The sequence below is a fragment of the Hymenobacter psychrotolerans DSM 18569 genome (genome assembly GCF_900142395.1).
GTDB lineage: Bacteria > Bacteroidota > Bacteroidia > Cytophagales > Hymenobacteraceae > Hymenobacter > Hymenobacter psychrotolerans.
The window spans coordinates 111779-169127 of sequence record NZ_FRAS01000003.1 but is presented as its reverse complement, the minus strand read 5'-3'; the positions used below and the strand labels follow the sequence as shown (position 1 = coordinate 169127).

Sequence of the window (57349 nt, the reverse complement as noted above, 5' to 3'; positions counted from 1 at the left end):
CAGATCCGCAAAAGCTCGCTGGAGGAAATCTTCGGCAAGCTCAAGAAGTCGGGGCAGGGCAACCACCGCACGCCCCACACCGGCCAGGGCGACGAGCAGAGCACCGACATGCGCGAATTCCGGTTCGGCGATTCGCTTGACCAGATTTCCATGACCGAGAGCATCCGCAACGCCCAGCTCAACCACGGCCTGGGCACCGGCGAGTTCATGCTGACCGAAGGCGACCTGGAAGTGCGCGAAAACGAGCACAAGAGCCAGACCAGCACGGTGCTGATGATTGACATTTCGCACTCCATGATTCTGTACGGCGAAGACCGCATCACGCCGGCCAAGAAGGTAGCCATGGCGCTGGCCGAGCTGGTGAAGCAGAAGTACCCCAAGGATTTCCTGGACGTGCTGGTGTTCGGCAACGACGCCTGGCAGATTGAGGTGAAGGATTTGCCGTATCTGCAGGTGGGGCCCTACCACACCAACACCGTGGCCGGCCTGGAGCTGGCCCTGGACCTGCTGCGCAAGCGCAAAACACCCAACAAGCAGATTTTCATGATTACGGACGGCAAGCCTACCTGCCTGAAAGAAGGCAACGGCTACTACAAAAACAGCTTCGGCCTCGACCGCAAGGTGGTGAACAAGACGCTGAACCTAGCCGCCGCCGCCCGCCGCCTCAAGGTGCCCATCACCACGTTCATGATTGCCTCCGACGCGTATCTGCAGCAGTTCGTCAACGAATTCACGGAAGTCAACCAGGGCAAGGCGTACTACAGCTCGCTCAAAGGCCTGGGCCACCTGATTTTCGAGGACTACAAGCGCAACCGCCGCAAAAACGTGTAGTAATGCACTTTGTCTAGTGTCATCCTGAGCCTGCGAAGGACCTTATAGTACCAGAACAAGGTTGTTCACGCGTGATGAGGTCCTTCGCAAGCTCAGTATGACAGGCAACCACACATTCCGTTTCATCCTATTCTCCCTTCATGCCTTCGTATTCCTCTCTCTCCGCCGACCAGCTCCAGCAACTTACTACCCTCGGCGCCCTCAAAAAGTCCGGCTACCAGCCCCGCTCCGTGAAAACTGAGCTGCGCGACAACCTGATTAAGAAGCTGCAAAGCAAAGACGACGTGTTTCCCGGCATCTTCGGCTACGAGGAAACCGTGATACCCGAGCTGCAGCGCGCCATTCTGGCCGGGCACCACATCAACCTGCTGGGCCTGCGCGGCCAGGCCAAAACCCGCATTGCCCGCCTGCTGGTAGGCCTGCTCGACGAGTATATGCCCGTGGTGGCCGGCTCCGAGCTCAACGACGACCCGCTGCAGCCGCTGAGCGTATTCGCCAAAAACCTGATTGCCGAACACGGCGACAACACGCCCGTGGCCTGGGTGCACCGCAATGAGCGGTACACCGAGAAGCTGGCCACCCCCGATGTATCGGTAGCCGACCTTATCGGCGACGCCGACCCCATCAAGGCGGCCACCCTCAAGCTGCCCTACTCCGATGAGCGGGTGATTCACTTCGGCCTGATTCCGCGGGCGCACCGGGGCATTTTCGTGATAAACGAGCTGCCCGACCTGCAGGCCCGCATCCAGGTGTCGCTGTTCAATATCCTGCAGGAGGGCGACATCCAGATCCGGGGCTTCAAGGTGCGGCTGCCGCTCGATATCCAGTTTGTGTTCACGGCCAACCCCGAGGACTACACCAACCGCGGCTCCATCGTGACGCCGCTCAAAGACCGGATTGACGCCCAGATTATCACGCACTACCCCAAGAGCATCGAAATCGGCAAGCGCATCACCAAGCAGGAAGCCCGCATCAAGGACGTACAGAAGGGCATGGTGACCAGCAACGAAGTCATCCATGACCTGGTGGAGCAGGTGGCCGTGGAGGCCCGCGCCTCGGAGTTCGTGGATGCCAAGAGCGGCGTATCGGCCCGCCTCACCATCTCGGCCTACGAGCAGGTGGTGGCCGGGGCCGAGCGGCGCGCCCTCATCAACGGCGAGAAAACCACCTACGTACGCGTCGGCGACTTCATTTCGGCGGTGCCGGCCGTGACGGGCAAGGTGGAGCTGGTGTACGAGGGCGAGCAGGAGGGAGCCGGCATCGTGGCCGAGAAGCTGATGGGCAAAGCCATCCGCACGCTGTTTCTGCAGTACTTCCCCGACCCCGACAAAGCCAAGAAGCTGAAAGGCCGCCCCTCGCCCTACAAAACCGTGCAGGAGTGGTTCGGCACGGGCCACACCGTGGATCTGCTGCACGACGCCAGCACCCAGGACTACCGCGCCGTGCTCGACCAGGTGCCCGGCCTGCGCGACATCGTGACGGAGCTGCACCCCACCGAAACGCCCGAGCACACCTACTTCCTGATGGAGTTCCTGCTCCACGGCCTGGCCGAGTACAGCCTGATTTCGCGCAACCGCCTCACGGCCGGCGCCCAGTTCAAGGACCTGCTCAGCAGCATGTTCACCATGCCCAGCTTCGGTGAGGATGACGACGAGGACGACGACGAGGACGAAAAGCCCCAGCGCGGCCGTCGTCGGTAGGTGTACTATGTATGCTGCCAACCGCTTCGGCAACTACCAGTGCCCATGCTGTAGGTACTTCACTTTATCAGAGGGGGACGCCGGTAGCTATGACATCTGCCATGTTTGTTTTTGGGAGGATGACGGCCTACAGTTTCAGGACCCTGATTATGTGGGCGGGGCTAATAACTCGCTCAGTCTGAATGAAGCCCGAAGAAACTTTCAGCAGTTTGGCGTCTGCAAGGAAGAATTTCGGCGTTATGTGCGGGCGCCTAAGCCCGATGAAATGCCAGACCAGCAGTAACCCACAACGCCCCGCGTACCGAAAGGTGCGCGGGGCGTTGTGGCATTATAACCAGACAAGGACCCGAACCGGCTATAACGAAAGCCAGAAACTGTAGCACGAACTTTGTAGCGTTGACCTTAGCACCAAGCTGCCGGATGGGTGCTCAAGTCGACTTTTTACTTGCTTATTATCAGACGCATGAAAATATTCCTACGCTTTCTGGTTACGATACTGACTATTGGATGGGGCCTGGACGGGCCGCAAGCAGCGGCAGGAGCAGACATTATGAGCGGTTCGCTTACGTACACGACCCTCGGCAATAACCGGTATAGCGTCAGCCTCCACTTGATTCAGGACTGCAGTGGCCAGGCAGTCGGGTCTTGGCAGGTGTTGGAAATCCGCAATGGCAACTGTATTGCGTCGGTCACGGACACAGTGTACGCCCGGGCCACCAGAACTACGATAGGCGCCCCATATTGCGCTGTTGCCCCGGGAGGCAGCAGTCCGTGCGGCTCTGGTTTGCCGCCCAACTATCAAGAAACCTATTACGTTTGGGGTGTAACGCTGCCTCCATCATCCCTGTGGACGTTGTCGGTTACGGTAGCTGGGGCCAGCAGGGCCGTGCAGGGCAATATTGGGGGCGGGACCAGCGCATATTACGCCGCTACTATCCGCAATATGGTGGGAAACACGACTATTCAGAATAACTCACCGCAGTTTGAGGCATATACTGCCCCGATACATATGGTGTGTTGGAAGCAGCAGAGAGAGTTGAGCTTTGCGGCGCTTGATGCAGATGGCGACGAACTGGAATACGCGCTGGATACGCCAATGAGCGGTTGCAACAGTCCGGTGAGTTATCTGGGCCTAGGCACCGGCAACCTGATTCCAATTGGCTCTCCGGCCAATCCGTGCTCGGCCCAAATACCGGGTACCCTTACTAGCTATTCGCCCTCATTTCCTGTTCCTTCTTTCGACCTCTCAGGATCCGCCTGCCCAGCGGTGCGTACGGCCTCGCCTTCTTTCCGGTTTAATGCCCAATTCGGTAGCTTTCAGTTCACGCCGGTACTATACAACCAGCAGAGCCCAGCGCTGAACCGCTATACCGTAGCGTGTAACGTATTGGAATACCGGCGCATCAATGGCATCCGCACCCTGATTGGGTCAGTTCGTCAGGAGATGATGGTAGTCGTGGTGGACTTCTGCACCAACCGGCCGCCCGATCTGCCGGTAGCTGTAGCAGGGAACGCCAACTCGGGTGTCGAAATCGTGAACAATGCCGATTCTACCTTCGTCTATGTGTCTTCCTGCAACTACACCCGGGTGTTGATACGGTTTTCGGACGACAACTCCGGCGACCTGCTGACGGTGACTAATCCATTCTCTGATCCTGTCATGCAGACATCTACTCCGTATGCATGGTATTCTTCCATACCATTCGATGTCGCAGCCTTTCGAATTGTCGGGAATGGTACCAGTCAGCCAGTAGGCATATTGGATGTGTATGCGGATGTGGCTTTCATAGGCCGTGTTTTTAATATTCCGCTACAAATTGTTGATAACGCCTGCCCGGTTCGTGGACGGCGGAACCGGACGATACGCTTCATTATCCGGCCCCGTAATGCCGCCCGGATTGAGCCTGTTGGCACCAGTGTAGCTACTGTCTGCGCCGGATCTTCGCTGCAGTTGAAAGCTATGTCGGGGCGCCCTGATACGATTGGGCTGTGGGACCCTCGCCTGGCCCGGCCGGCTGCTTATTCCTACCGCTGGGCTCCGGCCAATGGACTGTCACCTGCCGACCAGAGCAACCAGACAATTACCGTGGCGCCAACGCAAACCACCCGCTACCATCTGCAGGTGACGGCCCTCGACTTCCGTATGCTTCCTTTGCCTACCTGTGTGGATACCGCCTCGCTGCTGATACGGGTACTGCCAAAACCACCCCAGCCGGTCATTTCTCAGGTCGGTACTTCCTTGGTAAGCAGTGCAGCTACTGGTAATCAATGGTACCTCAATGGCCAGCCGATAGCCGGAGCCACGGCAGTCCGATATAGACCTAATCAGGCAGGCACGTATACCGTAGTAGCTACCATGTACAATGCGCAGCCTTCCTGCAGTTCGCTGCCCTCAGACCCTATCGAGTTTCTGCTGCGGAGCGCAGTGCAGATTGTTCCTAACCCTATCAACGATGGTCGCCTGGTAGTCCAACTTACCGGCTATCAGCAGCCTGTTGTACTCACCGTATTTGATGCCTTGGGTCGGCCGGTTGTCACTGCCACAGTTCCGGCGCCCAACCCAGCAGGATTCACTCAAGTCTTGAATATGGTCCACACCACGGCGGGAGTCTACCTACTGCACATTGCTGCCAGTGGTGGGGTAGAAGTGCAACGTGTTGTTGTGCGAGAGTAAGCTTTTATTCGGCCTCAGAGCAAAAAAAACAACGCCCCGCGTACCGAAAGGTATGCAGGGCGTTGTGCGTCAGGTAGCGGGCAATTACGCCTGCTCCGTCACCACGATTTTCTGGATTTCGTCGTTGGCCTGAATCTGGTCGATGACGTCGAGGCCTTCCACTACTTTACCGAACACGGTGTGGTTGCGGTCGAGGTGGGCCGTGTTCTGGCGGTCGTGCACGATGAAGAACTGGCTGCCGCCGGTGTTGCGGCCGGCGTGGGCCATGCTCAGGGCGCCGCGCTCATGGTACTGATGGTCGCCGCTCAGCTCGCAGTCGATTTTGTAGCCGGGGCCACCGGTGCCGGCCATGCCTTTGGCGCCGTCGCGCGAGTTGGGGCAGCCGCCCTGAATCACGAAGTTGGGAATCACGCGGTGAAACTTCAGGCCGTCGTAGAAGCCTTTCTGGGCCAGGTCGGTGAAGTTTTTCACGGTGTTGGGAGCGTCTTTCTCGTAGAACTCCACTTTCATGACACCTTTAGCGGTGTGGATTTCGGCAGTTTTCATGTTGGATGGCAAACGGATGAAACGGGTACTTGTACGGTAAGCCGGCGCCGGCAGATGCGGCGCCGGCCCAAAGGTAGCCAATTTGTGTGCGGCCAAACATCCGGCTACCGGTTGGGTTTCGTACAGAACCTACTGCCGCCCGGCCGCCTGTGGCGGGGTAGAGGCCATATCTCTCACCACCACAACCAACCCATTCCTCCTTCACATGAAGAAAACGCTTCGTTCTGCTTCTTTCAGCCTGCTTTCGGCGGGTGTACTGGCCTTTGGGCTGGCCAGCTGCGGCGACTCGGCCAGCACCACCGAAACCTCCACCGCTACCACCGACATGGCCACTACCGTTGACTCGACGGCCATGATGAGCGACTCGGCCCGCATGGGCAAATCGGAGGGCGTGCTGGTAGATGGCGTGCCCATGACGCCCGACAAAACCATCGTGCAGAACGCCGTGATGGCGCCCAGCGTGACCACGCTGGTGAAAGCCGTACAGGCCGCCGGCCTTGATGGTACGCTCAGCGGCCCCGGTCCGTTCACGGTATTCGCGCCCACCAATGCTGCCTTCGATAAGCTGCCCAACGGGGCCCTCGCCGGCCTGATGAAGCCCGAAAGCAAAGACAAGCTGAAAGGCGTGCTCACCTACCACGTCATTGCGGGCCGCCTGCTGGCCCAGGATCTGCAGGACGGCCAGCAGCTGACGACCGTGAACGGCCAGAAAATCACGGTGTCGGTGAAAGACGGCAAAGTGATGATCAGCAACGGCAAGGATGCCCCCGTTTCGGTGCAGACACCCGACGTGGTATCCAGCAACGGCGTTACGCACGTCATTGATGGCGTGCTGCTGCCCTCGGCCGAATAGCCGGGATTGATTTCCTGATTGGCTGAAAAGCCCGGCTGCTTCAGTCGGGCTTTTTTGCGCCGCAGTAGCCACCGGCTGCGCCTTCCGGTCCCGGCAGGCTGCCCCGGCTCCGGGCCGAAGTGAAGTAATTCTGGTTACTTTACTATTCCGTAGCACCACGCTACCCTTTTCCTTAATGAAGCATATCGTATACCTGAGCCGGGCCGTGCGCCCCATGACCGATACCGATTTGCAGGCGCTGCTGGACCAAAGCCGGCACGACAACGTCCGCCACGGCATCACGGGCGTACTGTTTTATAGCCACGGCAACATCGCGCAACTATTTGAAGGGCCTGCCGAGATGGTAGACCCGCTCTTCGACCGTATTTCCCGCGACGGCCGCCACTCGCACGTGCGCAAGCTCGTGGACACGCCCATTGCTGCCCGCAGCTTCCCGACCTGGTCGATGGCATTTCACCCGCTGGAGCCGAGTGGGTTCACGGCGCTGGAGAATTTTCTGCTGCCCCATCAGCTGCCGCCGCTGCCGCCTTCGCTCACCATTGCCGACGCGCTGCTGGTGGAGCTGGTGCAGCTGGCCGTTTTCGGGCCCGACCCTACGCAGCCGTTCGAGCACCGCCACTCCGACCCGCCCCGGACACTGGATGCTTAGGCCCCGGGCTGCCCGCTTTTTTCGTTTTTATATTCGTGGCCGCTCCGCGTAAGCGTGCCCTTTTAGGCCCGCTTCGGGTCGAGCGTTTTATTGCCTTACAGTAGATATGCCAGCACCCCGGTTTGAGCAATTACTGCGTCGGCTTCAGGCTGGAGTAGCTACTCTGGAAGGCCCGGAACTGCGCTATGGATTCGTAAACGAGCAGATGCAGGTCCTGGTCGGGGCCAATGCCGAAGGCCGTACCCTAACTGAGCAGCCCGGCCTGCTGCCCACCGCCCTGCTGGAAGTGCTGCCCAAAGTATATGAGGCCGGCACTCCCTACACTGCCCGGGCCTGCGCGTGCGGCCCGGCCGCCGACGGCCCGGACCGGCGCTACTTCGATGTGATGGTGGACCCCTACGCCGACGAAGCCGGGGAGCCGGCCGGGCTGCTGCTGCTGGCCGTAGATGTGAGCGAGCAGGAAGCCACCCGCCAGCGTGCCCACGAGCTGGCCCTCACCACGCGGCAGCTGGACGCGCGCCTGCGGGTACTGACCGAAACCGCCCCGCTGTTTACCTACACCATGTCGCCGGAGGGAGAGGTGACGTATGTGAGCCCGCAGTGGTACCGCTTCACGGGCCAGCCCGAAACGGCCGACCTGACGGCTATCTGGCCGCTGCTGGTGCACCCCGATGACCGGCTGCGGGTGCTCTTCGAGTCGGACACTGCCCGCCGCACCGGCACCGGCTGGAACTACGAATACCGCCTGCGCCGCTACGACGGGCAATACCGCTGGATGCTGAGCCGGGCCTTGCCCGAGGTGCATCCGCCCGACCAGCCGGTGGCCTGGCACGGCGCCCTGACCGAAGTGCACCTGCAGCGGGAGCTAAGCGAAGCCCGCCGCCGGGGCGAGGCCGAGCTGCGCTTCCTGGCCGATAGTATTCCGGAGTTGGTATGGACCACTTCGGCCGAGGGCCTGGTGGAGTATTACAACCACTACACCAAGAGCTACAGCGGCCTGACCACCGAAGAGCTGGGCCCCACGGGCTGGGTGGGGCTGCTGTACCCCGAGGAGCAGGCCGCCGCCGCCCGGCGCTGGGTGCAGAGTGTGGCCAGCGGCGAAGATTTTGAGGGCGAATACCGGCTGCGGCGGGCCGATGGAGTGTACCGCTGGCATACCATCCGGGCACGGCGCCTCAACGACGGCAGCGGCCCCCGCTGGTTTGGGGCCGGCTCCGATGTGGAAGAGCAGCATCGCCTGCGCCAGGTGCTCCAGACCCAGTACGACGAGCTGGCCCGCGCCCACCACAACCTCGATACATTCGTGTACGCAGCCTCCCACGACCTGCGCCAGCCCACGCTCAACCTGCGGGGGCTGTTCGAGGAGTTGAGCCGCTCCGTTCGGTTCACCGACCCCGAGCAGGCGCTGATGCTGCGTATGGTAGACACGGCCCTGACCCACCTGGACGGTACGCTGGCCGATCTGGCGGCTACCGTGCAAACCCAGCGCCAGCAGCAGGAGCCCGTGGAAGTGCTGGACTTGGCCCTGGGGCTGGAGGAAATCCTGCTTGGCCTGCGCCCGCAGATTGTGCTGCAGGGAGCAAGCGTGGAAATAGACGTGCAGGAGGCACCCGGGCTACTTTACAGCCGGGCCAACTTCCGCTCCGTGGTGCACAACTTGGTGAGCAATGCGCTGAAGTTTGCCCACCCGATGCGCCCGCCGCAGGTGCTGCTGCGCAGCTACCTGACCGCCCAGGGCCAGCCCGTGCTGGAAGTGCGCGACAATGGCCTCGGCATGCACGTCGACGACCCGCACAACCCGGCCTTCCGGCTGTTTTCGCGCCAGCACACAGAAGTAGAAGGCACCGGGGTAGGGCTGTATCTGGTGCAGCGCATCGTCACGAGCCAGGGCGGGCACGTGGAAGCAGACAGCACGCCCGGAGTGGGAACCACTTTCCGCGTATTCTGGGCGGCCCCAACCGGCTTGGAATAGTCAGCACCGGTCCGGCCGCTTTGCACCTCCAAGGGCGCCGGCCTGGTTACTTGCGGTTGTCGTCGGCCTGCTGCATGCTCACGTAGCTGTCGTAGCGGGGGAGGGCAATGCGGCCTTTGTCTACGGCTTCGCGTACGGCACAGCCCGGCTCGTGCAGGTGCTGACAGTTGTGGTAGCGGCACTGGTTAAGCAGAGCCCGCATTTCGGGGAAGAAGTGGGCCAGCTCCCCGGGTTTCATGTCCACGAGGCCCAACTCCTTGATGCCGGGCGTGTCAATCAGGAAAGTACCGGGGCGCACCTCCAGCATTTCGGCGAAGGTGGTAGTATGCACGCCCTTATCCGAAAACGCGCTGATTTCAGCCGTTTTCAGGTCCAGGTCGGGCACCAGCGCGTTGATGAGCGTGCTCTTGCCCACCCCCGAATGGCCCGAAAGCAGCGTGGTCTTGTTGTGGAGCTGCGCGTCGATGTCGGCTACGCCTTCGCCCGTGTGGGCCGAGCAGCGCATGCCGGGGTAGCCAATCCGCTCGTACATCTTCTGAATCTGGAACTGGTAGTCGGCCAGATCTTCGTCGTAGAGGTCGGTTTTGTTGAAGAGCAGCGTTACGGGAATACTGTAGGCCTCGGCCGTTACCAGAAACCGGTCGATGAAGCCGAAGGAGGTGGCCGGAGAGGCCAGCGTAACTACCAGCATGGCCTGGTCGAGGTTGGCGGCCACAATGTGAGCATGCTCGCTCTTGTGCACCGAGCGGCGGATGATGTAGTTGCGGCGCGGCTCGATGTGATGAATCACGCCCGCGCCCTCCGTCTGTTCTTCTACCGTAAAATCTACCTGGTCGCCAACGGCCAGCGGGTTGCTCACCTTCAGGCCCTTCATCTTGAACTTGCCCCGCAGCCGGCAGCGGTGCAGGAGTCCCGTGCCGGCTTCGCGCACCACATACCACGAGCCCGTAGATTTAACAATGGTTCCGGTCATGAGGGAGAGTAACTGAGTAACGGAGTAGGGAAAAGCAGCCGCACTGGCCAGGGCAATTACTCCGCCACCCGCGAAGCCACCCAGTGCATGATGCGGCCGGTGGCGCCGCTGTGGTCGTGTACGTAATCGAGGCTGCGGTCCTGCACTGCCAGGCGGGCTTCTTCCTGGTAAAACAGCCGCCCAAACACCGCCAGCAGCTCCTCCGCCGACTCCACGGGAAAAGCGCAGTCGATATCAACCAGGTCCTTGGCTTCCTGAAACTTGTAGTACGTAGGCCCGAAGAACAGCGGCAACCCGAAAGCGGCAGCCTCCAGCGTATTGTGCAGGCCCTTGCCAAACGCCCCGCCGATGTAGGCAAAGTGCCCGAAACGGTAGAGTTGGCTGAGCAGGCCCACATTGTCGATGAGCAGTACGCGGGCCTCGGCTACGGTAGCCGCCTCGGCGCGGGAGTAGCGCACTACCTGGCCCGGCATGGCTTCTTCCACCAGCCGCAGATTGGTTTCGCTGATTTCGTGGGGCGCGACTATGAAGCGCAGCTGGGCGGCGTACTGGCGCAACAGCGGAGTCAGCACGGGCATATCCTCGGGCCAGCTGCTGCCCACAATAAACACCGGCACCCAGTCTTCGGTGAAGGCATCAACCAGCGGCAACAGCCGGGGCGGAGCTGCCGCCGTACGCACCACGGTATCGAAGCGGGTGTCGCCGGCCACGCTGGCCTGCGCAATGCCCGCCTGCCGCAGTAGCGCCACCGAGCTGTCGTTCTGGGTGAAGATGTGGGTGAACCGGTTCAGAATCCGGCGGAAAAAACCACCCCACGGCTGAAAAAACACCTGCTCCGGCCGGAAAATAGCCGACACGCAGATGGTCGGGACCTGCCGCCGCTGCAGCTCCGTGAGGAAATGATACCAGAACTCATACTTCACGAACACCGCCAGCCGGGGCCGCACCGCCGCCAGAAAGGCCTGCGCGTTGGCCGCTGTGTCGAGCGGCAGGTAGAAGACGTAGGCCGCGCCCGGCCAGTCCTTGCGCACCTCGTAGCCGGAGGGCGAGAAAAACGTCAGCACGATTTTGTGGCCGGGGTAATGCGCCGCGTAGGCTTCCATGAGCGGCCGGCCCTGCTCGAACTCGCCCAGCGAGGCACAATGAAACCACACCAGCGGCGCGGTTTCGTGCTGCAACGCGGCTTGTATGCGGGGCAGCAGCCCTTGCCGGCCCGCCACCCACTGCGCCGCCTTCGGCACAAAAGGCGCGACCAGCTGCAGCAGCAGGGCGTAGAAGCGCAGGGCTATGGAATATAAGAAAGGCAAAAGGGCAGAGGGGTTGCAGGTGATGGTGCCGCAGGTGCTTTGCTTGGTGAGAACCGAAACAGCCGGAACCCGGGCAGGCAGATACCATAGCAAAAGTACAGTCTTCCCAGACTATTATAAAAAAGGCCTCTGCCACACAGGCAGAGGCCTTTTCTGAAGAACAAGCCGCCCGGAGGCAGGCCGCTCGGGCTTAGTGGTGCTTGCCGAGGTAGTCGGCTACACCTTCGCGGGTAGCAGCCATACCTTCTTTGCCTTCTTCCCAGTTGGCGGGGCACACTTCACCTTTCACCTCGAAGTATTGCAGGGCGTCCACCATGCGCATGGCTTCGTCGATGCTGCGGCCCAGCGGACCGTCGTTTACTACCTGGTGGCGCACGATGCCATCCTTGTCGATGAGGAACAGGCCGCGGTAGGCGAGGGGCGAGCCTACGAAAGTCATTTCGCCGGCTTCGTTGTAGTCGTAGTGGCCGCCGAGCACGTCGTAGTTGGCCGCAATGGTTTTGGTGGCATCCGCTACCAGCGGATACGTTACGCCCGCAATGCCGCCGTTGTCGCGCGGCGTCTGCAGCCAGGCAAAGTGCGAGAAGTGCGTGTCCGTAGAGCAGCCAACGATAGCCACGCCTTTAGCCTCAAAATCGGCCAGACGCTCCTGGAAGGAAATGATTTCGGTGGGACAAACGAACGTGAAGTCGGCGGGGTAGAAGTAGAAGATGACGTGCTTCTTGCCCAGGTACCGGTCGAGGGAGAAATCCTCTTCGAATTCGCCGTCGATAACGGCGGTAGCTTTGAACGAGGGGGCACGCTTACCTACGAGAACTGCCATGGTACTGTATTAAATGAAAATGAAAAAAGGGATGAACAGATGAAATGTGCCGCCTGCGGGCAGAGTGACGCAGAACCGCCGGCGCGCCTTACTTGATGATCTTCTCGCCCGCGAGCTTGCTGCCGGTGATGTGCAGCGAAAAGCTATGGGCCTGGAAATTCTGCAGCCCGCGGGCCTCAAAGAAGCCCTGAATCAGGGTGTCCAGCTCCGGGTCGCGGAAGTCGATGATTTCCTGCGTATCCGTGCAGAACAGGTGATGGTGGGCCGAGCAGTCGGCATCGTAGCGGCGGCAGGAGCCTTCGGCGGAGGCCACCCGGCGCGTGAGGCCAGCGGCCACAAACGAATCCAGCGCCTTATATACCGTGCCCAGCGACAGGCTGGGTTCCTGGCTGGCCACGCGGCGGTGCACATCGTCGGCGGTGGGGTGGCCGGGCAGCAGCAGCAGGCTTTCCAGAATCAGGAGGCGCTGCCGCGTAGCCCGCAGCCCGGCTTGTGCCAGGCGGGTACGCAAGTGGCCCGGTTCGGGCAGCGAATGGTCGTGAAAGTGGCTCACCAGCTAAGAATGATTCTCCGCAAAGATATGGCTATAAGACCGAGCGGGGCAAAATTGTTCTGCTCTTCCCGGGAATTTCGGCGGGCGCTGTCCCAAACTGGCTGCCACTCAGGCGCTGATGAAACCAGAAAAAAGCGGCTTGCGGAGCTTCTGCGGCTATTGTGCGGCCTCCTGGTGGCTACTGCGGCACACAAACTGAAACGTCTGGCGGCTGCGCTGCTCCAGCAGCAGCTCCCGGCCGGCCGTCAGGCGCTGAATGCTTTCCGCATCATAGTTCTTAATGGTGTACAGCTCCAGCCCTGTGTTGTAGTGAATCGTGAACTGCTCGCGCAGCACGGCCAGCAGCTTTTCGAGGCGGTAGCTTGAGAAGTCGGTACATACCGAGAAGCTGATGGCCGAGTTCTGCATCAGATGAATCTTGAGCCGCGCCTGCGCCAGCGCTCCGAAAATCACCTCCAGGTTTTCCTCCGAAATAAAGGTCAGGTCCTTGCTCTCAAACGAAATCAGGCACTGCCCGTCTTTGCGGATGAAGGCCGGCACCAGCAGCCCGTGGCGGCAGTCGTGGATGACGGTGCCCTCGGCGCCAGGGTCCAGAAACGACTTCACCAGCAGCGGAATCCGGCGCACGGCCAGCGGCTTAATGGTTTTGGGGTGAATGACGCTGGCCCCGTAGTACGCCATTTCGATGGTTTCCTGGTAGCTGATTTCCGGGTAGCGCACCGTGTCCGGGAAAAACTTGGGGTCGGCGTTCAGCAGCCCGGCCACGTCTTTCCAGATCGTTACCGACTCAGCGTTCAGGCAGTAAGCCAGAATGGCGGCCGTGTAGTCGGAGCCTTCGCGGCCCAGCGTGGTGGTCTGGCCGCTGGCCGTGCCGCCCAGAAAGCCCTGCGTCACGACTATGCCCGTTTCCTGCAGCAGCGGCGGCAGCTCGGCCCGCAGCTTCTCCGCCGTCAGGTCCCAGTCGACACGGGCCTCCCGCCAGTTTTCATCGGTTCTGATAAGCGTCCGGCAGTCAGCCCAGCGGGCGGGCTGCTGGTCGTTGAGCACGGCCGCCACGAAGCGCGACGACAACAGCTCCCCGAAGCTCACAATCTGGTCGTACTGCTCGTCGTACTCGCGGGCCGCGCTGACGGTGCTCAACTGGTGGCGCAGCGCGCTGAAGGTCTCATCAAAGCCTTGCTCAATGGCTGCCGCCGTGGTGCTGCCGAAATCCGGGGCCAGCTCCCGGGCCGTTTCGCGGTGGAAGGCTTCCAGGCGCTCCAGTTGCGGGGTATACTCTTCCTGCTCGTAGGCGCGCCGGAAAATATCTTCCAGCGCATTGGTGGTTTTGCCCATGGCCGAAACCACGATGAGCAACGGGCCATGGCCGCCGTGCTGCTGCACAATATGGCGCAGGTTACGGATGGCCGCCGCGTCTTTCACCGACGCGCCGCCGAACTTGTATACTTTCAAAGGAGCCGATTCTTGCATGGCCCCAAATGTAGCGCCGAACGTATACTCGTGCCACTACGCCCGAAAAAGGTTAATTTTGGGCTCTGACCCCCACCCGCATTTTCTCTCATTCCTCTTTATGAATCACCACGACAAGCTGGCGCTGCCCGTAGGCACAACTCTGGACCGTTTTATCATGCGCAAGCAGGAGGACTTTCCGTATGCCACCGGGGAGCTTTCCCAACTGCTGCGCGACATTGCGCTGGCCGCCAAAATCGTGAACCGCGAAATCAACCGCTCCGGCCTCATTGATATTGCCGGCGCCTATGGCAACCGCAACGTGCAGGGCGAAGACCAGCAGAAGCTTGATGTCATTGCCAACATCCGCTTTATCCGGGCCCTGCGCAACGGCGGCGAGGTATGTACCATCATCAGCGAAGAAGACGAAGAAGTTATCCAGACCGGCAATGTGCAGGGCAAGTACATCGTGGCTATTGATCCGCTCGACGGCTCCAGCAACATCGATGTGAACGTGTCCATCGGCACCATCTTCAGCATCTACCGCCGCGTATCGCCGACCGGCAGTGAGGGCACCATGGCCGATTGCCTGCAGTCGGGCACGCATCAGGTGGCAGCCGGCTACGTTATCTATGGCTCCAGCACTATGCTGGTGTACACGACCGGCAACGGCGTAAACGGCTTCACCTACGAGCCCAGCCTGGGCGAGTTCTTCCTGTCGCACCCCAACATCCAGTCGCCCAAATCCGGCACCGTGTACTCACTGAACGAGGGCAGCTCGGCGTCCTTCTCGCCCGGTGTTACGGACTACGTGGCGTATTGCAAGGAGCAGGGCTACTCAGCCCGCTACATCGGCTCCCTCGTCGCCGATTTTCACCGCAACCTGCTCAAAGGCGGCATCTATATCTATCCGCCCACGCAGAAGTCGCCGAAGGGCAAGCTGCGCCTGATGTACGAATGCAACCCACTGGCATTCATTGTAGAGCAGGCCGGCGGCAAAGCCAGCAACGGCCGCATGCGCACGATGGAAATTGAGCCGAAAGACATGCACGACCGTTGCCCGCTATTTATCGGCTCCGTAGATCTGGTAAATAAGGCCGAAGAATTCCTGGCTAAGGAATTTGCCGAAGCGAAATAAGTGTGCAATAAAATCAGCGGAATCAGCCCTGATTTTATTTCGGCCAGACAAGTATAAATGCATAAAAAAAGCCCGGAAGCTGCAGTAGCATCCGGGCTTTTTTTATGCACTGAAAAAAGAAAGCTACTCTTTCTTTTTAGCGGCTTTCTTGGCCGGCTTTTCGGTAGCAGTTTCTTCCTCGCTGCTGGCCGAAGTCGTCTTCTTTTTAGCCTTGGGCTTTTCTTCGGTGGCTTCGTCGGCTACCGTGTCGGCAGCTTTTTTGGCAGGCTTGGCGTCGGTGGCCGGTGCTTCCGCTTCTGCCTCTTCCGTGGCAGGAGCCTGGTACTCCAGGCTGCCGCTTACCACGTGGTACCACTGCACCAGCTTCTTGATGTCGGACATGTATACCCGGTCACGGTCGTAGTCCGGAATAATTTCGCCCATGAAGGCCGTCAGGTCCCGGTCGTCCGATTTGTGCGTGAGGGCCAGGGAAGCACCGTGTTTCTGATGAATCCGGTCGAATACTTCCGTCAGCGGTACCGTTTGGTCGTAGTCCTGGGTGTAGATGGAGATTTCCTGCAGCAGCGACACTTTGTTGCGGGCCGAGGCCACGGAGCGGGTGCCGCGCGCATCCAGGGATTCCACGATAACGCCGGCGCGGGTGGGCTTTACGAGGCGGAACAGACCGGGCATTCCGCTGATTGCGGCAATTTCCTTCAGGTCGTAGGGCATAAGGTAAGGGGTGTTGTTTGAGGGGGCAAAGTTACTCAGTTGCGGCGGCTTGGCCGGGGGCACCCAGCTTAAACACGATGGGCAGGCTGGTGAGAATGGCGTAATCGGGCTTCTTGAACTTGAGCAGGCGCACTACCCGCAGCGCTTCTTCACCGCAGCCGCCCCCAATGTTCTTCACCAGCTTGATGCCTTCCAGCGTGCCTTCGGTCGTGAGCGTGAAGCTCACAATGCAGGTGCCCTGAATCCGGTTGCGACGCGCCAGAATCGGATATTTCTTCTCCTGCTCAATGAAGGTGTACATGGCTTCCTGGCCGCCTTCGTAGTACTCGGCTACCGGAATAGACTTGGCTACGTTGCCGGCGGCCGGTGCCTGGGCCGGCACGGCTTCGGCCGGAGCCGCTGTTTCGGGCGCCGGGCCGTCGGTTTTTACCTTGACCTTGGTTTTCTGCGCCAGAGCCGGTACCGAGCAGGCCAGCAGGCCCAGAGCCAGTGCGAAAGTGAGTTTTTTCATGAGGATGGAAACGGAAAAAAGAGGAGTGAAGCGAGCCTGAACGGCTCCGGGTGGCGCCATGACAATTACGGGGCCAATCTACACATTCTCCTGCGTTTGGGCCAGTTGCTGGTTGATGTCGGCAATGAAGCTGAGCAACTCCTCGCGGCCCGTCTTTTCCTCTGCCGACGTAATGAAATGCCGGGGCACTTCGTCCCAGCTCTGGCTCATCTTCTGCATGTAGTCCACCACGTTCTGGTGCGTCCGGCTCCCCGACTGTTTGTCGGCTTTGGTGAACACCATCACGAAGGGAATGCCTTCGGTGCCGAGCATTTCCATAAACTCCAGATCGACGGCCTGCGCCGTGTGGCGCGAGTCTATCAGAACGAAGACGCAGGCCAGGTTTTCGCGCTGGCGCAGGTAGAAGTTGATCATGCGGCCCCACTGCACGCGGCTCTCCTTGCTTACTTTGGCGTAGCCGTAGCCAGGCAAGTCGACCAGATACCACTCCTTGTTTATAAGGAAGTGGTTGATAAGCTGGGTTTTGCCCGGCAGCGAAGACGTTTTGGCCAGTCCGCGCCGCTCCGTCAGCATATTAATAAGGGAAGACTTACCCACGTTGGAGCGCCCAATGAAAGCATATTCAGGGAGCGTCGGCGGGGGGCATTGGTCGACCCGCGAATTGCTCATCAGAAAAGTGGCGTCACGGATTTGCATAGGTCAGATACTAAAGAGTGCTGCTGCAAAGGTAAAAGGTTTGCGGGCGGCAGCTGAAATAGGGATATGGGAATATAAATTTTTGATTGAAATTCTTGTAGTATACAAAGCACCTCTATATTTGCGTGCTTCGAAATAATTGCTGCGGTACCTTAAGCGGTTGACAATTATGCCATCAAACTCCTTTTTTAGTAAAGTTTCAGGCCGATTGGATAGGATTGAGGTGGTATTATAAAATTTCTATCTTTGCCCGCAAATTGCCGCATTACGCACCAGTAGGAAGCTTATGTGAAGTAGCGTAGAAAGGCTGGTAAAAGCTTTTATGCCGCGAAAAAAATAGTTCCCTGCTTAACCCTGGAACGTGTTTTCAGTATAAGAGGCATCTTACTCAAAACACAGCAACCACTAAGTTGCCTTCCGCTTTCGGGAAAATCCACTGCAACTCCTTATTCCTCAAACCCCTCCTCAAATGGACAACTTAGTCAGAAGGTTATTGAAAGCCTCTTGCGCCTTCGCTCTTACCGCGGCCGTGGCCCAGCCCGCGCTGGCCCAGAGCGTGCGTAAGCAGCTGAAGACTGCAAATAAGTTCTTTGAACAAGAGAACTACCGGGCATCCATCCCTTTCTACGAGCAAGTGTTGGCCAAGGAGCCGAACAACGCCTTAGCCCTGTTCCGCGCCGGTATCTCCTATATGTCGTTCGACAAAGAGAAAGCCAGCGACTACATCTATAAGGCGCAAAAGCTGAAGCCGAAAGTTTCGAAAGACGTGGAATACTGGCTGGGCCGCGTAGATCACCTCAACTACAACTTTGATGAGGCCATCTCGCACTACCAGGCTTACAACGCCACACTGAAGCAGAAAGACACCCGCAAGTCGGAGCTGGCTCAACTGATTCAGCACTCGAAGAACGCTAAGGTGCAGTTCAACAGCCCCAAGGATATCTTCGTGAAAAACCTGGGCCCGACCATCAACACGCCGTATTCGGAGCACAGCCCGGTTATCTCGCAGGACGACAAGCTGCTGCTGTTCACGTCGCGCTCCGACAACATGAGCAACATTCCGGTTGCGGATGATGCCAAAGGGAAGAAGAAAGACAAGAACCTCGCTGCCGACGGCCAGTACTACGAAAACATCTACGAGGCTACCCGCATCGATGATGAAAACTGGGAAAAGCCCCGCTCGCTGAGCACCGTGCTCAACGGCAAAGGCCACGATGCGTCTATCCAGGTGTTCGACAACGACACGAAGCTGCTGATGTACCGTAACGACGAGAACGGCGACATCATGTACGCCGAAAAGTCGGGTGCTGACTGGACGGAGCCCAAGAAGCTCAACGACAATATCAACTCGAAAGCCTTCGAGTCGGATGCCTATATCACGCCGGACGGCCGCACCATTTACTTCTCTACGGGTAAGTATTCGGAAGACGGTACGCTGGACATTTACTACTCGACCCGCCAGCAGGGCGGCGACTGGGGCCCGGCCAAGTCGGTAGGCAATGCCATCAACACGAAATACGACGACGACAGCCCGTTCCTGAGCAAAGACGGCAAGACGCTGTACTTCGCCTCGCGCGGCCACAACACCATGGGCGGCTACGACATCTTCAAGTCGGAGTTTGACTCGGTGGGCAACAAATGGGGCCGTCCCGAGAACATGGGCTACCCTGTGAACACGCCCGATGATGACACCTACTACCGCCTGAGCCCCGATGGATCGTACGCGTACCTGTCGTCGTACCGCATTGGCGGCTACGGTGAGAAGGACATCTACACCATCAACTACATCAAGAATGCCATCATTCGTGGTAAGGTGTACACCCGCCGCGACAGCACCATAATTCCGGGTGTGGAACTGGTGTTCAGCGGCACGCAGGCCGACAAAACGGCCCTGAGCTACCGCGACATCACCAAGCCTGAGACGGGCGACTACCAAGTGAGCGTGCTTTCGGGCCGTACCTACCAGGTAGCGCTGTCGAAGGATGGCCAGAACGTAGGGACGGAAGAATTTGCCATTCCTGTTTCGACCAACGACTCGACCGTAATCAACAAAGACTTTTATGTTGATTATGTGGACACGACCGGGGCCGGCATGTTTGCCTTCAAGAAGATTTACTTCGATACCGACAAGTATAAGCTGCGTCCGGAGTCTATCAAGGAGTTGAGCAACATCACCTCTATTCTGAAGGCTAACCCCGGGGTGAACATCTCCATTGAGGGCCATTGCGACTCGCGCAACACCGACGAGTACAACATGGTACTTGGCCAGAACCGCGCAGATGCTGCCTACAACTACCTGAAGAAGCAGGGTATCGGCGAAACGCGTATGGTAACGGTTAGCTACGGTGAGCGTCGTCCGGATGCCGCCAACGATTCGCCGGAGAACATGCAGCTGAACCGTCGTGTAGAATTCCGCGTGATTCTGAAAGAGGGTGAAGCTATGCCAACTATGACCACGCCCGCCCCGACGTCGGCTGCACCGGCTCCGGCCCGCACCACACCGCTGCAACCCGGCAAGAGCAAGGTGAAGATGGCCGACGGCACGAAGGTGAAAACCAAAGTGGACGAGGACAGCGACAAAGTAAAAGTGAAAACCAAAGGCGCTGCCGGCGAGGAATCGAAGACCAAAACCAAGGATGGTACTATCGACGCCAAAACCAAAGATGCCAACGGCGAGAAAACCAAAGTGAAGACGGACAACGACTAAGCCGTTTTCAACCGCTAGAAAACGGGCCGGGCAATTTGCCCGGCCCGTTTTTTTTCAACATAATGGCTCAACCCACGTTATGTTTGGGCAATTTCGCCTCTGAATTCTCGTTGTTCGCCCCAGAACCATGGCCGTAGTACCCTACAAAGAAGACACCGCCGGCAAAAAGTCGCAGGTGGCGCAGATGTTCAACAGCATCGCCGGGAAGTATGACTTCCTGAACCACTTTCTCAGCGCCGGCACCGATATTTATTGGCGCCGCAAGGCGGTGAGTGAGCTCAAGGAACTGAGGCCAGCCCGCATCCTCGACATAGCCACCGGCACCGCTGATTTTGCCATTGAAACACTGCGGGCCGCCTCGAAGGACGCGCAGGTGACGGGCGTGGACATTTCGGAAGGTATGCTGGAGGTGGGCCGCCGCAAGCTGCAGGCCAAGGGCCTCACCAACCGGATTCAGCTGGAACTGGGCGACTCCGAGAACCTGCCGTTCCCCGACAACCACTTCGACGCCGTAACGGCTTCGTTCGGGGTGCGCAACTTCGAAAACCTGGCTATTGGCCTGGCCGAAATGCGGCGGGTACTGCGGCCGGGTGGCAAGCTCGTGATACTGGAGTTTTCCAAACCCACGGCCTTTCCCATGAAGCAGGCCTACAACTTCTATTTCCGGCACATCCTGCCGGTATTCGGTAAACTGATTTCCAAAGACCGCGCCGCCTATACCTACCTGCCCGAATCGGTGCAGGCTTTCCCGGACGGCCCCGACTTCCTGGCTATTCTCCGGCAGGTTGGCTTTACTTCTCCCGCATGGCAACCCCTCACGTTCGGCATCAGCTCCATCTACACCGCTCACAAATAGGCCGCCTGGCGCTGCTTGGGCTGCTGGCTCTGGCCGTGCCGCTGGGTGCCCAGGCTCAGAAGAAAAGCCGCGCCACGGCCAGCCGCGGCAAAGGCGGCCAGGTAAAGTCCATCACGGTAGAAAATCTGCCCGGCTACGACGACAAGTGGTTTCACCCGGGCTTCTACATTGCGCCCCATTTCTCGCGCTTCAACCTGGAGCAGTCGCCGGCTTACATCGCCAACCAGGGCACCAGCCGGGGCGTCACGGCCAACGCCATCAGTAGCCCGGGCTTCTCGGTGGGCTTTGTGGGCGACGCGCGCCTGGGCGACTATTTCAACTTGCGCTTTGCGCCGGGGGTGAGCTTTATCACGCGCGAAATAGAGTTCAAGCCGGCTGGCTACGTCGCGGATCCGGCCAATGCGGAAGATCCGGCTGAAATTGTGACGCAGGAAATAGGGGCTACGCAGGTAGATTTTCCAGTGCTGCTCAAGTTTCACTCGGAGCGGCGGCGCAATACGCGCGTGTATGTGGTAGGGGGCCTCAAGCCCAGCGTGAGCGTAGGCAACCGCCGCAAAGACCCGCTGAAGAACAAGATTACCACGGCCCGCAGCGACATGGCCATTGAATATGGCGTGGGGCTGGATCTGTTCTACCCGTTCTTCAAGTTTGCGCCGGAGCTGCGCTTCTCGCACGGCCTGAATAACCTCTACCAGGCCGAGAACAACGTGTATAGCCAAAGCCTGCAGAGCCTGAAAAGCAATACCGTGACGTTGTACCTGACCTTCGAATAGCACCTTGATTTACCGAGAGGACCGTCTCGTGAGACGGTCTTTTTGCAGCCATTTACCTGAAAACATGCAGACTGCTTTCATTACCGGCGCTTCGTCGGGAATTGGCCGGGCCACGGCCGTAGCGCTGGCAAAGTCCGGATTTCAACTGGTGATTACGGGGCGCCGCCGGGAGCGACTGGAAGAGCTGGCGCAGCAGCTGAGCGGCACATCGGTGCATATTCTGACGTTTGATGTGCGCGACCGGGCGGCGGTGGAAGAAGCCGTGGCGAGCCTGCCCGCGCAGTTTGCCGATATCGACGTACTCATCAACAACGCCGGCAACGCCCACGGGCTGGCGCCGGTGCAGGACGGCGACCCCGCCGACTGGGATGCCATGCTCGATGGCAACGTGAAGGGCCTGCTCTACGTCAGTCGTGCCGTGCTGCCGGCCATGACGCGCCGCCAGGTGGGCCATATCGTCAACATCGGCTCGGTGGCAGGCTCAGAGGCATACGCCAACGGCAACGTGTACTGCGCCTCCAAAGCGGCCGTTTCCATGCTCACCAAAACCATGCGCCTGGACCTGCTGCCGCACAACATCCGGGTGGCGGAAGTGAACCCCGGGGCCGTGGAAACCGAGTTTTCCAAAGTGCGCTTCAAAGGCGACGAAGCGCGGGCCGGGCAGGTCTATAAAGGCTTCGAGCCGTTGCGCCCCGAGGATGTAGCCGACGTAATTCAGTTTATGGTGACGCGCCCGCCGCACGTAAATGTGGCCGAAGTGCTGCTGTTTCCAGCGGCGCAGGGGGCCGCCGCTACCATCCACAGACGGTAAAAAACAGCACGCAGGAAAAGAGCCGGCTCTTGATGGACCGGCTCTTTTCTATTCTGCCCGCGCCTACTCAGGATGCAGCCAGCTGCTGCAGCACCCCAGGATGGAGCGTGTGCCTGCCGGCAAAGCCGATGACCTGCGGCTCAACACCCAACTGCTGCAGGAATTGGCGCTGCTTTTCCACGTCTTCGGGCTTGATAAACTCGTCCTCATCCCCGCAGACCAGCGTAACCGGCAGGTCCTGCAGCAAGTGTGAGGCTACCGAGAAGTCAATATCGGGAGGGAAGGCGCCCGCCCAGAGCACGAGCCGGGCCGGCCGGAAAGCGGCCCGGGCCAGCCAGCGGCTGACGGTGGCAGCGCCCTGTGAGAAGCCCAGCACCGTGACGCGTACATCGGCCGGCACCGCCGCCAGTACTGATGCGGCCAGCTGGTTGAGGTAGCCTACGTAGTCGTCGATTTCCGTGAGCCGGTCTTCGCGCGTCATCCAGGAAGCGCCCACGCGGCCACCGGTACCCTGCAGGTAAAAGCGCGACAACCCTTCGGGCGCAATAACGACCAGCGCAGGGTTGGCGGCGGTGAGAGCGGCAAAGTGGCGGATGAAGTACTGCGCCAACTGGCCGTAGCCGTGGCACACAAACCACACCTGCCGGGTGTCGGCCGACAACTCGCCTGACTGGAAATAGCGGGCCGTACGCGTGACGGAAAGGTGGTGTTCCTGCGCCACGCGTTCTAGGATTTCTGCGGCAAATCGTCGGCGGTGAAGCCGAACGGCAGCAACTCGGAGAGGCTGCGGAAACGGTAGATGCTGCCGTTGGGGCCGGGCAACAGCAGCGGAATAGCCTGTTGCTGGCGGTGCTCGTACTCGGCCATCACCTGCCGGCAGGCCCCGCATGATGTCACGGCCACAAAGTCGCCGGTGGCAGGGCGGGCGGCCACGGCCATTCCCACAATGCGCCGCTCCGGCTGCGTGGATGCCAGGCCAAACAAGGCCGTACGCTCAGCACACAGGCCCGACGGGAAGGCCGCGTTTTCCTGGTTAGTGCCCCGAAACAGGGTGCCGTCATCGAGCAGCAGCGACGCGCCGACGTGGAAATGGGAGTAGGGGGCGTAGGCGTGGTCGGTGGCGGCACGGGCGGCCTGCCAGGTAGCCAGTTCGGCTGGTGTAAGTTCGGCTTCGGTAAGAACCTCGACGTTGATGGTGAGGTGGAGCGGATGGGCCATTGGATAGGCAGGAAAAGGAAAGCCCGGTACCGCTGGCGGCCCCGGTTGGATAAGGGGCGGTGAATGTACTACAATTTCCTTTAGCGACTACCGCCTGCCTGGCCAGCGCCCTAGGCAAGCCGCAACCGGAAGAGGAGCAGAAACACGAATAAAGCTGCTTCTACGGCCCGCTGCCTTCCGCAATGCCCGGAATTCGCTAGAATTGGGCCTGATTTGGCAGCTGATCCGGGGCCTGGCGCTCCGCAAATCGGCTGCTGCTCCTGGTTGTTTTCCCACCCAATTCCCCCCGATGACCCGTATTACCCTGCTCGGTGCCGGCCGCTCGGCCTCTTCGCTCATTCAGTACCTGCTTCGCTACGCACCTCTGGAAAACTGGCAGCTCACGGTAGCTGATGTAAATCCGGCTCATCTGGCGCCGGTGCTGGCCGCGCACAGCGAGTACGCCCGCGCCGTGCCTTTTGATATGCAGGATGAAGCCCGGCTGGAGAACCTGGTAGCCAGCTCCGATATTGTTATTTCGATGCTGCCCGCGCTGTTTCATGGGCCCGTGGCGCAGGCCTGCGTACGGCTGGGGCGGCACCTGGCCACCGCAAGCTACGTAAGCGAGGAAATCCGGGACCTGGGTACGGCCGCCGAAGAAGCGGGCATCACGCTGCTCATGGAGTGCGGCCTCGATCCGGGCCTCGACCACATGTCGGCTATGGCCGTTATTGAAGACATTCGGGCGCGGGGCGGGCGCATTACGTCGTTCAAATCGTATTGTGGGGGCCTGCTGGCTCCCGATTCGGAGGGTAACAATCCGTGGAAATACAAGTTTACCTGGAACCCGCGCAATGTGGTGCTGGCCGGCCAGAGCACGGCTAAATACCTCGAAAACGGCCACGCACGCTACATTCCCTACCAGCACCTGTTCGCGCGTACCGAGCCGATTGAGGTGCCCGGCTACGGCAGCTTCGATGGCTACGCTAACCGCGACTCACTCAGCTACCGCGCCCCCTACGGCCTCGACGACATTCCCACGATTCTGCGCGGCACGTTGCGCCGGGCCGGCTACTGCGCTGCCTGGCACGCGCTGGTGCGCCTGGGCCTCACCGATGACTCCGTGCACCTCGGCAATACTGCGAGCCTGACCTGGCGGGAATTGGTAGAGTCGTATTTGCCGGTGGCGGTGCCGCGGGCAACTTCCGAAACCGAGCTGGCCGTGCAGTGTGCCGACTACCTGGGCCTGGCACTGGCTGGCCCCGAAATGCAGCGCCTGCAATGGCTGGGCCTCTTCACCGCTAAGCCGGTGGGCCTGGCCGATGCGACGCCCGCGCAGCTGCTGGAGCGCCTGCTCACCGAGAAGTGGCAGCTGCAGCCCCACGACCACGACATGATTGTGATGCAGCACCTATTTGAGTTTGAGCTGGCTGGCGTGCGTCACCGCAGCACGTCGTCGTTGGTCGTGCTCGGCGACGATGCCACGCACACCGCCATGGCCAAAACGGTGGGCCTGCCGCTGGGCATGGCCGTGCGGCGGCTGGCGCGCGGCGAAGTCTCGCAGCGGGGCGTCGTTATGCCGACCAGCGCCGCCCTGTACCAGCCCATTCTGGCTGAGCTGGCTGCTGACTATGGCATCCGTTTCGAGGAAACCGAGCACGCCGCCCCGCTCAGCCCATCAGTTCACTAAGCCAGACGAAAAAGCGCGTTTCGTCGTTGTGGGGCCACGGCTTTTTCCTGATTCCTTATGAACGCCTATTTGCGGCTGCGGCTGCGTGTGTCGGGCCGGCTGCTGGCCGAGCTGGGCTGGTGGCGTATGGCGCTGCTGGGGCCGGTGCTGGGGCTGGGAGGCGTGCGGACGGTAGTGATGCTGGCCCCGCACCCGGCCGGGCAATGGCTGCTGCCGGCCGTTGTGCTGCTGCTGCTCACTGGCCAGCACCGTCGCCGCGCCGATATAGACTTTCTGCACCTGGCTGCCCCGGGTTTCCGGTGGTGGCTGGCTACTGAGTATGCGTTGTGGAGCTTGCCGGTGGCCGGGGCGCTGCTGGCGTTTGGCCAGGTAGGAGCGAGCCTGCTGACCGTGGGCCTGGCGCCTTTCTGTGCCTGGCTTACTACGGCAGAAAACCGCACTTCATCGAGGGCCCGGCGGAGCCTGCTGCGGAGCGAAGCGCTGGAACTGGTCAGCGGCTTCCGGCAGACCGGCGCGTGGCTATGGTGGCTGGCGCTGCTGGGAGCGGCGCTGTGGTGGCAGCAGCACTCAATAGCGCCGGCAGCGGCGTTAGGAGTCTGGGCATTTTTGTTTGCCTCGCACTACGGAGCCCCGGAGCCCTGGACGCTGCTGCTGCCCGTGCTTCGTCAGCCAAGCGTCTGGCTGCGGCGGCGGGTAGGGCTGGGGCTGCTGTATTTCGGACTGACAGCGGCACCCTTTGCCTGGCTGCTGGGCAGCGGACCGGCCGGCGTCGGTGGGGCGGGGCTGGTGCTGTTGTGGGGGTTTGCGCTGCTCACGATGGTCGTGCTGGCCCGCTACGCTTTCTACCCGAGTGCGCTGCTCGTGCGCCTCACGCAGGGCGCTGTACTGGCACTATCAGTGCTGGCGGCCGGCCACCCGGTGTATCCGGCCCTGCTGGCAGTGGCTTTCTTCGGACTTATCTGGAAAAGCCGGCAGCGGCTTTCCACCTTTCGCCATGATTGAAGTGAGCGGCCTGCGCAAGGCTTTCGGAACGCACGAAGTGCTGCATGATGTCGGCCTGAGCCTGCGGCCCGGGACGCTGCACGGCCTGGTAGGCGCCAACGGCGCCGGCAAAACCACGCTGCTGCACTGCCTCTACGGCCTGCACCACGACTACCAGGGCACCGTGCGCGAAACCACCGGCCTCCCGATTCGCCCCAGCACCGGCCTGCTGCCCTACGAGCCGTATTTCTACCCCCGCCTGACCGGCCGCGAATACCTGGAGTTTACGCTGCAGGCCCGCGGCCGGGCGGTGGTCGATTTCGAGGGCTGGAACCAGTTGCTAGAGCTGCCGCTCGACCAGTACGCGGAGCAGTATTCGGCGGGCATGAAGAAAAAGCTGGCCCTGCTGGCGCTGCTCGTGCAGCCTTTCCGCTATTTCATTCTTGATGAGCCCTTCAACGGACTCGACCTCAACACCAATCTGCTGCTGATGGAAATTCTGCGGCGGCTGCGCGGGCAGGGAGCCGGTATTCTGCTGACTTCGCATTTGCTGGGCTCCCTCACCGAGCTCTGCGACGAACTCACAGTGCTGGCCGATGGCACAGTGCGGCGTCATTACCTGGCGCATGAGTTCGAACAGGTGCACAACGATTTGATCGACGGCTTCTATCAGGATAAGCTGGCGCAGGTGCGCCGCCTGCTGCCCCTGGAGTAACTGGCAGGTTGCTAAAACGCAAGATAGAAATCCTGCAGCAGTGCCTGGAATGCGGATGTGTATTGTTCAGCAGTGTCCTTTATCAGCAATTCCTGCTCCTGCAACTGGCCCGTGTGGCGCGCAAATGCGGTGATGTGGCGCAACGGCTTGCTGCCGGCCCGGTGCCGCAACACCAGCCGGGAAGCCGGATAGAGCCCGGCCAGTACGGCCTGCCGCTCAAAATGCTGCATTTCGGGCGGCGGCAGCAGCACGGTGAGCTGGCCGGCGGGCGCCAGAAAATCAGCCGCGAAGTTCGCCAGCTCGGGAAAGGAAAGCGTATCGGGGGCGGTGTGGCGGGCCGTGGTGCGGCGGGCGTCTGGTGAGCGGAGCGAGTCGCGGAAAAAGGGCGGGTTGCAGATGATATGGTCGAAAGGAGCGGGGCGGGCCGCGGCAAAGGCCGCCAGTGGCATGCGGTGCACCGTCAGGCGTGTCGCCCACGGGCTCGTGGCAAAATTGGCCTCGGCCTGAGCTGCCGCCGCCGGATCCAGCTCTACGGCCTCCACATGGGCCGCCGGGTTGCGCTGGGCTGCCATCAGGGCCAGCAGGCCGGTGCCGGTGCCCACGTCCAGGATGCGCCGGGCGCCGGCAATAGCGGCAGCCGCGCCCAGCACGCAGGCGTCGGTGCTCACCTTCATGGCGCACTCACCCTGCTCGATGCGGAACTGCTTAAACTGAAAATAGGAGTTGGCCACGTGCAGCGGAAATCAAAAATCGGAAGGCAAAGGTCCGGATTTTGCGCCCGAAATGCCCTGGGGTGCTTTGCACACACAAAAAAGCCCCGGCTTGCGGGGCCAGGGCTTTTCGGATTGGGCCTTGGTTTGCCGGCTCACGACCCGCCGGCGCGGCGCTGCTCTTCCTCGGCTCCGCCCGAGCGACGTTTGCTGGGCGCTACTTTGTCGTTGCCGAGGCGGTAGCTGAAGGAAAGCGTAGCCACCCGCGAATCCTGGCGCTGGTAGAAGCGCTCCACGTAGTTGTCGTAGGTAGACGTGGCGCGCACTTTGTTGGTAAAAAAGATGTCGGTGACGTGCAGCTTGAAGGTGCCCTTCCGGTCCCAGGCGGTTTTCTGCACACCGGCCGTGAGCTGGCCCAACGGGTGCACCTGGAAGAAGCCGTACACTTCCGGCGACTGATAAAACGCGGTGACGTCGGCGCTCCAGCCCTTGCCGATGGTGAAAGAGCTGGTGCTGTTGATGTTGTAGGCGGCTTTGCCCGAGTTCAGGCTGGTGCCTGCCAGATTGCCGGTGAAGTGGTTGTAGTACAGCACGGCGTTGTTGGTCATCGTCCACCAGTCGGCTAGTTCCAGCGGCGCGTTCAGCGTGAGAGCTGCGTACTGCTGCCGGCCCAGGTTCTGGCTCGTCGAAACCACCGCCCGGCCACCTTCCGGCGCCGGCTGCACCGTCCCGATGATGGGGTCCCGCGTGACGCTGTAGCTCAGCCCGATGCTGTATTTCTGGCGAAACGTGTGGTTCAGCTCGAAGTTGTAGCTGGTCTGAGGCAGCAGATCTGGATTGCCGGCGCCGTACGTGGTAGCATCAATGTAGGATTTGAACGGATTGAGCTGCCCGTAGGAAGGCCGGTCGATGCGGCGGCTCAACGACAAAGCTACCTCGTGGTTTTTGCTGATTTCCCGCTTCACAGATGCACTCGGAAACAGCTGGAAGTAGTTTCGGTCGAAGCCCTGCTCCGCTATTTCCGGTACGCCGGTGGCTTTGGTCTGCTCGCCGCGCAGGCCGCCCTGCAGCGTCCAGCCGGGCCGGCTGTAGTTGAAGTTCACGTAGCCGGCATTGATGTTCTCATCATACAGGAAACGGTTGGAGCGGCGCGGGTCGCGCACCAGCCCGGCCCCATCCGGCCCCGGAATCCGGAACAGCAAATCGTTGTCTGACTGCACCCAACTCATTTTACCGCCTGCTTCCATGGTCAGGCGCTTGCTCCAGACGTGCGTGTAGTCGGCCTTCACCGACCAGATATCAAGCTGCCCGTGCTGGTTGCTGTCCAGGTAATCGAGCGAGTCGGTGGGAAACGTGTACCTCGTGTTCAGCTGCTGCAGGCGGCGGGCATCGTAGCGGGCCACGTCGGCGTCGGCGGTCAGCTCGCGCGGCCCCACCGAATCGGCTGTGAAGGTGTGCCGCAGGTTCAGGTTGCCCGACACGTTGGGCGCGTCAATGCTGCGCGTGTTCAGCGACTGGTAGCGGCGCTGCAGGGCGGTGCTGGCCGCCAGTTGGTCGGAGTTGTTGGTGCCCGTTTGGTTGAAGCCGAAGTTTACGCCGTTGGCCATAACCCCCAGCACCGTCTGCTCACTCAGGTTGTAGTCGAGGCCGGCTTTCCAGGTGTGGGAGCGGCTGCGGCCCCGGCTGAAGTTATCCTGGTTGGTGCTGCCCGTGAAGGTGCGCTGCCCGTCCGGATACGTGAAAAAGTCCCGGTGAATCGTCAATGCCCCGAAGTTCTCCCGGTCGGCGTAGGTGTAGCTGCCGAACAGGTTCAGGCCTTTGCGGCGGTGGTTGAGCGAGAGGCCCGTCGTGTATTTATCATTGCCGTAGCGCCCCAGGCCGTAGCTGGCATTGAGGGTGCCGTTGGTGCCGAGGCGCTGGTCCTTTTTGAGGTTGATGGCAATGATGCCCGCGCTGCCCTGCGCTTCATACTTGGCCGGCGGGTTCGTGATTAGCTCGATATTCTTCACCTGGTCAGCCGGCAAGGCGCGCAGGTAATCAGCCAGCTCGGCGCCGGTCATGGGCTGGCGCTTGCCATCGATAAGCACCAGCACACCCTGCCGGCCGCGCAAGCTCAGGTTGTCGTTTCCATCCACGGTTACGCCCGGCGAGCGGCCCAGCACCTCCAGCGACGATGCTCCCGCCGCCAGCGTGCTGCCTTCCACATTCACGACCGTGCGGTCGGAGAGCCGCTCAAACAGAGGCTTCTGGCCTACCACCGTCACTTCCTTCAACTGCGTAGAGACGCTGGCCGGCAGCTTCAGCACGGGCAACTGTACTTCTTCGCTGCCAGCTACTTCTACCGGCTCGCTCCAGCGGCGCACAAACCCCACCTGCGAGGCCAGCACCAGGTAGCGGCCCGCCACCACCGGCCCCAGCCGGTAGATGCCCTGCTCGTTGCTGAACTCCGATTTTACCACCACCGAGTCGGTAGCGCGGTGCAGCGTGAGCGTGGCAAATTCCAGGGGCTTGCCTGCCGCGTCCTGCACTACGCCGCTGACTGTGCCAGTGGCCTGGGCCGCCGCTTTTTGGGTGAGCTGGGCCCCGGCCAAAAAGGCAATAGCTAGGAAGGCCGGCCGCCGGAGCAGCCGAGTGAAAATGGGTTTCATGAGCAAAACAGAGTGTCGCTGGTGAAGAAGGAAGTGAAAAGCAGATTGCCTGAGAAAGGCAGGCCCGAAGCAATGGGAGCGACCCGGAGCACGGTAGGCCGCCCGCTCTGCCACCGCCGACAGCAGAGGAAGGTGCTAACTGAAGAGTGTCTACGAATTATTTCGTACAATTATATACGAACGATTTCGTAGAAGCAAATTTTGGTTTCACTATTTATTCAGGGGTGCCCGCCGCAGTGCAGAAAAGTGCGGCAGCGGGCTAAAAAAGGCAGCTACGTCAGGCGGGAGGCGCACTGCAATTGCTATAGATGCGCTCCAGCATCCCGCGCAGTACGCCCAGGTCGTCTTCGGAAAGGCCCTGTAGCGCCTGGGTCCGGTTGCTGAGCACCACGGGCTGCACAGCATCCAGCACCCGTTCCCCCTCATCCGTTACACGCAACTGGTTGCGGCGTCCGTCGGAGGGCAGCGGAACGGCTGCCAGCAGGCCGCGCCCCACCAGCAGGTTGATCATGCGAGCCACCGAAGCCTGGTCTTTGAAAACCCGCTCGGCAATGTCGGTCTGCGTGAGGTCGTCGTGCTCCTGAATCACGCGCAGCACCAGCCACTGGTCGATGGTAATGGCAATACCGGCCCGGTCAATGTTGGCCTGGGCCAGCTTTCGGTACTGGCGGATAGCCTTATCGAGCGAGTAAAAAATGATGCTGGAAAGCATAGGCGTGCTGCATATAGTGTGTTACATATAAATGTATGATATATCATTGAAGTTGCCTGGTACAGTAAAAAAATATGCGTTCCGGCCTTGGGAGCACTAAGCCAGGCTTCCTTGGCAGCGCCAGACGTAAAAAAAGCCCGTCCCCGGAAAACCAGGGACGGGCTTCGGGCCGCTCAGGCCAGAGGCTATTGGCTGACAGCGCGGCGCTTTTCTTCCTCGGCTCCGGTGGCACGCTTGCGGGCGGGTGCCACCTGGCTGCTGCCGAAGCGGTAGGTGAAGCCCAGGGTAGCTACGCGGGTGTCCTGCGTGGAACGGAAGGTTTCCTCAAACACGGCGTAGCGGGAAGTGGCCCGCACCGGGGCAGTGTATAGCAGGTCGGTGGCGTTGGCGCGCAACGTGGCGCGGCCATCGAAGAGGCTTTTCTGCACACCTATTCCTAGCTGCCCAAAGGCCCCGACCACCTGAAAAGCATATCGTTCCCGCGAATGGTAGCTGCCACTCAGGTCCGCCGTCCAGCCTTTGCCTAGGGTAAATGTGCTGTTGGCATTCAGGATGGCCCCCGGCTGGCCGGGCGGCGGAGCGGTGTCGCCGAGTACGCCTTCGAAGTAAATGAAAAACAGTTCGGCATCGGCGTAGAGCTGCCACCATTTGGTGGGCGCCAGCGGGGCCGTGAGTGTGAAGGCGTAGTAGTGGCGGGCGCGCAGGTTAACGTCGGTGGCAGCTACCAGCAGGCTGGGCTGGGCCAGGTACACGCTCACAATAGGCTGGCGGGCATAGGCGTAGCTCAGGCCGGTAACATACTTCTGGCGCCACGTATGGGTCAGCTCAGCGCTGTAGTTGGTTTGGGGCAGCAGATACGGGTTGCCGGCGCGGTAGGAGGTGGCATCCACGAACGAGCGGAAGGGGTTGAGCTGGTTGTAGGTGGGCCGGTCGAGGCGGCGGCTCAGCGAAAACCCTACCGAATGTTTTTCCGAGAGCGTCCGGGTCAGGCTCAGGTTCGGAAACAGCTGGAAATAGTGCCGGTCAAAGTTTTCGCTGCCGATAACCTGCCGCCCGGTGGCGTTGGTTTGCTCGGCGCGCAGGCCGGCCGTCAGTGTCAGAGTAGGGCGGATCCGGGTCAGGCTCAGGTACGCCGCGTTGATATTTTCGTCGTAGTGAAACTCGTTTGATTGGTTGGGGTCGAGGAAGGTCGCGCCGTTTTCGGTGCGGTAGAATACCACGCTGTTCTTTGACTGCACCCAGCTGGCCTTGGCCCCGGCTTCCAGGCGCAGCCCCCGCGGCAGCGGCCGCACGTAGTCGGCCTTCACCGACTGAATGGTGAGGGTGCCGTCGTGCGTGCCGAGGAGGGAGCTGGGCGTGCGGACCGGCAGCGTGTAGGAGGTGGCCAGGTCCAGCAGCCGCGTGATGCCGTAGCGGGCCACGTCGGCGTCGGCGGTCAGCTCGGGCGTGCCCGCCGAATCGGGCCGGAAGGTGTGGCGGAATGTGAGGTTGCCGGCGAGGTTGGGCGTGCGCAGGTTGCGTAGGTTCCAGGAGCTGTAGCGGGCAGTCGACATGCCCTGGGCATTGAAAAACTCCGACGCATTGGTGCCTTCCCAGGGCGAGTTGCTGGCCAGCCCACTAAGCATAGCGCCCAGCGTCGTGCGTTTGCCGGCCGTGTAGTCCAGACCGGCCTTCCAGGTGTGCGACTGCAGGTGGTTGCGCATCTCGTTGAGCTGCTGGCTGCTGATCTGCAGCTGCCGGTCCTGCAGATAGCGGCGGTCGAAGGTCAGGTTCTGGAAATTGCGGCGGTCGGTGTAGGCATAGGTGCCGTAGAGGTTGAGGCTGGCACTCCGGTGGTTCAGTGAAAGCCCGGAAGTGTGCTTGCCGTAGCGGCCCCGGCCGTAGCTGGCATTCACGCTGCCATTGGTACCGAGGCGCTGGTCTTTCTTGAGGTTGATGGCAATAATGCCGGCGCTGCCCTGGGCCTCATACTTGGCCGGCGGGTTCGTGATTAGCTCAATGTTCTTCACTTGCTCGGCTGGCAGCGCGCGCAACATGGCAGCCAGCTCGGCACCGGTCATGGGCTGGCGCTTGCCATCGATAAGCACCAGCACGCCCTGCTTGCCGCGCAAACTCAGGTTATCGTTGCCACCTACCGTTACGCCCGGCGCCCGGCTCAGCACCTCCAGCACCGTATTGCCGGCGGCCAGCGTGCTGCCCTCTACATTTACCAGCGTGCGGTCAGCCAGCCGCTCAAAAGCGGGTTTCTGGCCCGTTACGGTCACACCCCGCAGCTGCTGGGCGGCGCTGGGCGTGAGCGTAATCACCAGCACCGGCCCTACGGCAGCGCTGGTTTCCAGCGGGCCCGCCCACGCCTGCCGGTAGCCGATATGCAGCACCGACAGCAGGTAGCGCCCCGCGGCCGGTGGCATGAGCAGAAATTTGCCTTCCGAGTCGCTGAATTCCGTCTTGACAGCCACCGAATCGGTAGCGCGGTGCAGCACCACGGTGGCATAGTCCAGCGGTGCGCCGGCCGCCGAGCGCACTACTCCCGGAATCGGGGCTAGCGGGGCCTGAGCTGCTGCGGCAAACGGTAAGAGCAGCGTTAATGAAAAGCGACATATGCAACCTGAGAGGCTGGCAAAAAAACGTGTGTGCACAGTCCGGTGGTAAAAAGCGTGGAGCGTGCAATAGGTGTAGCAAGGCGAAATACCGCGGTTCCGTAGCCGGAACAAAGCACTGCCAGGGAGAATATAGAGCGGTTGGCTAAGCTATGGCAGGCGCGTGGAGCGCCTGTTGCTTGATTAGTGAAAGGAAAGATAGAAAGAAACACGGAATTAACCGCTGAATTTCTGGCTGCTCACGGCGCAACCTGCAAGCCGGAACGTGCCCTCAGCGAAGCAGGCCATTGCAAAAGCCACCCCGGCCACAACGGGCCAGGGTGGCTTGAACCCAGCGCTGCAACCAAGACGGCTTATTTCAGAGCATCCAGCGCGGCCCGCAGCCGGGGCAGGGCCGCCTCAACAGACGCCAACGACGCGCCCCCCACCGACATGCGGAACCAGGGCGCCGTATCGGAAGTGCCAAAGGCGCTGAAAGGCACCAGCGCCAGCCGGGCCTCGCTGATGAGGTAGGAAGTCAGCTCCTTTGTGGTGCTCAATACCTGGCCGGCTGGAGTCGTCTTACCCAGTACATCCAGTTTGGCCGTGAGGTAGATAGCGCCCATCGGTACAATAGAATCGACAGGGTAGCCGGCGGCTTTCAGCTCCTGCAGACCGGAGTGCAGGGTTTCGAGGCTGCGCTGGATATTGTGTTTGAACGCAGTGATAAACCCATCTACGGCCGGCGTATTGGGTAAAAATTCCGCTGTGGCCACCTGCTCAGCCTTCGGGGCCCAGGCCCCCACATGGCCCAGAATGGCCTTCATCTTGTCGATGACCACGGCCGGTCCGAAGGCGTAGCCTACCCGCACGCCGGTCGCGGCCAGGCACTTCGAAATGCCGTCGATGTAGACGACGTAGTCGCGCAGCTCGGGGCGCAGGTTTACCGGGTCGAAGTGTACGGTCTGGCCAAAGGTAAGCATCCAGTAAATCTGGTCGTAGAGCACGTAGAGCGGCTTCTCATCCGGCTGACGGCGCTGGTTCTCGGCTATTACCAGGTCGCAGATGGCCTCCAGGTTTTCTTTCGTGAACACCGTGCCCGTGGGGTTGAGCGGCGAGCAGAGGGCCAGCAGCGTGGCGCCGGCCAGGTGCGGGGCCAGTTCCTCGGCGGTGGGCATGAAGTTGTTTTCGGGCGAGGTTTCTATCATCACGGCCTCGGCGCCCGAAAGGTGGCAGTAGTGGTTGTTGTTCCAGCTCGGCACCGGAAACACCACTCTGTCGCCGGGGTCGACGAGGGCCAGATAGGTGGCGTAGATGAGCGGCCGGGAGCCACCCGCCACCAGCACGTCGGCAGGGGAGTAGGCCAGGCCCAGCCGCTCTTTGGTGAAGGCCGTAGCCGCTTCGCGGAGCGCGGCCATGCCGTTGGCGGGCGGATAATTGGTGTGCCCGGCCTGATATGCCGCCGTAATTTCGTGCTGCAGCTCCGCCGGAATCGGGAAGATAGCCGGGTCGAAGTCGCCGATGGTGAGGTTGCAGATTTGCTCCCCCTTGCGGATCATGTCGTTTACTTCATTGCCGATTTTGATGATTTCGGAGCCAATCAGGCTGCCGGCCATTCGCGAAACTTGCATGAGGAAGGAGTTTGTGGTCGGCCAAAAGTAAGCGGTGCGCCGGCAAATGCTACGGCAGCAGCACCCAGGCAGCGCGGATTTTGCTCCGCGCTCTGCCTACCTTGCACTCTATGCTGACTTTTGAACTTCCGACGCTGGCGGCGCTGCCCGCCGTGGCGGCTCAGGTGCGCGAGGCGCTGCAGGGCCATTCCATTGTGTGTTTTGAGGGCGAAATGGGCGCGGGCAAAACCACCTTCATCAAGGCGCTGTGCCAGAGCATGGGCGTGCAGGACGAGGTAAGCAGCCCCACTTTCGCGCTGGTAAACGAGTACCGCAACGCCCAGAACCAGCCCATCTACCACTTCGACTTCTACCGCCTCAACGAGCCCGCCGAAGCAGTGGGCATTGGGGCGTTGGAGTACTTCGATTCCGGCTATCTTTGCCTGATAGAATGGCCCAGCCGCATTGAGGCGCTGTTGCCAGCAGAGCGGCTGCTCATTACCCTTCACGTCACCGGCGAAGAGTCCCGTACTCTTCAATTAGAAATTGAGAAATAAGAAATTCAGATTTGTACAACGCATGATAAACGAAACGTTGGTAAATATCTGTATTTCAGAGCGTATCATTTCTAATTCATAACTCTCAGAGATGCCCGAAGCAGTACCCCCCGGATTCGAGTCGCTGGCTACGAGCCGCGCCTACTTCACGCAGGAATCCATGCTGGCCGTGGAAACGCGGAAGCGCAAGCTGTTTATCGGGCTGCCGCGCGAAACCTCGCTGCAGGAAAACCGCATCTGCCTGACGCCCGAGGCGGTGAAGCATCTGGTGGAGGAGGGACACGAAATTGTGATGGAAAGCGGGGCCGGGGAGCCCAGCAAGTACTCTGACCACGACTATTCCGAGGCCGGTGCTACCATTGCCTACTCGCCCAAGGAAGTCTACGAGGCCAACCTGATTCTGAAAGTGGCGCCGCCCACCCACGACGAAATCGAGTTTCTGCGCTCCAACCAGACGCTGATATCGGCGCTGCAGTTCGGTACGCTCACCTCCGAGTACGTCACGGCCCTCACGCGCAAGAAAATCAGCGCCATCAGCTTCGAGCTGATTAAGGACCCGAGCGGGGCGCGGCCGGTAGTGCGGGCCATGAGCGAAATAGCCGGCTCCACCGTCATGCTGATTGCGGCCGAGTACCTGGCGCGCTCCAATGAAGGCAAGGGTATCATTCTGGGCGGCATCACGGGCGTGCCTCCTTCCCAGGTAGTAATTCTGGGGGCGGGCACGGTAGCTGAGTACGCGGCCCGCGCCGCTACCGGGCTGGGAGCGGAGGTAAAAGTATTTGATAATCATCTGTATAAGCTGCGGCGCTTAAAGCAGAATCTGGGCACCCAGCTCTACACCAGCACCCTCGACACGTTTGCGCTCAGCCAGCAGATCCGGCGCGCCGACGTGGTGATTGGGGCCCTGAATGCCGAAGACGGCCGGGTGCCGTTTATGGTGCCCGAAAGCATGGTCTCCAGCATGGCGCCCGGCTCCGTCATCATCGATGTGAGCATCGACCAGGGCGGCTGCTTCGAGACCAGCGAAATGACCAGCCACAGCAAGCCCGTCTTCCGCAAGTACGACGTGATTCACTACTGCGTGCCCAACATTGCCAGCCGCGTGCCGCGCACCGCCACCAATGCTCTGAGCAACATCTTCACGCCCATTCTGCAGGAAATCAGCCAGCACGGCGGCATCAATGAGGTGCTGTTTACGAATGAGCATTTCCGTAGCGGCGTCTACATCTACAAAGGCTCCCTCACCAACGCCACCATTGCCAAGCGCTTCAATATGCGCTACAAAGAGCTGGGGCTGATGATTGCCGTGCGGAACTAGAAACGCGGGTTTAGCACGGATTTTAGCGGATTGCACGGATTTTGTGGACGATGTGGTAGTGGCAAATGCACTATATGCTTGGTAGCCAGTGGTGGGGGTGGGCCGAAGGGGCAATTGTGCTGCTTATCTGGCTTGGTTTTGGTAGTCGCATGTTGGCCGAGGGCGACTACCGCTACGTGGGCCAGCTGCCGGCTGGGCCGGAGGGCTGGGTGTTCACGCTGTATCAGTCAAACAAGTTCGACTGGGTGACGGCCGTGGACTACGAACTGAGCTACCGGGGGCAGTTGCGGGCAGGGCCTTACCTGCTGGAAGGGCGCATGGAGCAGGCGGTACTCGCTGACTACCAGGCCGGACGCTGCGGCCCTATCCTTTACCTGGTTTCTGCCAGCGCTGAAGATGCTGCCCGCCCCGGAGCCCTGTATAATACCCGCTGGCGCCCCGGCTACTACGATTCGCTGCGCTTCTACGGCCCGGATTCTTTGATTCGGCAGCTCAATTCGGTGCTGCTGAAGCAAGTGCGGCAGTGCCAGCCGGAACAGCAGTCTGAGTAACTCTTCCTGTTCCCTTCGTCTGCTTGCCGCAACCGGCTCGAATCTTGTATAGAACATGGCACCTCATATCTGTTCTGCTTATGCCCCGATCTGTACTTCTGATTACCGCGGCGCTGTGCCTGACCACCGCAGTTGCCGCTCAGGCGCAAACCGCGCCGCCCACTGACCTGAACGCCGCCCGCTACGACCGGTCGGATACGCTGCGGGCCGTGCAGCACCTGTTTATGCAGCGCTCCAAAGCCACCCGCGCCTGGCTGGAAACCGGGGTGAGCTTTATGGCTTCGGCCGCTGTGGAAAAAACCGTGCTGGCGACATCAGGCATCAAAAAGGTCGACAAAGGCTACTATCGGACCCGCCAGCAGGAAGCCGACCAGGACCTGGTGTTCGGAACGCTGATGACGAGCTACGGCCTGTTCCGACTCAGCCGTTTCGGGCCGCAGCAGTACCAGCGGGTGATGGACGCTTATGCCCAGGGCAGCGCGCTGCCGCACTACCTCACGCGCCGCCTGAAGCCCCGGTTTTTCCGGCTGCTGCCGCTGTAAGCCGCCGCATTTGGCCTTTTATTCCGCCAGCAGCAGCGTTTTCCAGGCGTCCAGCAGGCGGCCTTCCTCCAGCAGCTTCTTGCCCAGCACCACCAGTTCGTGGCGTTGTGCAGCCGGATTGGCGGCGTGCTTGCTGAGCGTGTAGCTCACCAGCGGGTCGTGCCGGAACTCCTGCACCTGTGCGGGCGTGGGCAGGGCCTGCTGCCCAATATTGGCAAGGCGGCCCAGATTGTTGCCGGTGAGCAGGTCGGAGGTGCGGATGTGCTCGGGGAGCTGGTCGATGCCGATGCCTTTGTTGCGGTTGGGCTTGGGCACGATGAACAGGCTTTCGGGCACCACGCGGCTGTACCAGTCGCCGGCGAGGCGGGCCACGGCGTCGAACTTGTGCGGATCAACGCCGGCGCTGTACGGCAGCAGGATGTCTTCCCGGAAATGAGCCTGCACTACGCGGCAAATCACGAGGTTGCCGCCGCCATTGGAGTCACCGATGGCAATAATCTGCTCCACTACGCACTCCAGCGACACGGGGCACTCGGCCACGCGGGGCGGGCGCACTTTGTCGGAGGGTAGCTCCGTGAGGCCGGCTTTCACGAACTCATTCACGCCCCGCTCATACTCCGTGCTGGCCAGTGACATCTGCTCCACTACGGCATAGTCGCAGATATTCACCACGCACTCGGCTACTTCGCGCACATTAAAGAGCGTGTGCTTCTGCGTATTGTCACGGACGCGGTTGGCGGGGGAGAAGATGAGGGTGGACGGGTTGGAGCTGAACACGTTGAAGAAGGAAAACGGGCTCAGATTCACCTCGCCATCGGTGGAAATGGTGCTGACAAAGGCAATGGGGCGGGGAGCCACGGCGCCCAGCAGAAACTGGTGCCACTCGGGGCCGGGCAGCGTGCCGGGCGTGATGGTGCGGAAAGACATGCGGGTGGAAAGACGGGCGGAAAAAGTTGGGACAGGGCCCAAAGGTAATGGACTGGCGGAGCCGGCACCGTTGCCAGGCCGGCTATTTCAGCAGTAGGTACGCGTTGGCTGTTGCACCAGGGGTAGGAGCGCACCGGCCGGCAACCATAGACTTGGCCGCCCCTTATTCGGTCCGGGTCCATTCGGGAGGCACGCTGGGCTTGCCTTGTAGCGGCAGCCGCACGATAAACTCCGTGAACTCGCCCTCCTGGCTTTCCACGCGTAGGGTACCGCCGTGGCCCCGCGTAATAATATCGTAGCTGACGGCCAGGCCCAGGCTGGAACCGTCGCCGGAGGGTTTGCTGGTGAAAAAGCGCTGGAAAATACTGGCCCGGGCCGCCTCCGAAATGCCCAGACCGTTGTAACGAATCCGGATTTCGGCGTGGTCCTGGTCGCGCCGCGTGGTGAGCGTGACCTGGGGCACATAGTCTTCCTCGCCGAGACGCTGGCGCTGCTGCACGGCGTAAAAGGCCGTGGTAAACAAGCTCACCAGCGCCCGCCCGATGTCCTGGCGCACAACCAGTACATCGGGCAGGGCGGCATCAAAATCGGGGAGCAGCGCGGCGTTGAAGCGGGTATTTTTGAGGCGCAGATCCTGGTAGGTCAGGCGCATATACTCATTGGCCAGCATGCTCAGGCTGGTGGGCTGGCGCTGGGCCGGGCTGCTGCTGGAGTACTCCAGCATGCCCGCCACAATACCCTCGGCCCGCTGGCTAAACTTCACGATGCTGGTCTGGTACTGGCTCAGATTCTGAAACATCTCATCAATAATCTGCTGGTCGTCGATGGGCAGCAGCACCCTGGCCAGCTCCTCCCTGATTTCCTGGCACAGGTTTGCGCTGATAGCCGCGAAGTTGCGGACGTTGCTCATGGGGTTCTGAATCTCATGCGCCACGCCGGCCATCAGCTCGCCCAGTGAAGCCATTTTTTCGCGCAGCAGCAGCTGGCCCTGGGCCGAGCGCAACTCCTGCAGCATCTTGGCCAGCCGGTCGCGCTGCTGCGTCAGCTCGGTTTTCTGCTGCACTATCTGGGCGTTCAGGCTTTGCAGCTGCCGGTGAGCCTGTTGCTGCTGCCGGATGTGGCGGGCCAGCAGCAACGCCAGCACCAGCAATGCCCCAAGCGTGCCCCATAGCGCATACGTGCGCACTTCGGTTGAGAGGCGGGAAGCTTCCTCTTCCAGCTGCCGCAGCCGCTGCTGCTCGGCAAACCCAATAGCGTCGATTTGTTTGATACGCTGTGGGTTATAGAGGCTGTCCTGCGCCGTGAGCATAATGCGCAGATATTTCAGTGTGCTGTCGTGCTGGCCCAGTTGCTCATAGGCATCGGAAAGCAGGCGGCTGGTGTGCAAGACGCCCAGCGTGAACGGCAGCGTCTGGCCCACGGCCAGCGCCTTGCGCGCGTAGTAGCGGCTGGAATCGGGCTGGCCGCTGGTGTGGTACAGCTCGGCCAGATACTGAAACGCCCGGGCGCTGCTGCGTCGGTCGTTTTCAAGGGCGGCGGCCCGGGCGCTGCGGTGGTAGTAGCGTACGCCTGCCGCTGAGTTTCCCTGTACGGCCTGCAGCAGCCCCAGCTCGCGCAGCACATACGGAAGCGGGTTGCCCCAGCAGCTCCAGTCGCGGGAGCGGGGGGCGGTGGTGAGCGTGTAAGCCCGGTTCAGGTAGTGCGCCGCCGAGTCCAGCCGCTGCATGCCTTCGTAGCTGGCCCCGATGTTGGTAAGCACACTAATCAGCTGCGAATTATCCTGGATGCCGCCCTGCTCGTAGAGCTGCAGCGCCCGGAAATAGTAGCTGAGCGAAGGCCGGAAGTCGTCGAGGGCGTAGTAGAGCAGGCCGGTTTGGTTGAGCGTGCGGGCCGTGCCTTCCGTGTCGTGGCTGTCCTCGTGGAGCTGCAGGGCCTGCAGGTTGGTGCGCAGCGCGGCGGGCAGGTTGCCCCGCTCCCCAATCAGGATACCGATGCGCGACAAACAGCGGCCCTCACCTTTGGTATAGCCGATGCGCCGGGCCAGCCGCAGCCCCTGCAAGGCATAGTAGCGCACCGAGTCGAAGCGGGAGTAGCGGTAGGAAGCACTCAGGTCGGCGAGCAGCAGCACGCGGCTGGTATCGGACGTGGCCTGCGCCAGCGCCTGCCGCAACGGAGCCGACTGCGGACTCTGGGCAGTGGCCCGGGCAGCAGCAAGCAGCACACCTATACACACTGCCAGGGAGCGTAACATCATGCGTGAAGGTAGAAAGGATGCCGGCATGCGCCAATCCTGCTGTTTACTGCGTGCGTAGCGCAGGGTTGGGGCTGATCCGGTATCTTTCCCGCTCTACGGCCCCAACTCCTACATTCTGTTATGCTACGCGCTTGTTTACTGCCTGTTGTCATGCTGCTTAGTGGCGCGGTGGCCGCGCAATCTGTGGCCGATACCGCCCGCCTGCACCGGCACCTCGTGGCCCTCACCACTACGCCCGAGCCGCGCAACTATCTGCACCTGGCCAGCCTCAACCAGGCCGCCGATTATATCAGGGCGGAACTCACCGCAGCCGGCGCCCGGGCTACCGAGCAACCGTACGAGGTGCAGGGCAATGTCTACCGCAACATCGTCGGCAGCTTCGGTCCCGAGACTGGTCCGCGGCTCATCATTGGGGCGCATTATGATGTGTGCGGCGAGCAGCCCGGCGCCGACGACAACGGTACCGGCGTGGCGGCGCTGCTGGAGCTGGCGCGCCTGCTGGGCCAGCAAAAGCAGCTGGCCTTCCGCATTGATCTGGTGGCGTATACGCTGGAAGAACCACCGTTTTTCCGGACCCGGCAGATGGGCAGCTACGTGCATGCCAACTCGTTGCACGAGGCCGGGGTGCCGGTGCGGGGCATGGTGGCGCTGGAAATGCTGGGCTACTACGATGACCGGAAGGGCAGCCAGGACTACCCACTGGGTCCGCTGAAATGGATCTACGGCAGCCGCGGCAACTACGTGACGGTGGCGCAGAAATTCGGCAACGGCCGCTTCGGACGGCAGTTTGCGCGCCGCTACAAGGCGGCGGCAGCGCTGCCCGTGAAGCGGTTCAAAGCGCCGGCCTGGCTGCCCGGCATCGACTTCTCCGACCACCTCAACTACTGGCAGTTCGACTACTCCGCCGTGCTCCTCACCGATACCGCCTTCTACCGCAATAAGCACTACCACGAGCCCACCGACACGCTGGCCCGCCTGGATATGCGCCGCCTGGGCCTGGCCGTGGATGCCGTGCTGGCCGTGGTGCTGGCTATGTGAGAGCAAGTTTGTCCTGTTGGACTTGAGTAGAGCAGCACTGCAACGCGTATTGAACGTAATACTTGCTGAAATGCTATATCTTTACTAAATAGCTATAGTTGTTTAGTAAATACTTACTCACCAGGCTTATGGCCCAGCTTAGCTGCCCCAAGTGCGAATCGAAGGAAGCCACCAAAAGCGGTATTGTGGGCGGCCGGCAGCGCTATAAGTGCAAAAACTGCGGCTACCACTACTCGGTGGCCAAGACGGGCAAGGAAACCAATCCGTACTACGTCATCAAAGCCTTGCAGCTGTATGTGGAAGGCGTGAGCTACCGCGAGATTGAGCGGCTGCTGGGCGTCAGCCACGTGTCGGTGATGAACTGGGTGAAGAAGTACGGCGTGAAGGCGCCCCGCCAGACGGAATATCATCCGACGTACAAAATCCTCAATCAGAAAGAGCTGGCTGAGTTTTTTGCCAGGCCGGAGAACCTGAAGGGCGCCGGCATGATGGTGACTGAACTGGGCGACAAGTATATGATGATCCGCTGGGAACGGTTCCGGCAGGGGTAGGGTGGCTATAGGCATTAGCAGAAGTATAGCACAAAAGTGACTTCTGTGGTGGGATTCTTATACTTGGCGGAGTAGTCCGGCACCGGAAAGGAGCGGGCTACCTGCTCTGAGCTCATCCAATCCCCATTCCCACCACGTCCATGCAAAACGCCCGTTATGCGCTGGCAATGAGCGCGCTTCTTGCGGCCGTCTCGGCTGCGGCCCAGGTCACCCCGACTCCGCCGCCCGCTACCACTCCACCGGCTCCGGCCCCCGCCGCTCCAGCAGCACCGGTGGTTGCCGCCACACCCGCACTGCCTACTGAGTCGGTGCCCTACGGGCCGGGCATGAAAGTGAATATTTCGCCCGATGGCTCGAAGTACATTCGGTTCATCACCTGGCACCAGGTGTGGGCCCGCTACACCGAAAACAATACCGGCACTCTGCGCGCCCCCGGCAAGCCGCAGTCTGATCAGCTGGATTTTGCCCTGCGCCGCTCCCGCCTCATCATCCTGTCGCAGCTGAACCCCCGGTTTCTGGTGTACACCCACATCGGGGTCAACAACCAGACGGCCGTTAGTGGCGGCGTGGCACCGGCCACCGACGGCAAAAAGCCCCAGCTGTTCGTGCACGAGGCCGTGGTGGAGTACAAGGTGAACAAGTACCTGAACCTGGGCGCCGGCATGCACTACCAGAACGGCCTTTCGCGCATGACCCGCTCCAGCACCATCAACTACCTGACGCTGGATGCGCCGCTCACCAACTGGCCCGTCATTGAGGCCATCGACCAGTTTGTGCGCGGTATCGGCGTGTACGGCAAGGGCCGCGTGGGCAAGTTCGATTACGTGCTGTCGGTGAACGAGTCGTTCCTGACCAACCAAAGCGGCGCGTTCAGCACGCCGCTGGGCCTGGGCACCACCACCGGCACCGGCACGGCGCGCGTGAATACGGGCTCCAACACGGCGCAGTACAATCCGCAGGGCACCAACCACGTCTACCAGGGGTATTTCAGCTACGGGTTTCTGGAGTCGGAAGCCAACCTGCTGCCCTTCAACGTGGGCACGTACCTGGGCTCGAAGCGGGTGCTCAACATCGGGGCCGGCTTCTTCTACAACAAAGACGGCATGTATTCCCGCAGCAGCAGCAGCGTGCTGGATGCCACCGCCATTGATGCCGCCACGGCCGCCGGCCTGAACTCGCTGAACACCGTGGCGACCACCAAGCACGACATTGCCCTGTTCTCGGCCGACGTGTTCTTCGATACGCCCATCAATAAGGAGTCAGGCACGGCCTTCACGCTCTATGGCGTGTACTACAACTACAACATGGGCCCCAACCACACGCGCTTTATCGGGGCCGCCAACCCCGGCTACGGCACCGATGCCCGCCGCGGCAATGCCGTGCCGCACTCCGGCACCGGCAACGTGGGCTACGTGCAGGCCGGCTTCCTGCTGCCCAAAAACCTGCTGGGCCCCAAGCTGCGCGTGCAGCCCTACGCCTCGCATCTGCTGGCCGGCTACGAAGGCCTGCGCACCAGTAACGGCGAGCAGAAAAACGTGAACATCTTCGACGCCGGGGCCAACTTCTACATCGACGGGCACAACGCCAAATTCACGCTCAACTACCGCGCCCGGCCCGATTTCACGGATATAAACAACGTGGACTACAAGCCGGAAATCACGCTGCAGACGCAGGTGGCGCTGTAGCCGCTGCAGGTGCCTCACGCTGCCTTTCACCACTATTCCAACACCCCACCAATCAGTCATGAAAGACAACCTTCCTCAGCGCGACGCTGCCGCATATGCCGGAGCCGCGCCCCTGGCCGGCGGCAGTGGTGCCGACGATGCCATAGCGCACGACAACAACGCGGTTTCGACCAGTAAGATCTGGCAGGTAATTACGGCCTCGTCCGTCGGAACCGTTATTGAGTGGTACGACTTCTACATTTTCGGCTCGTTGGCGGCCATTATCGGGCCGGTGCTGTTCGGGTCTACGGGCAAGATTGAGGACACCATCCTCGGGACGCTGGCCGTGTTCGGGGCCGGCTTTGTGGTGCGGCCGTTCGGGGCGCTGTTCTTCGGGCGCATCGGCGACATGATCGGGCGCAAGTACACGTTTCTGCTCACGCTGCTTATTATGGGCGGGGCTACGTTCGTGACGGGCCTGATTCCGAGCTACGACAAGATTGGCATTGCCGCGCCCGTCATCGTGACCATTCTGCGCCTGCTACAGGGCCTGGCGCTGGGCGGCGAGTACGGCGGGGCCACCACCTACGTGGCCGAGCACTCGCCGGACAACAAGCGCGGCTACTACACCAGCTTCATCCAGATAACGGCGACGGCCGGCCTGCTGCTGAGCATTCTCGTGATTATCATCACGCGCAAAACCATGGGCGAAGTGGCCTTCAAGGAGTGGGGCTGGCGCATTCCGTTCCTGCTCTCGGGCCTGCTCGTTATTGCCTCCTACTACATCCGCCGCAAGCTGCACGAGTCGCCGCTGTTTGCCAAAGCCAAGTCGGAGGGCAAAACCAGCGCCAACCCGCTGCGCGAGTCGTTCGTGAACCCCGTAAACCGCCGCCTGGTGCTGATTTCGCTGTTCGGCGCTACCATGGGCCAGGGCGTGGTGTGGTACACCGGCCAGTTCTACGCCTACTCCTTTATGCAGAATACGCTCAAGCTGGACCTGGTAGACGCCAGCCTCGTGCTGTGTATTGCGCTGGTGCTGGCCACGCCGTTCTTCGTGTATTTCGGCTCGCTTTCTGACCGGATTGGTCGCAAGAAAATCATTATGATGGGCCTGCTGTGCGGGGCGCTGTTTACGTTCCCGATTTTCTACGGCCTCAAGCAGTTTGCCGGCCCGCTCACGGAAGTTACCGCCGCCACCGTGGATGCTACCGGCAAAGCCGTGCCCGCCGTGATGAAGGCCCTCGACCCCAACCTGTTTGCCATGACGGCCCTCACGTTCTGCCTGGTGCTTTTCGTAACAATGGCCTACGGCCCGATTGCGGCCTACCTAGTAGAGCTGTTCCCGACCAAAGTGCGCTATACCTCGTTGTCGTTGCCCTACCACATCGGCAACGGCGTATTCGGGGGCTTCGTGCCGCTGATTGCCACGGCCCTCACGCTGCGCGCCGCCGCCTCCGATACGCCGTTCATCAAGGAGCACAGCACCCTGGCGGGCCTCGTGTATCCGGTGGGTATTGCCTTGCTCTGCTGGTTTATCGGGCAGGCGATGATGAAGGACGTGCGCAACGTGAAGCTGATGGATGAGACTTCCGGCGACACGAAATAGCCCGCAGGCTGCTTTGTCCATAAAGTCCGCCGGGCCGTTGGTTCGGCGGACTTTATTATGTTGCCGGGGCGCTATTGCCCACCCTCAGATTTCTACCAACTACTTATATGGCCCCGATTCCCACCCAGGAGCGTCCGGAGCAGCGGCGCGGCCAGCGCCTGCTGTTCGTGTCCTTGCTGTTTGGCGTGCTGCTCAACTTCCCGCTGCTGGCCGTCTTCGACCACGACGGCCGGGTAGGAGGGGTGCCCGTGCTCTACCTGTATGTGCTGCTGGCCTGGTGCGCGCTGGTGCTGCTGACGGGGCTGCTGGTGCGGCCCAAATGAGCGCTCCGGCTACTCCCGCTGGCGCGTAGCCCGGGACAGTAGGCCCGGTTGTTTTCTATTGCTTCTTCACTCATTCCCTTCTGCTTCCGTGTTCACTCTGCTTGTCATCGGCTTTTCGTTCGGCTACCTGGCTTTGCTGTTTGGGGTGGCGTATGCGGCGGAGCGGCGGGCCGGTTCGGGGCAGCGGAGCCTCGTGAGCAACCCCTATGTATACGCCCTCAGCATGGCCGTATACTGCACCGCCTGGACGTACTACGGCTCGGTGGGGCGGGCCGCGCATTTCGGGCTGGAGTTCGTGGGTATTTATCTGGGACCTACGCTCATGGCGCCCGCCGCGTGGCTGGTACTGCGCAAAATCATCCGCATCTGCCGGCTGCAGCGCCTCACGTCCATTGCCGACTTCATTTCGGCGCGCTACGGCAAAAGTGCCTGGCTCGGGGCCCTCGTGACGGTGGTGTGCGTGCTGGGCATCGTGCCCTACATTTCGCTGCAGATCAAAGCCATTGCGGTTTCCTTCGACATCCTGACCAAGCCCGTGAATGCGCTGAGCCTGCCCGTGGCAGACGCCGCGGCGGCCGGCTCGGCGTTCTACACCACCGTGGCGCTGGCCTTTTTCACCATCATCTTCGGGGTGCGCTCCGTGGAAGCTACCGAGCGGCACGAGGGCATGGTGCTGGCTGTGGCCCTGGAAAGCCTGGTGAAGCTGGTAGCGTTTCTGGCGGCGGGCCTGTTCGTCACCTACGGGCTGTTCGATGGGTTTACGGACGTGTTTGAGCGGGCTGCCGCCGTGCCTGACCTGAGCCGCCTGTTCACGCTGCACGGGGCCGGCACCAGCGGCGCGCAGTGGTTCACGCTCCTGATTCTGAGCATGGCCGCCATTCTGCTGCTGCCCCGCCAGTTTCAGGTGTCCGTGGTCGAGAATGTGAATGAGGACCACCTGCGCAAGGCCATGTGGCTGTTTCCGCTCTACCTCATCGTCATCAACCTGTTTGTGCTGCCGCTGGCCTTTGGCGGGCGGCTGCTGGAAGGCACCGGCCGCCTCGACGCCGACACGTTTGTGCTGGCGCTGCCGCTGCAGGCCGGGCATCCGTGGCTGGCGCTGCTCATCTACCTGGGCGGGCTCTCAGCCGCGTCGTCCATGATTATCGTCGAAACCATTGCCCTGAGCGTGATGATGAGCAACCACCTGCTGATGCCCCTGCTGGTCCGGATTCCGACGGCGCGGGCGGAAGGCGCCCGTTGGTTTGCCTACCTCAGCCAGGTGGCCCTGCAGAGCCGCCGGCTGGCCGTGGTGCTGGTGCTGCTGCTGGCCTACGGCTACTACGCGGCCGTGGGGCACCTGCTGCCGCTGGTCAATATCGGGCTGGTGTCGTTTGCGGCGGTGGCGCAGTTTGTGCCGGTGGTGCTGGGCGGCCTCTACTGGAAGGGCGGCACCCGGCAGGGCGCTACGGCCGGCATGCTGGCGGGCTTCGTGGTGTGGTTTTTCACGCTGGTGCTGCCCACCATGGTGGGGCCCGATCTGCTGCCCGAAACGGTGCTGAATGAGGGGCTGTTCGGGTGGAGCTGGCTGCGGCCGTTTGCGCTGTTCGGCCTCGAAGGCCTCGACTACCTCTCGCACGGGCTGTTCTGGAGCTGGTTTTTCAACCTGGGCCTCTACGTGGGCGTGTCGCTGCTGCGCGAGCCCTCGGCGCTGGAGCAGCACCAGGCCCATGTGTTCGTGGACGTGTTCCGCAGCGGCACGGGTTTCGAGGGGCCGGCCGGCTGGCAGAGCGCCGCCCCGCTGCCCGACGTGCGGGCCCTGCTGACCGGGTTTCTGGGGAAAAAGCGCACCAACCAAGCCCTGCGTGCCTTCCAGGACCGGTTTCCGGAGGCCCACGCCACCGACGACCTCACGCCGCCCCAGGCCGACCCGCGCCTGCTGGCCTACGCCGAAAAGCTGCTGGCCGGCTCCATCGGGCCCGCTTCGGCGCGGCTGCTGCTGCGCACCTCCGTCGCGGCCGAAGACATCAGCTTCGACAACGTAGTGGGCATTCTCAAGGAAAGCCAGCAGTTGCTGGAGGCCAACCGCCAGCTGCAGAAGCAGCAGCGCCAGCTCCAGCGCCTCACCCAGGAGCTGCAGGCCGCCTACGACCAGCTCCAGGAACTGGACCAGCACAAAGACGAATTCCTCTACACCGTCACGCACGAGCTGCGCACCCCGCTCACCAGCATCCGGGCCCTGTCCGAAATCCTGTCCGACAACCCCGACCTGGAAGACGAGGAGCGGCAACGCTTCCTGCTCACCATCACCAGGGAATCGGAGCGGCTGAGCCGGCTGATTACGCTGGTGCTGGACCTGGAGAAATTTGAGTCGGGGAAGGCGACGCTGGAAAAGAGCCCCGTTGACGTAGCCGATGTGATAACCGATGCCCTGGAAGCCGTGGGCCAGCTGCTGCGCGACAAGCAGATTCAGCTGGATCTGGCCGTGCCGCCCGGCCTGCCCCGCCTGCCCGGCGACCGGGACCGGCTGATGCAGGTGCTCGTCAACCTGCTTTCCAACGCCATCAAGTCGTGCCGCGCCGATGGCAGCGGGCGCATTGGGGTGGTGGCCCTGGCCGATGCCGCCAGCCTGCGCATCTGGGTGCAGGACAACGGCAAGGGCATTGCGCCCGAGTTTCACCAGCTCATCTTCGACAAGTTTTTCCAGGCCCGCAACCAGACCACGCGCAAGCCCGAAGGCTCCGGCCTGGGCCTGGCCATCACCCGCAAAATAGTAGAGCTGCACGCCGGCCGCATCTGGGTCGAGAGCCAGCCTGAGCAGGGTGCCCGCTTCTCCATCGAGCTGCCCGTGCAAGAATAACCGACCTGCTCTACTCGCCCCACCCGTACCGCCCAACCCGCTCCAATCCTGCCCGTCCACCCGAAAACAAACCATTTGCTCATGCCGACGCCCCACATTCTCATTGTCGATGACGAGCCCAACATTGTGATGTCGCTCGAATTTCTGATGCGCAAAAACGGCTACCAGGTCAGTATTGCGCGCAACGGTACCGAGGCCCTGGAAGCCGTAGACCACAGCGCCTTCGACGTGGTGCTGCTCGATATTATGATGCCCGACGTAGATGGCTACCAGGTGTGCCGCCACATCCGGCAGCACCCCGGCCGCGCCGGTACCCGCGTCATTTTCCTGTCGGCCAAGAGCAAGGAGGCCGATATTCAGAAAGGCTACGAAGTGGGGGCCGACCTCTACATTCCCAAGCCCTTCAGCACCCGCCAGCTCATGGAAAAAGTGAAAGAGCTGCTCGCTACGCCCGTCTGATCCTCGTTTCCTGTCTGCCTCACCCCAATTCCCACGCCGCCATGAAACCTGCCACTTCCTACGCTGCCGCGCACGCCGCCAGCCTCGCCGACCCCGATGCCTTCTGGGCCGGCGAGGCCCGGCAGCTGACCTGGTTCCGGGAGCCGCCCCGCCCCGTCCTGAGCCAGGACCCCGCCACCGGCTTCTACCGCTGGTTTCGGGGCGGGCAGCTCAACACCGCCTGGCTCTGCCTCGACTACCACGTGCAGAACGGCCGCGCCGAGCAGCCCGCCCTGCTCTACGACTCGCCCGTGACCGGCACCAGGCGCGCCTACACCTACCGCGAGCTGCTCGACCTCACGGCCCGGTGCGCGGGCGGCCTGCGCGAGCTGGGCGTAGCGAAAGGCGACCGGGTCATTGTGTATATGCCCAACATGCCCGAGGCCGTGGTGGCCATGCTGGCCTGCGCCCGGCTGGGGGCGGTGCATTCGGTGGTGTTTGGGGGCTTTGCGCCGCCCGAGCTGGCTATCCGCATTGATGATGCCCGGCCCCGCGTGCTCATCTGCGCCTCCGCCGGCATGGAGTTCGACAAGCCCGTGCCCTACAAGCCCCTCGTGGAGGCCGCCGTGGCGCAGGCCACCCACAAACCCGACTACGTGGTAGTGGCGCAGCGCGACTTTTGCCTTGCCGACCTGCGCCCGCACCCCACCAACGACCATCGGTTGTCCTCCGAGGACAACCGGATAGGTTCAGAGGACAACCGGATAGGTTCAGAGGACAACCAGATAGGTTCGGAGGACAACCGGATAGGTTCGGAGGACAACCAGACGTCCTCGAAGGACAACCGGATATGTTCAGAGGACCATCCGACCACTTCGGAGGACCAACCGTTGTCCTCGGAGGACCAACCGTTGTCCTCCGAGGACAACCGGACCGGTACCCGCGACGTGGATTTTCGGGAGCTGCTGCAGGCCGCGCCCGTGGAGGCCGTGCCGCTCGATGCCACCGACCCGCTCTACATTCTCTATACCTCCGGCACCACCGGCAAGCCCAAGGGCGTGGTGCGCGACAACGGCGGCCACGCCGTGGCCCTGAAGTACAGCATGTCGGCCATTTATGGGCTGGAGCCCGGCGAAACCCTCTTCACCGGCTCCGATATTGGCTGGGCTGTGGGCCACAGCTACATCGTGTACGGGCCGCTGCTGCACGGCTGCACCACTATTCTGTTTGAGGGCAAGCCCGTGCGCACGCCCGATGCCGGCACGTTCTGGCGCCTGCTCGCCGAGTACAAGGCCCGCGTGATGTTCACGGCGCCCACCGCCATCCGGGCCATCAAGAAGGAAGACCCCGACGGGGAGCTGGTGCGCCGCTACGACCTTCGCCACCTGCGCTGCCTGTTTCTGGCCGGCGAGCGGTGCGACCCCGCCACCTACGAGTGGGCCGGCCACACGCTGGGCGTGCCCGTGATTGACCATTGGTGGCAGACCGAATCGGGCTGGCCCATGCTGGCGACCCTCACGGGCCTCGCGGATATGCCCGCGCCCCTGGCCGGCAGCGCCGGCTTCCCCGTGCCCGGCTACGACGTGCAGATTCTGGACGAAGCCGGCCAGCCCGTGCCGGCCGGCACCACCGGCCTGGTAGCGGTGCGCCTGCCGCTGCCGCCCGGCTGCCTGCCCACGCTCTGGCAGGACGATGCCCGCTTTCAGCGCGGCTACCTCGACACGTTTCCGGGCTACTACCTCTCCGGCGACGGGGGCTACCGCGCCCCCAGCGGCCACCTGTTCATCATGGGCCGCGTTGATGACGTTATCAACGTGGCCGGGCACCGCTTCAGCACCGGCGAAATGGAGGAAATTCTGGCGGCCCATCCGGCCGTGGCCGAGTGCGCCGTGCTGGGTATAGCCTGCGAGCTGCGGGGCCAGCGCCCGGTGGGCCTCGTGGTGCTCAAAGATGGCCAGAAGGTGGGAGAGGAGCAGCTGGAGCAGGAGCTGATCGGCCAGATTCGCAGCCATATTGGGGCGGTGGCCAGCTTCCGGCAGGCGGCCGTAGTGAAGCGGCTGCCCAAAACCCGCTCCGGCAAAATCCTGCGCAAAACCCTGCGCCAGCTCGCTGATGGCGAGCAGTTCACCGTACCTTCCACCATCGATGACCCCGCCATACTGACGGAAATCGGGGCTGTGTTCGGCCGCCGGGGCATCGGCCAGGCCTTCGAGCAGCCGAACCTGTCCTCCTGAGCATTCCGCGCATCAAGCGGCGACGAAGGACCTTACCACGCCGGAACGATTCCATCCGGTGATTACTCAAACGTAATAAGGCCCTTCGCTCTGCTCAGGATGACAGCCCCCAGCACCCCAGCACCATTTACCTGTCACCTGTCACGATTCACCTCATCACCCCTTCACCCATCACCTTTCTCCCATGCCCGAAACTCCAGCCCGCCACCCCCGCATCCGTAGCATCGAAGGCTACCACGAAGCCTACCACCTCAGCATTCACCACCCCGAAGAGTTCTGGGCCTCGGTGGCCGCGCCCTTCACGTGGCGGCGCAAGTGGAACAAGGTGATGACCTCCGACATGGCCAGCGGCCAGAACACCTGGTTTGAGGGCGCCCGCCTCAACATCACCGAAAACTGCCTCGACCGGCACCTGGCCTCGCGCGGCAACAAGCTGGCCCTCATCTACGAGCCCAACGACCCCAAAACCCGCCATCTGCGCCTCACCTACCGCGAGCTGCACCAGGAAGTCTGCAAATTCGCCAACGTGCTGCATAACAACGGCGTAGAAAAAGGCGACCGGGTGTGCCTGTACATGCCCATGATTCCGCAGCTGGCCATTGCGGTGCTGGCCTGCGCCCGCATCGGGGCGGTGCACTCGGTCATCTTCGCCGGCTTCTCGGCCACGGCCATTGCCGACCGGGTGAACGATGCCCAGGCTACCGTGGTACTCACCGCCGACGGCCTGAACCGCGGCGCCAAGCAGATTCCGGTGAAGCGCGTGGTAGATGAAGCCCTCGAAACCTGCTCCAGCGTCCGCCGCGTGATTGTGGTAGAGCATCTGGGCTGGCCCGTGCACATGGAGGAAGGCCGCGACGTGTGGTACCACGAAGAAGCCGCCGACGTGCCCAAAACCTGCCCCGCCGAAGAAATGGACGCCGAAGACCCGCTGTTCATCCTCTACACCTCGGGCAGCACAGGCAAGCCCAAAGGCGTGGTGCACTCCACCGCCGGCTACATGGTCTGGGCCGACTACACGTTCCGCAACGTGTTTCAGGTAGAAGAAAACGACGTGTACTGGTGCACCGCCGACGTGGGCTGGGTAACGGGCCACTCGTACCTGCTCTACGGCCCGCTGCTGGCTGGCAGCACCTCGCTCATGTTCGAGGGTATTCCCACGTATCCGGATGCCGGCCGCTTCTGGGAGGTTATCGACAAGCACTCGGTCAGCGTGTTCTACACCGCCCCCACCGCTATCCGCAGCCTCATGGCCGCCCCGCTCGACAACGTGCTCAGCTACTCGCTCGATTCGCTGCGGGTGCTGGGCTCAGTGGGCGAACCAATCAATGAAGAGGCCTGGTATTGGTACCACACCCACGTAGGCAAGGAGCGCTGCCCAATTGTGGACACGTGGTGGCAGACCGAAACCGGCGGCATCATGATATCGGCCATGGCGGGCATTACGCCCTCGGTACCGGCCCGCGCCGGCCTGCCGCTGCCCGGCGTGTGGCCCGTGCTGCTCACGCAGGAAGGCCAGGAAATTGAAGGCAACGACCAGGAAGGCTACCTCGCCATCAAGCAAAGCTGGCCCGGCATCATCCGCACCACCTGGGGCGACCATGAGCGCGCCGTGCAAACTTACTTCTCGCCTTATCCGGGCTACTACTTCACCGGCGACGGTGCCCGCCGCGACGAGCAGGGCCTGTACCGCATCATCGGCCGCGTCGATGACGTCATCAACGTGTCGGGCCACCGCTTCGGCACCGCTGAAATCGAAAACGCCATCAACCAGAACTCGCACGTGGTGGAAAGCGCCGTGGTGGGCTTCCCGCACGATGTGAAAGGCCAGGGCATCTACGCCTACGTCATCTGCCACGAAGGCGCGGTTGGCAAAGAAGCTGACAAGGTGCAGATTGAAGCCAGCATCATCGAAACCATCGTGGCCGAAATCGGCAAGATTGCCAAGCCCGACAAGATTCAGATTGTGACGGGCCTGCCCAAAACCCGCTCGGGCAAAATCATGCGCCGCATTCTGCGCAAAGTAGCGGAAGGCGAAACCAGCAGCCTCGGCGACACCTCCACGCTGCTCGACCCGGCCGTGGTAGATGAGATTATAGCCGGCAAGAAGTAAGTCCGCACCCCACCATGAAACAAAAGAGCCCTCCGCTAGCAGCGGAGGGCTCTTTTGTATGCAGTTAGAGTTAGTAGCTACAGAGTGGCTAGTAGCGGCTGAGGTAGTCTTTTTTCTTAGACTTCTTCTCGCTTTTGCCCGAACTGAGGATGGCAATTACGCCCGCCGTGACCAGCCCAATGGTGGCCATTTTGGCAATAAACGCCGTGCGGTTGTGCTTCCACTCCACAGGATAGCCTTTCTCGGCGTAGATGTTTGGCACGTGGCCGTGCACCAGATCATCCAGGATGCCTTCTACCACGCTTACCCGGTCGGCAACAATGAGGGGGAGCCAGTGGCGGTAGCGGTTTTCGCTGTACTTGAAGGCTAGCCGCCGGATCATGCCGCTCAGGCCTTGTGGCGGGACAGTAGTGCCGTACACCGCTGATATGTTGGGGCGCTCAATCGAGCGGAGCTTTTCCACCTGGTGGGTAGGCTGCTGCGTGGGCCGGTGCTTGTTGTCGGGGTCTTCGCCCACGTTCATCCGGTCCCGCATGGGGTAGGTAGGGTCGTTCTTCGGGTCGGCATCTATGCCCCAGCCCTTGATCTGCTTGGGGTCAATCGTTTTATTTTCCATGGTGGGGCGGCGTTACTGGTTAGCGGTGGGAGGAAGCAGCACGGTCTTGATGTTGTTATCCAGCTTGGCGGAGAACATGCGGTAGCCGTCGGCTACTTCTTCCAGGGGCAGGCGGTGCGTAATCAGGCCTTTGGGGTTGATGATGCCGTTCTGCACGTGGTCAATCAGGCGCGGGAGCAGGCGCTTCACCGAGGCCTGATTGGCCCGGATAGTAAGGCCCTTGTTCAGCACGTTGCCAATCGGGATAAGGTTGTCGGTAGGCCCGTATACGCCCACGATGCTCACCACGCCACCTTTCTTCACCGAGTTGATGGCCCAGTGCAGCGCCGTGGCTGAACCGGCCTGCAGCAGCAGCTTGCGGCCTGTAACGGTTTGCATGGTGTTGCCGGCGGCTTCGGCGCCTACGGCGTCAATTACGCAGTCGGCTCCCATCCAGTCCGTGATTTTCTTGATGAACACCACCGGGTCGTTCATTTCCCTGAAGTTGTAAGCCTCGCAGTACGAGTAGTTGCGGGCAAACTCCAGCCGGTAGTCTTCCTGGTCGATGATGATGACGCGGCCCGCTCCGAAAAGCCAGGCGCAGCGCGCGGCCATGATACCAATGGGGCCGGCCCCGAACACCACTACCGTGTCGCCGGTCTGGATGCCGGCCATTTCGGCGGCCTGGTAGCCGGTCGGCACTACGTCGGTGAGCAGTACGGCATCATCCAGGTCCATGTCGGCCGGAATGATGGTTGGGCCGACGTTGGCATACGGCACGCGGGCATATTCTGCCTGGCCGCCATCGAAGCCGCCCGCCGTGTGCGAGTAGCCGAAAATGGCGCCTACGGCCGTCGCCTCAGTATTCGATTCGTGGCAGTTGCCGAACATGCCCTGGCGGCAGAAGTGGCACTCGCCGCAGGCAATATTGAAGGGCACAATCACCCGGTCACCGGTTTTTACCTTCGTGACTTCAGAGCCTACTTCCACTACTTCGCCTATAAACTCGTGGCCAAATGTGGAGCCTACGCGGGTATCGGGCACATTGCCGTTGTACAAATGCAGGTCAGACCCACAGATACACGTGCGCAACACCCGCACAATGGCATCCTGCGGATGCTTTATTTCGGGCATGGGTTTCTGAATGGCTCGGACCCGTTTGGGGCCACGGTATTCCATTGCTAGCATAAGGTTGGGCTTTAGATTCGGGTGGTAGGAATCGGCTGGGGTGGCTTTTCTGGAGTGCCAGCCGAAGCCAGTCGTTACGGGAAGCTTTTTCGCCACCGTGTCAAATTGTACTGTTCCTCCCAATTCAAGGTTGCGCAAACAGCTATATGAACTTCTAAATACGTGTTTGCACTAGATGTTACGTATAAATACGTAGTAAATGATTTGCCTAGCCCATACTGCCGCAAACGCAAACAGCCCCGCTTCCTCTCCGGAAGCGGGGCTGTTTGCGGTACTTAGCCAGGCAGTTAGAGCACCGGCGCCGGCAGAATTTTGCCCGTTACCTCCCCAAAGCCGATGCGCAGGCCGTTTCGCTCGCAATAGCCGCGCATGGTCACGGTGTCACCGTCGAGCAGGAACTTGCGCTCCGAGCCGTCGGCGAGAGGCAGCGGGCGGGTGCCACGCCAGGACAGTTCCAGCATCGAGCCCAGCGAGTCGGGTGTGGGGCCCGAGATGGTGCCGGAAGCATACAGGTCGCCGACCTCCATATTGCAGCCGTTGGAGGCATGGTGAGTAAGCTGCTGGGCCATGCTCCAGTACATGAGCCCGAAATTGGAGCGCGAAATGGTCGTAGCAGGCCCGTTTTCAGGCTGCAGATCTACTTCCAGCTGCACATCGAAGTTGTGGCTGTCGAGCTGCCGCAGGTAGAGCAATGGCTCGGGTTCCTGCACCGGCCCGGCCACCCGGAACGGCTCCAGCGCATCCAGCGTCACGACCCACGGCGACACGCTGCTGCCGAAGCTCTTGCCCAGAAACGGCCCTAGTGGCACGTATTCCCAACTCTGGATGTCGCGCGCGCTCCAGTCGTTGAACAGCACCAGCCCAAAAATGTGGTCTTCGGCATTCTGAATCGGTATTGTGTCGCCGAGCTGCGTGCCTTTGCCCACGATGAAGCCCACTTCCAGCTCAAAATCCAGCTGCTGCGACGGGCCGAACGTAGGCACGGCGGCATCAGGAGCCTTGCGCTGCCCGTTGGGCCGGCGGATATCGGTGCCGCTCACCACGATGCTGCTGGCCCGGCCGTGGTAGCCAATCGGGATGTGGCGCCAGTTGGGCAGCAGGGCGTTGGCCGGGTCGCGGAACATGATGCCCACGTTGGTGGCGTGCTCGATGCTGCTATAGAAATCGGTGTAGTTATGGGGTTTCACGGGGCGCAGCATCTGCACCTCGCTCTGGCGCAGCAGGCACTCGCGCATCACC

At 61.5% G+C, this 57349-nt stretch carries 49 protein-coding genes (2 of these 49 cut by a window edge); 28 read left to right on the top strand and 21 right to left on the bottom strand.

Translation table 11 applies throughout. The annotated features are described in order from the left end of the window. The 4 genes from BUE15_RS05150 to BUE15_RS05135 form a co-directional block, all read left to right on the top strand. A protein-coding gene (locus BUE15_RS05150) for a vWA domain-containing protein (RefSeq protein ID WP_073281790.1) crosses the window boundary here: on the top strand, positions 1 to 831 show its 3' portion. Its footprint begins 276 nt before the window's first position; 831 of the gene's 1107 nt are visible here — the last part of the coding sequence; its start codon lies beyond the left edge, outside the window; the stop codon is at positions 829 to 831. Positions 832 to 971: 140 nt separating this feature from the next. Continuing rightward, entirely contained in the window at positions 972 to 2531 is a 1560-nt protein-coding gene (locus BUE15_RS05145) for a sigma 54-interacting transcriptional regulator (RefSeq protein WP_073281788.1), read from the top strand. Further along, positions 2476 to 2814, top strand: a complete 339-nt coding sequence (locus BUE15_RS05140; protein ID WP_317614838.1) for a CPCC family cysteine-rich protein — start codon at positions 2476 to 2478, stop codon at positions 2812 to 2814. The genes BUE15_RS05145 and BUE15_RS05140 overlap by 56 nt, the downstream gene beginning before the upstream one ends. A 660-nt stretch (positions 2815 to 3474) precedes the next feature. Next, on the top strand, positions 3475 to 5205 hold the full coding sequence (locus BUE15_RS05135) for a T9SS type A sorting domain-containing protein (protein WP_170865195.1): 1731 nt from the start codon (positions 3475 to 3477) through the stop codon (positions 5203 to 5205). Between the two features lie 84 nt (positions 5206 to 5289). On the opposite strand, the gene BUE15_RS05130 is transcribed toward BUE15_RS05135, so the two are convergent. After that, positions 5290 to 5751 (bottom strand): peptidylprolyl isomerase, encoded by a 462-nt coding sequence (locus tag BUE15_RS05130; protein ID WP_073281782.1) that lies wholly within the window; start codon positions 5749 to 5751, stop codon positions 5290 to 5292. Positions 5752 to 5956: 205 nt separating this feature from the next. On the opposite strand from BUE15_RS05130, the gene BUE15_RS05125 reads away from it, so the two are divergent. From BUE15_RS05125 to BUE15_RS05115, 3 genes are all read left to right on the top strand, one after another. Continuing rightward, on the top strand, positions 5957 to 6604 hold the full coding sequence (locus BUE15_RS05125; RefSeq protein ID WP_084548834.1) for a fasciclin domain-containing protein: 648 nt from the start codon (positions 5957 to 5959) through the stop codon (positions 6602 to 6604). Positions 6605 to 6779: 175 nt separating this feature from the next. Continuing rightward, a complete protein-coding gene (locus BUE15_RS05120; RefSeq protein ID WP_073281781.1) occupies positions 6780 to 7253 on the top strand; it encodes a BLUF domain-containing protein in 474 nt (157 codons plus the stop codon). 106 nt (positions 7254 to 7359) lie between these two features. After that, positions 7360 to 9225, top strand: a complete 1866-nt coding sequence (locus BUE15_RS05115; protein WP_073281779.1) for a PAS domain-containing sensor histidine kinase — start codon at positions 7360 to 7362, stop codon at positions 9223 to 9225. Between the two features lie 46 nt (positions 9226 to 9271). Here BUE15_RS05115 and rsgA read toward each other — a convergent pair whose 3' ends face one another. The 5 genes from rsgA to BUE15_RS05090 all read right to left on the bottom strand — a co-directional run bounded on the left by rsgA (position 9272) and on the right by BUE15_RS05090 (position 14333). After that, a complete protein-coding gene (gene rsgA, locus BUE15_RS05110; protein WP_073281777.1) occupies positions 9272 to 10198 on the bottom strand; it encodes a ribosome small subunit-dependent GTPase A in 927 nt (308 codons plus the stop codon). Between the two features lie 56 nt (positions 10199 to 10254). Next, positions 10255 to 11505, bottom strand: a complete 1251-nt coding sequence (locus BUE15_RS05105; RefSeq protein WP_073281953.1) for a 3-deoxy-D-manno-octulosonic acid transferase — start codon at positions 11503 to 11505, stop codon at positions 10255 to 10257. 190 nt (positions 11506 to 11695) lie between these two features. Continuing rightward, the gene (locus BUE15_RS05100; RefSeq protein WP_073281775.1) at positions 11696 to 12328 is read right to left on the bottom strand and encodes a peroxiredoxin; all 633 of its coding nucleotides are present in this window, start codon (positions 12326 to 12328) and stop codon (positions 11696 to 11698) included. A gap of 88 nt (positions 12329 to 12416) precedes the next feature. Beyond that, the gene (locus BUE15_RS05095; RefSeq protein ID WP_170865194.1) at positions 12417 to 12881 is read right to left on the bottom strand and encodes a Fur family transcriptional regulator; all 465 of its coding nucleotides are present in this window, start codon (positions 12879 to 12881) and stop codon (positions 12417 to 12419) included. A 156-nt stretch (positions 12882 to 13037) separates the two neighbouring features. After that, on the bottom strand, positions 13038 to 14333 hold the full coding sequence (locus BUE15_RS05090) for an aspartate kinase (RefSeq protein ID WP_073281950.1): 1296 nt from the start codon (positions 14331 to 14333) through the stop codon (positions 13038 to 13040). Between the two features lie 118 nt (positions 14334 to 14451). On the opposite strand from BUE15_RS05090, the gene fbp reads away from it, so the two are divergent. Further along, complete coding sequence (gene fbp, locus BUE15_RS05085) at positions 14452 to 15468, top strand: class 1 fructose-bisphosphatase (RefSeq protein WP_073281773.1); 1017 nt, start codon at positions 14452 to 14454, stop codon at positions 15466 to 15468. A gap of 123 nt (positions 15469 to 15591) precedes the next feature. Here the strand turns inward: fbp and BUE15_RS05080 are convergent, their stop codons facing one another. From BUE15_RS05080 to yihA, 3 genes are all read right to left on the bottom strand, one after another. Next, positions 15592 to 16179 (bottom strand): DUF5606 family protein, encoded by a 588-nt coding sequence (locus BUE15_RS05080; RefSeq protein ID WP_073281771.1) that lies wholly within the window; start codon positions 16177 to 16179, stop codon positions 15592 to 15594. A 31-nt stretch (positions 16180 to 16210) separates the two neighbouring features. Continuing rightward, a complete protein-coding gene (locus tag BUE15_RS05075) occupies positions 16211 to 16690 on the bottom strand; it encodes an energy transducer TonB (RefSeq protein ID WP_073281769.1) in 480 nt (159 codons plus the stop codon). Between the two features lie 78 nt (positions 16691 to 16768). Next, on the bottom strand, positions 16769 to 17386 hold the full coding sequence (gene yihA, locus BUE15_RS05070) for a ribosome biogenesis GTP-binding protein YihA/YsxC (protein ID WP_073281767.1): 618 nt from the start codon (positions 17384 to 17386) through the stop codon (positions 16769 to 16771). A gap of 493 nt (positions 17387 to 17879) precedes the next feature. Here yihA and BUE15_RS05065 point away from each other — a divergent pair, with 493 nt between their 5' ends. The 4 genes from BUE15_RS05065 to BUE15_RS05050 all read left to right on the top strand — a co-directional run bounded on the left by BUE15_RS05065 (position 17880) and on the right by BUE15_RS05050 (position 22533). After that, the gene (locus tag BUE15_RS05065; RefSeq protein ID WP_244535881.1) at positions 17880 to 20093 is read left to right on the top strand and encodes an OmpA family protein; all 2214 of its coding nucleotides are present in this window, start codon (positions 17880 to 17882) and stop codon (positions 20091 to 20093) included. A gap of 127 nt (positions 20094 to 20220) precedes the next feature. Further along, a complete protein-coding gene (gene ubiE, locus BUE15_RS05060) occupies positions 20221 to 20949 on the top strand; it encodes a bifunctional demethylmenaquinone methyltransferase/2-methoxy-6-polyprenyl-1,4-benzoquinol methylase UbiE (RefSeq protein WP_073281763.1) in 729 nt (242 codons plus the stop codon). Further along, positions 20898 to 21722, top strand: a complete 825-nt coding sequence (gene porT / locus BUE15_RS05055; protein ID WP_073281761.1) for a type IX secretion/gliding motility protein PorT/SprT — start codon at positions 20898 to 20900, stop codon at positions 21720 to 21722. The genes ubiE and porT overlap by 52 nt, the downstream gene beginning before the upstream one ends. A 64-nt stretch (positions 21723 to 21786) precedes the next feature. Next, positions 21787 to 22533 carry an SDR family NAD(P)-dependent oxidoreductase gene (locus BUE15_RS05050; protein ID WP_073281759.1) on the top strand — a complete coding sequence of 249 codons (747 nt, stop codon included), beginning with the start codon at positions 21787 to 21789 and terminating at the stop codon, positions 22531 to 22533. Between the two features lie 67 nt (positions 22534 to 22600). Here BUE15_RS05050 and BUE15_RS05045 read toward each other — a convergent pair whose 3' ends face one another. After that, on the bottom strand, positions 22601 to 23254 hold the full coding sequence (locus BUE15_RS05045; RefSeq protein ID WP_073281754.1) for an alpha/beta hydrolase: 654 nt from the start codon (positions 23252 to 23254) through the stop codon (positions 22601 to 22603). A gap of 5 nt (positions 23255 to 23259) precedes the next feature. Continuing rightward, positions 23260 to 23751: a cytidine deaminase gene (locus tag BUE15_RS05040; protein WP_073281752.1), complete on the bottom strand. Its 492-nt coding sequence runs from the start codon at positions 23749 to 23751 to the stop codon at positions 23260 to 23262. Positions 23752 to 24040: 289 nt separating this feature from the next. Between BUE15_RS05040 and BUE15_RS05035 the strand changes: the two genes are divergently transcribed. From BUE15_RS05035 to BUE15_RS05025, 3 genes are read left to right on the top strand one after another with little or no spacing between them, the layout of a single operon-like run. Beyond that, positions 24041 to 25420 carry a saccharopine dehydrogenase C-terminal domain-containing protein gene (locus BUE15_RS05035; RefSeq protein ID WP_073281750.1) on the top strand — a complete coding sequence of 460 codons (1380 nt, stop codon included), beginning with the start codon at positions 24041 to 24043 and terminating at the stop codon, positions 25418 to 25420. A 57-nt stretch (positions 25421 to 25477) separates the two neighbouring features. Then, complete coding sequence (locus BUE15_RS05030) at positions 25478 to 26422, top strand: hypothetical protein (RefSeq protein WP_073281748.1); 945 nt, start codon at positions 25478 to 25480, stop codon at positions 26420 to 26422. Then, positions 26415 to 27116, top strand: a complete 702-nt coding sequence (locus BUE15_RS05025; RefSeq protein WP_073281746.1) for an ATP-binding cassette domain-containing protein — start codon at positions 26415 to 26417, stop codon at positions 27114 to 27116. The genes BUE15_RS05030 and BUE15_RS05025 overlap by 8 nt, the downstream gene beginning before the upstream one ends. 11 nt (positions 27117 to 27127) lie before the next feature. Here the strand turns inward: BUE15_RS05025 and BUE15_RS05020 are convergent, their stop codons facing one another. From BUE15_RS05020 to BUE15_RS05000, 5 genes are all read right to left on the bottom strand, one after another. After that, positions 27128 to 27847, bottom strand: coding sequence for a tRNA1(Val) (adenine(37)-N6)-methyltransferase (locus tag BUE15_RS05020; protein WP_244535880.1), 720 nt, complete (start codon positions 27845 to 27847; stop codon positions 27128 to 27130). Positions 27848 to 27981: 134 nt separating this feature from the next. After that, positions 27982 to 30474, bottom strand: coding sequence for an outer membrane beta-barrel protein (locus tag BUE15_RS05015; protein WP_084548831.1), 2493 nt, complete (start codon positions 30472 to 30474; stop codon positions 27982 to 27984). A 277-nt stretch (positions 30475 to 30751) separates the two neighbouring features. Continuing rightward, on the bottom strand, positions 30752 to 31186 hold the full coding sequence (locus BUE15_RS05010) for a MarR family winged helix-turn-helix transcriptional regulator (RefSeq protein WP_073281744.1): 435 nt from the start codon (positions 31184 to 31186) through the stop codon (positions 30752 to 30754). 185 nt (positions 31187 to 31371) lie between these two features. After that, positions 31372 to 33711: an outer membrane beta-barrel protein gene (locus tag BUE15_RS05005; protein ID WP_139252134.1), complete on the bottom strand. Its 2340-nt coding sequence runs from the start codon at positions 33709 to 33711 to the stop codon at positions 31372 to 31374. 428 nt (positions 33712 to 34139) lie between these two features. Next, a complete protein-coding gene (locus BUE15_RS05000; RefSeq protein ID WP_073281742.1) occupies positions 34140 to 35396 on the bottom strand; it encodes a pyridoxal phosphate-dependent aminotransferase in 1257 nt (418 codons plus the stop codon). A 110-nt stretch (positions 35397 to 35506) separates the two neighbouring features. Here BUE15_RS05000 and tsaE point away from each other — a divergent pair, with 110 nt between their 5' ends. The 4 genes from tsaE (at position 35507) to BUE15_RS04980 (ending at position 38343) form a co-directional block, all read left to right on the top strand. Continuing rightward, on the top strand, positions 35507 to 35932 hold the full coding sequence (tsaE, locus tag BUE15_RS04995) for a tRNA (adenosine(37)-N6)-threonylcarbamoyltransferase complex ATPase subunit type 1 TsaE (RefSeq protein WP_073281740.1): 426 nt from the start codon (positions 35507 to 35509) through the stop codon (positions 35930 to 35932). Positions 35933 to 36023: 91 nt separating this feature from the next. Beyond that, a complete protein-coding gene (locus BUE15_RS04990; RefSeq protein ID WP_073281738.1) occupies positions 36024 to 37250 on the top strand; it encodes an alanine dehydrogenase in 1227 nt (408 codons plus the stop codon). A gap of 149 nt (positions 37251 to 37399) precedes the next feature. After that, positions 37400 to 37801 carry a hypothetical protein gene (locus tag BUE15_RS04985; protein WP_073281736.1) on the top strand — a complete coding sequence of 134 codons (402 nt, stop codon included), beginning with the start codon at positions 37400 to 37402 and terminating at the stop codon, positions 37799 to 37801. 80 nt (positions 37802 to 37881) lie between these two features. Then, positions 37882 to 38343: a hypothetical protein gene (locus BUE15_RS04980; RefSeq protein ID WP_073281734.1), complete on the top strand. Its 462-nt coding sequence runs from the start codon at positions 37882 to 37884 to the stop codon at positions 38341 to 38343. Between the two features lie 18 nt (positions 38344 to 38361). Here BUE15_RS04980 and BUE15_RS04975 read toward each other — a convergent pair whose 3' ends face one another. Further along, positions 38362 to 39270: a flavin reductase family protein gene (locus tag BUE15_RS04975; RefSeq protein WP_073281732.1), complete on the bottom strand. Its 909-nt coding sequence runs from the start codon at positions 39268 to 39270 to the stop codon at positions 38362 to 38364. A gap of 163 nt (positions 39271 to 39433) precedes the next feature. After that, the gene (locus tag BUE15_RS04970; RefSeq protein ID WP_170865192.1) at positions 39434 to 41524 is read right to left on the bottom strand and encodes an ATP-binding protein; all 2091 of its coding nucleotides are present in this window, start codon (positions 41522 to 41524) and stop codon (positions 39434 to 39436) included. A gap of 150 nt (positions 41525 to 41674) precedes the next feature. Here BUE15_RS04970 and BUE15_RS04965 point away from each other — a divergent pair, with 150 nt between their 5' ends. The 9 genes from BUE15_RS04965 to acs all read left to right on the top strand — a co-directional run bounded on the left by BUE15_RS04965 (position 41675) and on the right by acs (position 54327). Next, complete coding sequence (locus BUE15_RS04965; protein ID WP_244535879.1) at positions 41675 to 42562, top strand: M28 family peptidase; 888 nt, start codon at positions 41675 to 41677, stop codon at positions 42560 to 42562. Between the two features lie 128 nt (positions 42563 to 42690). Further along, positions 42691 to 43113 carry an IS1/IS1595 family N-terminal zinc-binding domain-containing protein gene (locus tag BUE15_RS04960; RefSeq protein ID WP_073281726.1) on the top strand — a complete coding sequence of 141 codons (423 nt, stop codon included), beginning with the start codon at positions 42691 to 42693 and terminating at the stop codon, positions 43111 to 43113. 140 nt (positions 43114 to 43253) lie between these two features. Continuing rightward, complete coding sequence (locus tag BUE15_RS04955; RefSeq protein ID WP_244535878.1) at positions 43254 to 44798, top strand: hypothetical protein; 1545 nt, start codon at positions 43254 to 43256, stop codon at positions 44796 to 44798. A gap of 58 nt (positions 44799 to 44856) precedes the next feature. Beyond that, a complete protein-coding gene (locus BUE15_RS04950) occupies positions 44857 to 46383 on the top strand; it encodes an MFS transporter (protein WP_084548829.1) in 1527 nt (508 codons plus the stop codon). A 107-nt stretch (positions 46384 to 46490) separates the two neighbouring features. Next, positions 46491 to 46706 carry a hypothetical protein gene (locus tag BUE15_RS04945; protein ID WP_073281724.1) on the top strand — a complete coding sequence of 72 codons (216 nt, stop codon included), beginning with the start codon at positions 46491 to 46493 and terminating at the stop codon, positions 46704 to 46706. Positions 46707 to 46794: 88 nt separating this feature from the next. Continuing rightward, positions 46795 to 49545 carry a sensor histidine kinase gene (locus BUE15_RS04940; RefSeq protein ID WP_073281722.1) on the top strand — a complete coding sequence of 917 codons (2751 nt, stop codon included), beginning with the start codon at positions 46795 to 46797 and terminating at the stop codon, positions 49543 to 49545. Between the two features lie 81 nt (positions 49546 to 49626). Continuing rightward, positions 49627 to 50004, top strand: coding sequence for a response regulator transcription factor (locus BUE15_RS04935; RefSeq protein ID WP_073281720.1), 378 nt, complete (start codon positions 49627 to 49629; stop codon positions 50002 to 50004). 41 nt (positions 50005 to 50045) lie between these two features. After that, positions 50046 to 52217 carry an AMP-binding protein gene (locus tag BUE15_RS04930; RefSeq protein ID WP_073281718.1) on the top strand — a complete coding sequence of 724 codons (2172 nt, stop codon included), beginning with the start codon at positions 50046 to 50048 and terminating at the stop codon, positions 52215 to 52217. 184 nt (positions 52218 to 52401) lie between these two features. Then, positions 52402 to 54327, top strand: coding sequence for an acetate--CoA ligase (gene acs / locus BUE15_RS04925; RefSeq protein WP_073281716.1), 1926 nt, complete (start codon positions 52402 to 52404; stop codon positions 54325 to 54327). An 88-nt stretch (positions 54328 to 54415) separates the two neighbouring features. Here acs and BUE15_RS04920 read toward each other — a convergent pair whose 3' ends face one another. The 3 genes from BUE15_RS04920 to fahA form a co-directional block, all read right to left on the bottom strand. Beyond that, entirely contained in the window at positions 54416 to 54943 is a 528-nt protein-coding gene (locus BUE15_RS04920) for a hypothetical protein (protein ID WP_073281714.1), read from the bottom strand. Positions 54944 to 54955: 12 nt separating this feature from the next. Continuing rightward, positions 54956 to 56110, bottom strand: coding sequence for a zinc-dependent alcohol dehydrogenase (locus tag BUE15_RS04915; RefSeq protein ID WP_073281712.1), 1155 nt, complete (start codon positions 56108 to 56110; stop codon positions 54956 to 54958). 287 nt (positions 56111 to 56397) lie between these two features. Continuing rightward, positions 56398 to 57349 carry the 3' portion of a fumarylacetoacetase gene (fahA, locus tag BUE15_RS04910; protein WP_170865191.1) on the bottom strand. The gene runs 332 nt beyond the window's last position, so the window shows 952 of its 1284 coding nt (coding positions 333–1284); the start codon falls outside the window, past its right edge; it ends in the stop codon at positions 56398 to 56400.

What these genes read in the sequence shown, in the direction of transcription:
- BUE15_RS04980 (WP_073281734.1), top strand. Translation starts at nt 37,882, where the DNA reads ATGCCCCGATCTGTACTTCTGATTACCGCGGCGCTGTGCCTGACCACC.
- BUE15_RS04970 (WP_170865192.1), bottom strand. Translation starts at nt 41,524, where the DNA reads ATGATGTTACGCTCCCTGGCAGTGTGTATAGGTGTGCTGCTTGCTGCT.
- BUE15_RS05025 (WP_073281746.1), top strand. Translation starts at nt 26,415, where the DNA reads ATGATTGAAGTGAGCGGCCTGCGCAAGGCTTTCGGAACGCACGAAGTG.
- BUE15_RS04990 (WP_073281738.1), top strand. Translation starts at nt 36,024, where the DNA reads ATGCCCGAAGCAGTACCCCCCGGATTCGAGTCGCTGGCTACGAGCCGC.
- BUE15_RS04935 (WP_073281720.1), top strand. Translation starts at nt 49,627, where the DNA reads ATGCCGACGCCCCACATTCTCATTGTCGATGACGAGCCCAACATTGTG.
- BUE15_RS05080 (WP_073281771.1), bottom strand. Translation starts at nt 16,179, where the DNA reads ATGCCCTACGACCTGAAGGAAATTGCCGCAATCAGCGGAATGCCCGGT.
- tsaE (WP_073281740.1), top strand. Translation starts at nt 35,507, where the DNA reads ATGCTGACTTTTGAACTTCCGACGCTGGCGGCGCTGCCCGCCGTGGCG.
- rsgA (WP_073281777.1), bottom strand. Translation starts at nt 10,198, where the DNA reads ATGACCGGAACCATTGTTAAATCTACGGGCTCGTGGTATGTGGTGCGC.
- BUE15_RS04915 (WP_073281712.1), bottom strand. Translation starts at nt 56,110, where the DNA reads ATGCTAGCAATGGAATACCGTGGCCCCAAACGGGTCCGAGCCATTCAG.
- BUE15_RS05135 (WP_170865195.1), top strand. Translation starts at nt 3,475, where the DNA reads ATGGTGGGAAACACGACTATTCAGAATAACTCACCGCAGTTTGAGGCA.
- acs (WP_073281716.1), top strand. Translation starts at nt 52,402, where the DNA reads ATGCCCGAAACTCCAGCCCGCCACCCCCGCATCCGTAGCATCGAAGGC.
- BUE15_RS05145 (WP_073281788.1), top strand. Translation starts at nt 972, where the DNA reads ATGCCTTCGTATTCCTCTCTCTCCGCCGACCAGCTCCAGCAACTTACT.
- ubiE (WP_073281763.1), top strand. Translation starts at nt 20,221, where the DNA reads ATGGCCGTAGTACCCTACAAAGAAGACACCGCCGGCAAAAAGTCGCAG.
- BUE15_RS05040 (WP_073281752.1), bottom strand. Translation starts at nt 23,751, where the DNA reads ATGGCCCATCCGCTCCACCTCACCATCAACGTCGAGGTTCTTACCGAA.
- BUE15_RS05010 (WP_073281744.1), bottom strand. Translation starts at nt 31,186, where the DNA reads ATGCTTTCCAGCATCATTTTTTACTCGCTCGATAAGGCTATCCGCCAG.
- BUE15_RS05000 (WP_073281742.1), bottom strand. Translation starts at nt 35,396, where the DNA reads ATGCAAGTTTCGCGAATGGCCGGCAGCCTGATTGGCTCCGAAATCATC.
- BUE15_RS04920 (WP_073281714.1), bottom strand. Translation starts at nt 54,943, where the DNA reads ATGGAAAATAAAACGATTGACCCCAAGCAGATCAAGGGCTGGGGCATA.
- BUE15_RS05120 (WP_073281781.1), top strand. Translation starts at nt 6,780, where the DNA reads ATGAAGCATATCGTATACCTGAGCCGGGCCGTGCGCCCCATGACCGAT.
- BUE15_RS05050 (WP_073281759.1), top strand. Translation starts at nt 21,787, where the DNA reads ATGCAGACTGCTTTCATTACCGGCGCTTCGTCGGGAATTGGCCGGGCC.
- BUE15_RS04985 (WP_073281736.1), top strand. Translation starts at nt 37,400, where the DNA reads ATGTTGGCCGAGGGCGACTACCGCTACGTGGGCCAGCTGCCGGCTGGG.
- BUE15_RS04950 (WP_084548829.1), top strand. Translation starts at nt 44,857, where the DNA reads ATGAAAGACAACCTTCCTCAGCGCGACGCTGCCGCATATGCCGGAGCC.
- BUE15_RS05140 (WP_317614838.1), top strand. Translation starts at nt 2,476, where the DNA reads ATGACGACGAGGACGACGACGAGGACGAAAAGCCCCAGCGCGGCCGTC.
- porT (WP_073281761.1), top strand. Translation starts at nt 20,898, where the DNA reads ATGGCAACCCCTCACGTTCGGCATCAGCTCCATCTACACCGCTCACAA.
- fbp (WP_073281773.1), top strand. Translation starts at nt 14,452, where the DNA reads ATGAATCACCACGACAAGCTGGCGCTGCCCGTAGGCACAACTCTGGAC.
- BUE15_RS05100 (WP_073281775.1), bottom strand. Translation starts at nt 12,328, where the DNA reads ATGGCAGTTCTCGTAGGTAAGCGTGCCCCCTCGTTCAAAGCTACCGCC.
- BUE15_RS04955 (WP_244535878.1), top strand. Translation starts at nt 43,254, where the DNA reads ATGCAAAACGCCCGTTATGCGCTGGCAATGAGCGCGCTTCTTGCGGCC.
- BUE15_RS05015 (WP_084548831.1), bottom strand. Translation starts at nt 30,474, where the DNA reads ATGAAACCCATTTTCACTCGGCTGCTCCGGCGGCCGGCCTTCCTAGCT.
- BUE15_RS04965 (WP_244535879.1), top strand. Translation starts at nt 41,675, where the DNA reads ATGCTGCTTAGTGGCGCGGTGGCCGCGCAATCTGTGGCCGATACCGCC.
- BUE15_RS05125 (WP_084548834.1), top strand. Translation starts at nt 5,957, where the DNA reads ATGAAGAAAACGCTTCGTTCTGCTTCTTTCAGCCTGCTTTCGGCGGGT.
- BUE15_RS05130 (WP_073281782.1), bottom strand. Translation starts at nt 5,751, where the DNA reads ATGAAAACTGCCGAAATCCACACCGCTAAAGGTGTCATGAAAGTGGAG.
- BUE15_RS05030 (WP_073281748.1), top strand. Translation starts at nt 25,478, where the DNA reads ATGAACGCCTATTTGCGGCTGCGGCTGCGTGTGTCGGGCCGGCTGCTG.
- BUE15_RS04975 (WP_073281732.1), bottom strand. Translation starts at nt 39,270, where the DNA reads ATGTCTTTCCGCACCATCACGCCCGGCACGCTGCCCGGCCCCGAGTGG.
- BUE15_RS05035 (WP_073281750.1), top strand. Translation starts at nt 24,041, where the DNA reads ATGACCCGTATTACCCTGCTCGGTGCCGGCCGCTCGGCCTCTTCGCTC.
- BUE15_RS05115 (WP_073281779.1), top strand. Translation starts at nt 7,360, where the DNA reads ATGCCAGCACCCCGGTTTGAGCAATTACTGCGTCGGCTTCAGGCTGGA.
- yihA (WP_073281767.1), bottom strand. Translation starts at nt 17,386, where the DNA reads ATGCAAATCCGTGACGCCACTTTTCTGATGAGCAATTCGCGGGTCGAC.
- BUE15_RS04930 (WP_073281718.1), top strand. Translation starts at nt 50,046, where the DNA reads ATGAAACCTGCCACTTCCTACGCTGCCGCGCACGCCGCCAGCCTCGCC.
- BUE15_RS05075 (WP_073281769.1), bottom strand. Translation starts at nt 16,690, where the DNA reads ATGAAAAAACTCACTTTCGCACTGGCTCTGGGCCTGCTGGCCTGCTCG.
- BUE15_RS04960 (WP_073281726.1), top strand. Translation starts at nt 42,691, where the DNA reads ATGGCCCAGCTTAGCTGCCCCAAGTGCGAATCGAAGGAAGCCACCAAA.
- BUE15_RS04945 (WP_073281724.1), top strand. Translation starts at nt 46,491, where the DNA reads ATGGCCCCGATTCCCACCCAGGAGCGTCCGGAGCAGCGGCGCGGCCAG.